This is a genomic window from Nocardia thraciensis (assembly GCF_054782435.1).
Window position 1 is genome coordinate 1 of record NZ_BAAGSM010000050.1, and the last position, 56,116, is coordinate 56,116.

The window sequence follows — 56,116 nt, forward strand, 5'->3', positions numbered from 1 at the left end:
CGGAGGTGAGGGTGTGGACGGCGGTGTGGTGTTCGGAGACGACGGCTCTGAGTTCGCGGACGTATGCCGTGGAGACGGCGGTGGTCATGGTGTCGAGCATTTCCACCACGAGCTTCGCCCCGCCGATCAACGCCTCGTAATCGGCGATCGTGATGGTCATGGTGCCGTCGCCGGTCTTGCGCTGCCGCGCGGCCGTGCCGGACACCACCAGCTCGAGGCCGATCTTGAAACCCTCGTGGATGGCGTGGTGGATCGTATCGATCGGCACGCCCTCGCGGGCCCATTGCGCCGCGGCCTCTTTCAGCCGTTCGATCTTGTCGGGGATGTCCGTGCCGTCGAGCATGCTGACCGCGAACTCGAGGTTCATCCGGGTGATGGTGGTGATGTCGCCGTGGATGGCGTCGCCGGGCAGGGTCCCGCACGGCGCGACATTCTCGACGAAGTGCCCGACCATCTGCCGTGACAGCGCCCAGACATCCTTCAGCGGCGATGAGATCGGGGCACCGGCGATGGTGAGACCCGGTTGGGCCGAGCTGTCCGCGACCATGCTGACTCCTTCCGCATCGAGTTGTCTGATGCGGCGGTTAACACTAACGGCGGGTGAATGCCGTACCTCCCGTTCGCCGTCGATCTGTGCGAATACGGAAGCGGTGTCCCGGTCGCTTGTGAGGCGTCACAAGGCCGGTGTGGTCAATGCCACAGGCTCCGGCAGGGTAGGGGTCGCATTCCCGGGCGCACTTTGGTGTCGATGGTGACCGCCAATCCCGAATGCACTGCGGCCGCCGCGAATTCCCACGCCTCGGCGCGGGTGGCGGCATATTCGAGCACCAGTTCGTCGCCGGGGTCCGGGCCGTCGAAATAGACGGTGACGCGCCTGGTCGGCGCCTCGGTGAGGGTGTCGGGGGTGTACATGGCCGTGCTCCTTCGATTCTGCGCCGTTGCCGATATGGAGCGGGCGGCGGCGCCGAGTTCGAAGGTACGTTCGTGTAACCCGCGGTCAACAGGTTTTCGCGTGATTTCGTCTCGCAACACAGCCTCATATCCGGAGCGCTTGTGAGTTGTCAGGACATGACCCCCCGAGAGGAAGTCGGATACGAGTCCTATTAATCTTTCCGGCCATGGGGAACAACGCATTCCGGCGCGCGCTGGGCGCCTGCGCCGGCAGCTTGCTGTTGCTGGCGGGCGCGGTCGGGGCCGCGTCCGGTCAGCCGTTTCTTCCGGCGGCGGATCCGGATCCGTTCTACAGCGCACCGGCCGATGTCGCGGATCACGAGCCCGGGGACGTGCTCGGCATCCGGGCGCTGCCGCCGCTGATGATCTTCCCCGAAACCGACGTGTGGCTGGTCAAGTTCCGGTCCACGAATTCGGAGGGGAAGCCGATCGCGGCGACCACCACCGTGCTTTCGCCGCGCACTCGGGCGACGGACGGCCCGCTGCTGTCGTACCAGACCATCATCAACGGGCTCGGCACCGAATGCTCGATCTCGCACACCCTTTACACCAGCGACCCCAATCTGATGGTGCGTGAGGCGCCCGCCTACAACCTGGTGCTGCAGCGGGGCTGGAGCATCGCGCTGCCCGATCATCTCGGACCCCAATTCGCCTACGGCGCGGCCAAATTGGGCGGCCAGATCACCCTGGACGGGATCCGCGCCGCGCAGCAGGTGAAGCAACTGCGGCTGGAGCACAGCCCAGTCACGATGGCCGGGTACTCCGGCGGCGGGATGGCGACGGCCTGGGCGGCCGCGCTCGCGCCCACCTACGCGCCGGAACTGCGCATCGCGGGCGCCGCGGCGGGCGGCGTGCCGATGAACCTGGTGAAGATGCTGGAGGGGCTCGGTTACGGCGCGCATCCGGTGTTCGGGCTGGCCTTCGCCGCCGGTCTCGGCCTGGAGCGCGAGTACCCGGAGCGGTTCCCGATCTCGGAGCAGCTCAACGACCAGGGCGTGACGGTGGGCCGCCGGATCGCCAACGGCTGCACCAACGACCTGCTCGCGGCGGGCGCCGGGCGCGGCGCGCTAGATTTCGCGAAGACCACCAAGATGACCGAGGACCCCGACGCCCGCAAGGTGATCGAGGAGAACAGCCTCGAACTCTACGACGGTGCGCCGAATATGCCGGTATTCGAATGGCATTCGCCGATCGACGGCCTGGTGCCGATCGACGCGATCGTGAACACGAACCGCCGCTGGTGTGCGGCCGGCGTTCGGCTGCAGTCCGAAGCGATCCCGGTACCCGACCACCTGACCGCCGCGGTCCTGGGGCTGCCGCAGGCGATGGGCTGGTTGGACGCCCGGATGCGCGGTGAGCCCGCCCCGAGCAACTGCTGAGGAGGGCATGGATCCCGGCCAAGAGCACGCCGGGAGGACGAGGTGAGAAGCTCGCACGCTCGGGGCGGGGGTGAGGTGCTCGCATGCTCGGGACGATGGTGAGACGCTCTCGCGCCTTCGGCGGCTGGTGCCTCAGAGCGCGGCGATGGCCTTCGGGATCGCTGTGTCTCCCGAGACCAGCTCCAGCGTTTTGGCGAAAGTGCGCGGTGCGCCGAGTATTTCGGCGAGCACCGCGGCGACGTCGGCGCGCGGGATCGAGCCGTAGTCGCCCGGGGCCTCGACGAGGGTGACCCGGCCGGTGCCGGACGCGTCGGTGAGGCGGCCGGGGCGGACGATGGTCCAGTCGAGGTCGCGGCCGCGCAGATCGTCCTCGGCCTGGGTCTTGGCGTCGATGTAGGCGGCCCACACCTCGTCCCGGTCGGGCGCCGGGGGCTTTCCCGCGCCCATGGTGGAGATCTGGACGAACCGCGCGGCCCCCGCCCGCTGCGCCGCCTCCGCGAGCAGCACCGATCCGTCCCGGTCGACGGAGTACTTGCGGTCCGCGCCGCTGCCCGGCCCGGCCCCGGCGGCGAAGAGTACGGCCTCGGCGCCGTCGAGCACGGCCGCCACGTCGGCGGCGGTGGAGTTCTCCAGGTCCAGCAGGACGGGGCGCGCGCGGCTCGCGGCGACCTCGTCGGCGTGGGCGGGGTTGCGGATGAGGCTGGTCACCTCGTCGCCGCGTCCGGCGAGCAGTGCCGCCAGCAGTATCGCGATCTTGCCGTGTCCGCCCGCGATGACGATGCGCATGGCCCTCCGTTCGGTTGGTCCGGGTGATCCGCGGCGGGGTGAGCCGCGGTGATCGTGACGCACGGCAATCCTACGGATCCATCCCTTCCCGGACGGGTAGGCGGCGGATCGCGGTTCGTATCGCACCGGGTGCGGCACCCGGCCGGTCGCGGGTTCGCGACGCGACGGGCGCGTCACCCGGCGAGCCCGAACGGAACCCGGAGCAGGGAAGATTCGGGACGGGTGCCGCCCGTCGGCGATTCCCTCGGGGGCACAAGGGAATCCGGTCCGAGCGGCCTCCAGGACGGGCGTCCGGTATCGAACCGGACTCGTGATGCGCACGAAACGGACAAAACACGGTGTCGGGCGATGCGGCGCCGGTAACCTCGAATGACTCGACCCGGCGGGCTCGGGAGTCTTGGGGCCGGACCCGCATGGCGGCGGTCGGGTGCGAGCTCACAGTGGGGGTGAGTCATGCGTGGCTGGCGCGTCCTCGTGACCGGGATGCTGATCGTGTGCGGGCCGACGACGGTCGTCGCGCAGGGGCAGCCGCCGGCTCCCGGTCCGATAATTCCCGGCCTCCCGGCGCCACCGGCGATGCCGCAGCCGAGTGTGCCCGCGGCGCCGGCGGTTTCGCTTCCGGACAGCCTCGACCTGCCCGATCTGCAAGAGTGGATCAACGCGGTGGTACCGCCGCCCCCGATCGTCGCGCCCTCGATGCCCGCGGTGTCCGGGGCTCAGGAGCTGCCGCCGGATCTGGCGCGGCTGCAGCAGGCGGTGATGCCGTCGGCCGTCGGCGATCCGGTGTTCGACGTCTGGCCCGCGAATCTCGCGGAGTACGCGCCGGGCGACGTGATCGAGTACCGCGACGTCACCGCCACCGCGCAACCGCTGATGGTGGTTCCGGTGCGGCAGGTGCTGCAGCTGAAGTACCGCACCACCGACGCCCACGGCGCCCCCTCGTACGCGACGGCATCGCTGGCGATCCCGGCCGCGGGGTGGGCGGGCCCCGGGGCACGTCCGGTGCTGGTGAACAATCTGCCGATCGATGCGCTCGGCCGCGAATGCACGGCGGGCTACACGCTGGCGCACGGATATTCGTTCGACGCCAGCACCACCGACTTCATCCCGCCGACAACCCAACTGGGGCTGCTGCGCGGCTATTCCGTCCTGATCCCCGATCACGAGGGCCCGCGGATGGCCTACGCCGAACCGTTCGTGGCCGGGCACGCGGTGCTGGATTCGATTCGCGCCGTGCGCAATCAGCTGCCCGGCGAGTACGGCGACAGCCACTACGCCATGCACGGGTATTCCGGCGGCGCGATCGCCACCCGCGGCGCCGTCGCGCTGATCGACTCCTACGCACCGGAACTCGGGTCGGTGATCACCGGTGCGGCGCTCGGCGGCGTCCCGGCCGACTACGAGCTGCTCGGGCGCAGCATGAACGGCAATCTCGCCTCGGGGATCTTCCTCGCCGCCACCTTCGGCGTCGCCCGCGAACGCCCGGAGATGCTGGCCCGGATGAACAATCTCGCCCGCTGGGCCGCCACCTCACCGCTCAAGGACACCTGTGCGGGAGTGTTCGCGCTGCCGGGCGTGCTGATGCTGCCGATCGACCTGGCCTCGGACATCCCCGACCCGCTGCGCAGCGACATTGCCGCCGAGATCTACGAGGTGACGCGCATGCGCGGCATGAAATCGGCGGTGCCGCTGTATATCTACAACGGTGAGCAGGAATGGTGGATCCCCGCCGAGGGTGCCCGCAACCTGTACCGGGAGCAGTGCGAGCTGGGCGTGCCCGCGGTGTATCGCAGCGTTCTCGGCGAACACATTCTCGCGGCGGGGCTGGGTTATCCCGAGGTGCTGCACTGGGTCGACCATCGATTGCAGGGGATTCCGGCGCCCGACGAGTGCTGAATTCCCGGTCGATTCCCGAGCGTGAATTTGTGTGCCGCCCCTAGGGTTCCGGCCCGCCCTTGATGAATCGTCATCGGATTTACACTGATTCGCGATCGTGGTGTTCCGTAGCCGTATCGTGATGTGACGCGGCGCCGGTGTTTGCGCGGTCGGCGCCGCGTCTGGCATCGGCGCGCCGCACCTCGAGCAGGAAAGGAGGCGCCGGTTCGGTCGCCGGGTCAGCCACCGCTGGGCGGTGCCCCGGGAAACATCGAACCGCCCGCCGGCGCACCGCCGTACCGCGGCATGTGGACTTCCAACCCCCTCCGTTGCGCGGTGCGTGTGCGCTTGCAGTGGATCCACCCGCCGGGCGCGACCTCACCCCTGGCGCTCGGCGGGTACACACACCGCGGTCACGACCACTTGGAGCGACCCGATGACATCATCCGCACCGGTCCTGAGTTCGCCGGTCGTGCGTCCGGCTGAGGAGCCCGCCAGACCGAGCGATCTGTCCGCACGACTGGCCGAATACTTCCTTCGCGACCGCCCGGCGCCCGGCCCGCGTGCGAGCGGCGCCGAACTGACCGCGGGCGTGCGCGACTGCCTGGCACTGGCGCTGGGCGTGCTGTCCGCGTCCGGTCCGCAGGACGCGGCACGGCTGGCGGAACTGGTCGGCCGGGCCGCCGCCTGGGCCCGCGAGGGCATCGACCTGGACACCGTGCTGCGGACCTATCACGAAACGGTGCGTCGCGGATTCGAACACGTCGCCGACGAACAGGGTTGCGGCCCGGCCGAATTGCTCTCCGGCACCGAGCAGGTGCTGCAGCTGCTGGAGACGGTGACGGTCGCCACCTCCTCGGCCTACCTCGATGAGCACCGGCTGGCCGCCCGCCATCACCAAACGGCCGCACAGACCCTCGTCACGGCGCTGCTGAGCGGCCACGGCCGCGAGGCGCTGGAGCGCCGCACCGGCATCACGGTCGCGGACAACTACCAGGTGGTGGCGCTGTCGATTCCGCCGCATCCGGGCGAGCGGGACCCGCGGTCGAACGTAGAGGGCGTCGCCCGGCGCAAGCTGCGCCGACTGCAGAGCGCGCTGGCGCCGGTCCTGGGATCGCGGGCGCTGTCGCTGCTGTCGGTGGACGGCGGCACGATTCTGGTGCCGGTCGAGGACTCGCCCGCGCTCACCGGCGGGCTCGCGATGACCGGCGACACCCTCGATGTGCTGTCGGCCGCGGCCTCGGTGCCGCTCACCGCCACCGTGGTGTCCGGCGCGACCGAATCCATTCCCGACCTCGCCGAGCAGGCCGGTGAGCTGCTGGAACTGGTGCGCACGCTGGGCCGCCCGCCCGGCCTGTACCGGATGGCCGACGTCGCGGTGGAATTCCAGATGACCCGGCCCGGCCCGGCGCGCGAACACCTCGCCGCGGCGCTGCAGCCGCTGGCGACCCAGCCCGAACTGCTGGAGACCCTGCGGGCATTCCTCGACTCGGGGCTGGACCGCCGGGCCACCGCCCGGCGGCTGGGCATTCATCCCAACAGCGTGTCGCATCGACAGCGGCGTATCGAACGGCTGGCCGGATTCGACCTGTCGCATCCGGAGGGTATCTCCCGCGCCAGCCTCGCCCTGCTGGCCTTCGAGCTCGCGGCCGTCACCGGCTGAGGCCGTGGCCCGACGTGTCGGCAGCGAGGGACACGCTGCCGACACGCCTGCGGCGGGTTACGCCGCAGGGCCGAAGGGCGCCAGCAGCAACGGCGGCAGGCCGTCCGGCGTGAGGGTGCCGATCACCGGGACGCCCGCATCGGCGAAAACCCCGGTGGCCCTGGGCATGTGGTCGGCCGAGGTGACCAGCACCGCGTCGCCGGTGCCGATCGCCCGCATCAGCACCGCGGAGTTGGCGGCGTTCTCGCGGGTGTCGGCGGCGGCCGGTTCGACGTGGATGCGCTCGGCAGCGATGCCGCGCTCGATCAGCCAGCGGGCCATGGCGTCGGCCTCGGTGACGCCGGCGCGCGGATTGTCGCCCGTCACGATGACCGGCGACTGCGGCGAGATGACGGCCTGGACGAATCCGGCCTCCAGGCGCTGGACGAGTTCCGGCCGCATGTGCCCGTCGGGCTCCAGCCCGTAGCCGAGCACCACGATCGCGGTGCCGGGACCGCGCGGGGTGGGCAGCGGCTGCCCGGCTTGGCCGCCCGCGGCTGCGCCGAGCTGACCGATCACCGCGCCGATGGCGTCGGAGATCGGATCGCCCAGGGCGGCAGGGGCGTTCAGCAGCATCCCGGCGGCGACGGCGGTGCCCGCGAGGATTCGGGTGCAGGATCGCAGCAGTGGGATCGAGGTGTGGGGCATGGGAGACTCCGTGATCGGAACGGCGGGGGAGCGGAGAGTAATGCAGGAATGATGCACCTCACCGTTGTGATTGGATCGTGATAGGTTGCAGTGCTGGAGAATTCACCGTGCCGACCGCATCGGAATTGTGCTGGCGACAGTGGAAAATCGTGCCGCCTGCGCGGCTGCGGAAATATCTTGTTTGTGCACTTTCACTGCGGCCCGGTGCGCCGCTCGTGAGGTTTCGAAGAGCCTGCGGCAGTTCGTATCCAGCGCCTGATCGCCGGACCTAGCGTGTGAACGCGGTTCCGGCCGGACGGAATACCCCGTCCGGCACCGGAACTGGAGAACGCTGTGGTTCTGCAGGAAGGCATGGAATGAGACGAAGCACCCGCCGACGGCCGTTGAGTGCCGCGGTGCTCGTAGGAGTCTCGCTGCTCGCAGTGGGTTTCGGGACCGTCGGTGCCGGGGCCCAGCCCGCGCAGGCGCCGATCGAGCAGCCGACGGAACAACAACTGGCAGACAACATCGCTCAGGGACTGAAGGACCCCGCGGCGAAGCCGATCGTCGACAGCGGCAGCGCCGGCAGTTCGGGTTCGGCGTGCACGTCGGGCAGCGGCGCCGGATCGGGCAACGGGTCCGGCGACTGCTACGGCGGCTCGGGTTCGAGCTCCGGTTCGTCGGGCGGACACGCGTCGGATACGGTCGGATACGGTCCGGAGATGTCGTCGTTCCTGGCGGCGTTCGGCTACAGCCTGCTGAATCCGGATGTGGGCCCGCCCGGTACCAACGACTGGAACTGCAAGCCGGGCGACGGCCGGAAACCGGTGGTGCTGGTGCACGGCACCTGGGTCAACGCGTACAACAGCTTCGCGTACATGAGCCAGCCGATCAAGGACGCCGGGTTCTGCACGTTCACCTTCAACTACGGCCGCTCCAACCTGCTGGAGGGCGGCGGCCTGGGCTCGGTGCTGCCGGGCATCAGCGCCACCGGCTACATCCAGGAATCGGCCAAGCAGCTGTCGGCGTTCGTCGACCGCGTGCTGGCGGCCACGGGCTCCCAGGAGGTCGACCTGATCGGCTACTCGCTGGGCGGCGCGATGTCCAACTGGTACACCAAGAAGGAGGGCGGTGCGGAGAAGGTCGACAAGCTGATCACCTTCGGCGCGACCCACCACGGGACCGGCCTGGACGGGATCGGCGCGCTGGGCCGGGCGATCAACAACTTCGGGATCGACATCCTGGGTCTGATCGAGATCTTCGTCGGTCACGCCGGTATCCAGCAGACCATCGGCTCCGATTTCGTCAATGAGCTGAATGCGAACGGCGATACGGTGCCAGGGGTGAACTACACGGTCGTGGGCTCGCGCTACGACGAGGTGACCAACCCGTACGACCTGACATTCCTGCATGCCGGTCCGGGTGCGCAGGTGCGCAACATCACCCTCCAGGACGGGTGCGAGCAGGACTTGTCCGATCACCTGACGATGATGTACTCGCCGCGGGCGCTGTCGATCGCGCTCAACGCGCTGGACCCGGCACAGACTCCGGCCCTGCAGTGCACCTTCAACCCGTGGCTGCTGGGCGGCGGCGGCAAGCTCTGACCACCCTCGAGCGGGTGTCCGATGCGGCGCGAGAGCCCTGATTCCCTGGCGCGCCGCCCGGACACCGCCCGCCGTAACGTCCGCGCGGGATGGGCACGCCGGCCCAGCTCCGTATCCCGCGCCCGGCGATTCACATACGGCGGTCCCTGCCCGCCGGGTGGTGATACCCACACCGCCCGGCGGGCGCATTCGTCCATTCCTCGGAGGAGAATTCCACATGATCCGAAAACTGCTGCGCGGCTGCGTGATACCCGCCGTAGTGGTCGCGGCCGGCGCCATGCTGGGGGCGGCGCCGGCCGCGTCGGATGCCCCGGACGGGTCGGCGATCACCGGCCAGTGGCCGGTGGACGGCCGCACGGTGCAGCTGCGGGTGCACTCGGCGGCGATGAACACCGATATCATGGTGAACGTGCAGCGGCCCGCCGACGCCGGTGCGCCCGCGCCCGTGCTGTATCTGCTCAACGGCGGTGGCGGGGGCCAGGATTCGGCCACCTGGCAGCGCAACACCGACGTCCTGGGCTTCCTCTCGGAGAAGCAGGCCTATGTGGTGCAGCCGGTAGGCGGCAAGTGGAGCTATTACACCGATTGGCGCGCCCCGGACCCGAAACTCGGTGTGTACAAGTGGAAGACGTTCCTCACCGAGGAACTGCCGCCGCTGATCGATGCCGAATTTCAGACCACCGGAGCCAATGCCGTTGCGGGGCTGTCCACTTCGGGCACCTCGGTGCTGCAGCTGCCGATCGCCAAGCCGGGGCTGTACAAGGCGGTGGCCGCCTACAGTGGCTGCGCGCAGATCAGTGATCCGCTCGGGCGGCAGTTCGTGAAGCTGTCGGTGGAGGCCTGGGGCGGCGGGAACACGGTCAATATGTACGGCCCCGACAACGATCCGATGTGGGCGGCGAACGATCCCTACCTGCACGCCGAGCAATTGCGGGGACTGGCCCTGTACATCTCCAGCGGCACGGGCGCGCCCGGCGTGTACGACAAATACGAGGGCAAGTACATGCAGCCCGGCCCGCGTGGCTTCTTCAACCAGATGCTGATCGGCGGCGTCATCGAGGCCGCGGTGAACCACTGCACCCACAATATGCAGAACAAGCTGGGCGAACTCGGCATCCCCGCGACCTTCGAGTTCACTCCCACCGGCACGCATTCGTGGGGCTACTGGCAGGACGCGCTGAAGAACTCGTGGCCCGTGCTGGCCTCCGGGCTCGGCGTGCCCGCGTAATCGCACCGCCGACCCCGGGCCTGCCCGGGAACCTCGCGCGATGGTCGTACACTTCCGTCGTATAGCCGAGCCGGCGCCGCGCAGGGGTGGCGCCGGGGAATGTCGAACGTCGACGTTTCGAACGAGAGCGACAAGGCGGTCGGAGCGGTGCAGATGAGCTGGCCAGAGCGTGTGGTGACGATCGGTGGGGCGCGGTGACGGCCGCGGCCCTGGAGACCGAGGCCGTGCCCGAACCCGAGGTGTCGCGGCCGGCGCTCGAGAAGTTCGGATTCTCCGAGTTCCGGCGCACGGCCGCGATCGGGACTGTGCTGGGCGAGTCGGTGACGCGCCGGGTGCTGCGGGGCGGCCTGCGGCGCTCGCGGCGGCGGCGCGCCATGGCCGAGGGCATGGTCGACGGGTTCGAGGTGCTGGGCCCGATGTTCGTCAAGCTCGGCCAACTGATCGCGTCGTCACCGGCCTCGTTCCCGGACGAACTGACCGATGCCTGCCTGCGCTGTCTCGACGACGTGCCGCCGTTCCCGGCCGTCGACGCGCGCGCCATCATCGAGGCCGACCTGCGGCGGCCGATCGGCGAGCTGTTCCGGGAGTTCGACGACGAGCCGCTGTCGGCGGCGTCGGTCGCGCAGGTGCACGGGTGCGTGCTGGCCGACGGTCGTCCGGCGGTGGTGAAGGTGCAGCGGCCCGATATCGCCCGGCGCATGATCGTCGATCTGCGCGCGGCGTACCGGCTGGCCGGGGTCATGGAGCGGCGGTCGGAGAACGCGCGGATCGCCAACGCCCAGGGCGTGGTGCGCGACCTGTACGAGACCACGGTCGCCGAACTGGACTTCCGCAACGAGGCCGACAACCAGACCCGCGCCCGCGCGCATCTGGGGGCCTTCGGCGACAACACGCATGTCGTTGTGCCCGAGGTGTATTGGGACTACTGCGGGCCGCGGGTGCTGTGCATGGAGCGGATGCGCGGGATGCCGCTGGACCGCTTCGACGATATCCGCGCCGTGCACCCTGATCCGGAGCTGCTGATCCGGCGGCTGGTGAAGGCGTGGGTGGAAAGCGTTGTCGTGCACGGCCTGTTCCACGGCGACGTGCACGCGGGCAACCTCTGGCTGCTCGACGACGGCCGCGCCGCCATGCTCGACTTCGGCATCGTCGGCACGATGAGTCCGCAGTGGCGCGACTTCGTGCGGGCGCTGTTCCACGCCAGCGCCATCGACGGCGACTTCCGCCCGGTCGCACGGGCCCTGCGCGAACTCGACCTGGTCGAGGGCGACGCGGGCGACGACGCGACCATCGGCCGGCAGCTGGCGACGGCGCTGGCGCCGGTGCTGTCTGGCAAGCTGGCCAAGCTCGATATGGGCAAGGTCGCCGCGCGGCTGGTCGAATTCGGCAAGCGCCGCGGCGCCTTCGGACCCGAGCAGCTCATCCTGATGGGCAAGCAGCTCGGGTACTTCGAGCGCTACGCGGTGGCGCTGGCGCCGGGCTGGCGCCTGGGCCAGGACCTGTTCCTGTTCCGCAACGTATTCCCCGACGAGGTGGCGGTGAAGGCGGCGGAGCAGGGTATCGAGCTACCCGCCGACTGACCGTCAGTCCACGATTTCTCGATCGCCGTAGCGGACCACGGCCGGATCCCAGGCGGCGCCGAGCCGGATGACGAGCTGCCGGACCAGCGGCAGGTCGGCGAGGTCGGCGATCAGGATCAGCGTGTCGTCCTCGGTGACCGAGCCGCCCACCAGCCGGCTGCGCGTCTGCGGATCGGCGACGAGGGCGTCGTGGAAGCGGGTGACGTCGACGCCGGGAATCTCGACGGTGAAGGCGTCGCGGGCAGGGGAATCGGCGGGCAGCGGTTCGAAGGTCAGCACCGACTCCTGGTGGAAGCGGCTGCGCACCTGGTCGGCGATGCGGCGCAGGTCCGGTCCGGCGAGGCAGGCGAGCCGGAACTCCCGCGACCGCTCGTAGGTGGCCCGCTGCTGGGCGTCGGACCAGAAGACGCCGCTGACCAGCGTGGACCCGACCGGTAGCGCGAGTTCTCCCAGCGCGATCCCGTCGACCTGAAGTTCGAAGGCCCGCAACCGGTTCCGCAGCCTCGGATCGTTCGCGTCGGTGATGGTGTCGGTGTTGTCGGTGGCGAACAGCTGTGCCTCCGCCTGCAGCGGATTGCCCGCCGCGCAGTCACCCGGCCCCGCCTGCGCGGTCGGGGCGCCCGCGAGCAGCCCCGCCGAAACCGCCAGCGCCGCAAGCGCACCCGCGACCGTCGTTCCGTTCATATCCACCCTCCATGTCGATTCGTCGGCCTCCGGCCGTGATGATCGAGCGTGTCTATGATTCGTTGCCGGGTGCGCCGCGGCTCGCGGATTCGGGGATATGCTCAGCCGAACCGGGACATACGGCCCCAACGACCACCGAAAGGGTGCGTTTCATGACCGATTCCGACCTGGGCGAGCTGCGGGAACGGGCAGCGAACGGCGACAGCGACGCGATCGGCGAGCTGATCGTGGCGGCCGTCGAGCGCGGCGATATGGACGAACTGCGCGACCTGGCCGCCGCCGGAAGTTCCGACGCCGTCGCCGAACTCGTCGAGCTGGCGGCCGACCGGGGAGACATGGGCGAGCTGCGACGCTGGGCCGACAGCGGCAACGCCGACGCCGTCGCCGAGCTCGTGCAATTGGCAACCGACCAGGGCGATCTGATCGAACTGCGCCGACTCGCCGCGGGCGGCAACCGCGACGCCGCCGACGCCCTGGCCGAACTCACCTCGGAGTAGGGACGGCCCTACAGGCTCCTGCCGATGATCATTTTCATGATTTCGTTGGTGCCGCCGTAGATCTTCTGGATGCGGGAGTCGGTGAAGGCGCGGGAGATGGGGTATTCGGCCATGTAGCCGTAGCCGCCGAACAGTTGCAGGCATTCGTCGGCGACGCGGCACTGTTGTTCGGTGAGCCACCATTTGGCCTTGGCGGCGGTCGGCACGTCCAGTTCGCCGCGCAGGTGCTTGGCGACGCAGTCGTCGGTGAAGGACCAGGCCACGCTCTTGACGGTGTCGCATTCGGCGAGGACGAACTGGGTGTTCTGGAACTTGAAGATCGGCTTGCCGAACGCCTCGCGCTCCTTGGTGTAGGCGATCGTCATCTCGACGGTCTTCTCGATGGCGGCGGCCGCCGCGACGGCGAGGATCAGGCGCTCCTGCGGCAGCTGCTGCATGAGCTGGATGAAGCCGAGCCCCTCGGCGGTGCCGAGCAGGTTCGACTGCGGCACCCGCACCTCGTCGAAGAACAGCTCGCAGGTGTCCTGGCCGTGCTGGCCCACCTTCTCGAGATTGCGCCCGCGCCGGAACCCGTCGCGGGTGGTCTCGACCGCGATCAGTGAAACCGTGCCCGCGCCTTTGCCTTCCGCGGTCTTCACGGCCACGACGACCAGATCGCAGAGCAGCCCGTTGGAGATGAAGGTCTTGGCGCCGCTGATGACGTAGTCGTCGCCGTCCTTGACCGCCTTGGTGCGGATGCTCTGCAGATCCGATCCGGTGCCGGGCTCGGTCATGGCGACGGCGGCCACGATCTCGCCGCTGGCCATCTTCGGCAGCCAGGCCCTCTTCTGTTCTTCCGTGCCATAGGAGTTGATGTAGTGGGCGACGATGGTGGAGTGCACCGGGTTGCCGAGGCTCGGCGCCATCGCCCGGGTCTGCTCGACGGCAACGACCGCCTCGTGCGCGAAGGTGCCGCCGCCCCCGCCGTATTCCTCGGGAATGCTCAGGCACAGCAGCCCGACGTCACCGGCCTTGTCCCAGATCTCGCGGTCCACGTGGTGCTGGCGTCCCCACCGGTCCTCGTTGGGGGCGCACTCCTTCTCGAAGAATCGGCGCGCCAGTTCGGACAGCGCGTCCAGATCCTCGTCCATCCACGGTGAACGGTGCAAAGACACAGCAGAACTCCTCTGTTCGGATGCTTGCCTCCGAGCGTGCACGGCGAAGGGGGCGCGGCCAATGACCCGAGTGCTCGACATCTTGACCGGACCGCTCGAGCGCGGCCGACCCTTGCCTACGCATTCCCGGCATGCCGGGAATGATGGGTGGGCTACCGCTGGTAGGACCCCGGGGGACTCCCGGTCCAGCGGCGGAAGGCGCGAGAGAAGGCGCTCGGTTCGGAGAAGCCCAGCCGCCGCGATAGTGCGGTGACGGTCTCGTCGCCGCGGACCAGGCTCGCCACGGCGGCGTCGCGCAGGATCTGCTCGCGGATCTCGCGGGCGGAGGTGTGCTCCTCGCGCAGCTTCCGGCGCAGCGTCTGCGGGCTCATGGCCAGTTCGGCGGCGACCTCGTCGACGGTAGGCCACGCGCCCCGCAGGCCACGCTCCAGAATGCGCCGCACCTGGGCGCTCGGGGCGACCGAGTAGTGGCGGCGGCCGATCACCGCTGACGGCGCGTCGCGCAGGAAGTCCAGCAGATCGCCCTCGTCGCGCACCAGCGGGGTGTCCAGCACGGCGGCATCGAAGACGAGTGCCGGTGCGGGCGCCGAAAAGACCACGGGCGTACCGAATATCAGGTCGTAGTCGTCGAGACCCGATGGGGGATAAGGGACTTCGACCTGTCTCAGCAGAATTCGCCCGCCGACCGACCAGCCGAGGAAGCGGTGCGTGATGGTCAGCATGGTGTCGATGATCAGCCCGACCGGCTTGCGGACGGCGCCGATGTCGAAGGCCACCCGCGCCTGCCCGCCGTCGACGGTGAGGCTCAGCGGCGGGAATCCGGGCAGCGATTTCTGGAAGCCGACGAAACGCCGGATCGCCGCTCCGACGTCGGCGGCGCCGACCAGCGCGAAGCACACCAGCCGGAAGGTGCCGCGCGGCATCGGACCCAGGCCCAGGCCGAACAGTTCGTCGTCGGTGGTGCGCCACAGCCGCTGCACCATCAGCACCGTCTGCTCGACGGTGACGCGAGACCGGCCCTCGGCGAGCAGCTCCGACGAGATGCCCGCCTCGCCGAGCATGCCGTCGACATCCCAGCCCCGCGCCTGCGCTAACTCGACCATGGCCCGCACCCGCTGGATGGGCAGGGTGTATCCGGCATCGGTCGAGGTCACCAGGCGACCGTAGCAACGCTGCGGCGCAGCCCCGGAACCGCTCCCCGGCGCTCCCGCCAGATTACGACTGATACATCAGTCGACTCTATTGCATGGTCACGTTGCGCGGAGTTGCTCCAGCAACGGTCCCGCAGCCTTGGTGAGGAATTCCTCCTGCCGCTCGTCGCCGACCTGCACGATGGTGACATCGGTGCATCCGGCCTCCTGGAACGGGCGGATGGCCCGCACCATCTCGTCGAGGTCCGGGCCGCAGGGGATGCTGTCCGCGACGTCCGCGGGTCGGACGAACTGGCTCGCGTCGGCGAATCCGGAGGGCGTCGTGACCGTGCTGTTGACCGCCCAGCCGCCCGCGAACCAGCGGAACTGGTCGTGCGCGCGGTGCACCGCACTGTCGCGGTCGGTGTCCCAGGACACCGGCACCTGGCAGGTGACCCGGCTTCGGGTGCTGTCGCCGAGCGCCCGGGACCGGGTGCGGTGCCACCGCTCGATCAGCGCCGAATCCGGTGCGGTGAGCACCATTTCGTCGGCCAGCGGTGCGAAGAGGTCGACCGAGCGGGAGCCGGATACGGCGACCGCGATCGGGATGGGCGTCTCCGGCAGATCCCACAGCCGCGCGGCGTCGGCACGGTACCAGCGGCCGTGACGGGTGACGGTGTCGCCGGTGTGCAATTCGCGGATGAGTTGCAGCGCCTCGCGCAGGCGCTCCTGACGTTCGGCCACGCTGGGCCAGCCGGTGCCGATCACGTGCTCGTTGAGGTTCTCCCCGCTGCCCAGGCCAAGGGTGAACCGGCCGTCGGAGAGAATCTGCATGGTCGCGGCTTTCTGCGCTACGACCGCCGGGTGGTATCGCATCGTCGGGCAGGTCACGTACGTCATCAGGCCCATGCGCCGGGTGACGGCCGCGACCGCGCCCAGCACCGACCACGCGTACGGTGAATGCCCCTGTGACGCCAGCCAAGGCGAATAGTGGTCGCTGATCGTGGCGAAGTCGAATCCGACCTCCTCGGCGGCCTGGGCGTACCGCACCAGTTCCTTCGGCCCGCTCTGCTCGGTCATCAAGGTGTATCCGAACCGCGTCACAACGCACCTCCGCTCTCGGGACTGCCAGTGGTACTGACGTGCTACCCGATCGGGAGCGGGTGAATCGGCGGCTACGACCCGGTGGCGAACACCTCGTCGATCGACTCGGCGTCGATGGCGCGGTCGAGCCAGGTCTCGAGGAGCGCGAGGTCGTCACAGTCGACGACGCGATCCCGGGCACTGTCGGGCACCGGAATGTGGCGATGGTCGAGGATGCGCAGGATGCTGCCCGCGATACCGGCGACGCGCCCCTCGTCGCGCAGCATCTGCGAACTCGCCGAGCGGAAGAACGACAGGTCGGTCATCAACTGCCTCCAGATCTGGGCGGCCGGGGTGGCGCCCAGGCCGAGTTCGGTGAGTTCGGCGAGGATGGCCCGGTCCTCCTCGTCGGTGACCTGCTTCAGCGCGGTGGCCAGCGCCTGCAGTATGTCACCGATGCACGGTTCCCTGGCATGTGCGACGGCCGAGAGCGCGGCCGAGGGGATATCGGCGGCGGCGGTCTCGGTGTCGGTGACCACGGGTAGGTTGTGCGGGCCGAGCACCATGGGCTGCACGGTGAGGCTGGGCCACATCGGCAGCCCGATGATCGGCGGTCGGGCCGCCCACAGCGCGGTCACCTTGTCGTGGCAGACGACCAGCAGGATGACGGGCAGCCCGTATTTGCTGTGGGCATGGGCCAGGTGGTACGCCCAGGCCGCGGGTTTGTCCGGATCGTCGCGGCTCTGCGCCTCGACGAGTAGCAGGAATGCGCCCTCGGCGGTATCGATGCGCAGGAGCGCGTCAACCCGGTGTTCGAGCGGTTCGATCTCGGTGAAGTCGGTGGGCATCAGGTCGACCGCCACGGGCTCGGGGAGTGGCAGGTCCATGCCCCGGAAGGCGCGGGCGAAGACGCCCGGGTCGTGCCGGAAGATGCGGTGGATCGCCTCGTGTCGGGAGCTGACCATGCGGACGAGGATAGCTCGAGAGTCGAAAATATGTTCGATTGCACTAATCTTGATGGCGAGGATCTGCGGAGAGGTGCGGCAGTGAGTACGCAGGACGGCGCGATGACGGCGTGGCGGGTGCTGCGCCCCGGCCCGATCGACGGGCGGCCGATGGATCGGGTGCGGGCGCCGATCCGAGAGCCGCGCGCGGGTGAGCTGCTGGTGCGGGTGCTGGCGTGCGGGGTGTGCCGCACGGATCTGCATGTGGCGGAGGGCGATCTGCCGGTGCGTCGTACGGGCGTGGTGCCCGGGCACGAGGTGGTCGGCGAGGTGGCGGCGCTCGGACCTGGCGAGGGGGAGAGGTTCGCCGTCGGCGACCGGGTGGGCATCGCGTGGCTGCGGCACACCTGCGGCGAGTGCAAGTTCTGCCGTCGCGGCGCGGAGAACCTGTGCCCGGGCTCCCGCTACACCGGCTGGGACGCCGACGGCGGGTACGCCGAATTCACCACCGTGCCAGCCGATTACGCGCATCCGCTGCCCCCGGGCTACGCGGATGCCGAACTGGCCCCGCTGCTGTGCGCGGGGATCATCGGCTATCGCGCGCTGCAGCGGGCGGCGCTCCCCCCGGGCGGGCGGCTGGGCATCTACGGATTCGGCGGCAGCGCTCACCTCGCCGCGCAGGTGGCGCTCGTTTGGGGCGCCGAGGTGCATGTCATGACGCGCGACCCGAAGGCGCGGGAACTGGCCCTCGAGCTGGGCGCCGCCTCCGCGCAGGGCGCCGCCGACGCGCCGCCCGCGGCGCTGGATTCGGCGATCCTGTTCGCCCCGGTCGGCGGTCTCGTTCCGCCCGCGCTCGAGGCGCTCGACCGGGGCGGCGTGCTGGCCGTCGCGGGCATCCATCTGACCGACGTTCCGGCGCTGAACTATCAGCGGCATCTGTTCCAGGAGCGGGAGATTCGCTCGGTCACCGCCAATACCCGCGCGGATGCCCGCGAATTCCTGGCGTTCGCCGCCGAGCATCGCCTCGACGTCACCGTGCAGCCGTATCCGCTGGCCGCGGCGGATCGGGCGCTGACCGATCTCGCACACGGAAGGTTTGCGGGCGCCGCGGTCCTGATCCCCTGACACGCCGCAGACACGCCGAGTTTTCCACTCCGAGTTCGCGATTCGAGTCCGTTGTGCCGGGCCGTGCTGCTTTGCTGTGAGGTAAGTGGCGAAAGGAACCGGAGGCTTGGACGATGCATCGGGTAACACAGCAGCAACACATCCGTGCCGCGCGGCCGTGGTTGTTCACGGCGCTGGCAGTGGGGGTCGTGGTAGCGGCCGCACTGTGGGTGTCCAGACCTGAGCCCGCCGTCTGCCGGACCTCGCCCGGCGCGGCGGCGCGGCCCGCACCACCGGCGCCGCTGCCGAGTATCACTGTGCCGCAGCTGGTTGCGCCCGTCGAGCAGCGCGATCCGGCGCAGCCGGGGGAGGCCCGGTACTACTCGTTCAATCAGGGCGTGGCCTGTTCGTTTCCGGAGCTGCCGCTGGACGGCTTCTATATCGGCGTGCCGACCGAGGAGTACGCGGGCAGCGCGGCGTGCGGCGCCCTGGTCGAACTGGAGGGCCCGCTCGGGTCGGTGCGGGCACAGATCGTCGACCGCTGCCCGGGATGCGCTCCGGGACAGTACGACCTGAGCACCGCGGCCTTCACCCGGATCGCCGACCGAAGTTCCGGGGTCGCGCCGATCCAGCTGCGCCGGGTGCGCAACCCGGTCCCGATTCCGGAGTTGGTCTATCGGGTCAAGGACGGGTCGTCGGCGCACTGGCTCGGGCTGCTGTTCGGAAATGCCGGAAACCCGTTGAGCCGCGTGGAGATTCGCCCGGACGCGGGCGGCGCCGGTGTGACGCTCACCCGCGGTATGGACAACTACTGGTCGATCTCCGGCGCGGGCCCCGGGCCCTTCACCGCCCTGGTGACCGATGTCGAGGGGCATCAGGTCCGCGTTCCGGGGATCGAGGTGAATTCCGGCGAGATACGGCACACCGAGGCGAGGCTCTACGACATTCCCGCGCCGCCACCCGCCGCCCGGCCCGCGCCGGTCCCGATGGCGACGACAACCACCATCGACGCCTGCTCCTGACGCCGCGTCTCCGCATCGGCGGCCGGTCGACGCGTCGGGCAACTCTCAGTCACAAGGCGTACAGGGAGCCATCGGGAGGTGACGTGCCGCGCTGTGGCATCATGTAGTGAAACGTGTTCTACTTTGCTCCGCCAGGAGGCATTCGATGGGGAACCCGGACCTGGTATCGGTGGACGGCGAGCCGGCGGCAGGCGGGTCCCGGCGGCCGATACGCCGCTTCGGGCGGCGGGTCTCACGGGTGACCGAGGCGCCCGCGGGACGCATGGTGGAGCTGCCGGAGCGCGGCAGCACCTATCTGGTGGACATCCCCGGGCCGGTAGACGCGCCGACCGTGTTCCTGCTGCACGGTGTTGTCACGACGGCCATGCTCAACTGGTTTCCGGCGCTCGAGGAGCTGTCGCAGCACTACCGGGTGGTGCTCTACGACCAGCGCTGGCACGGGCACGGAATACGGTCGCCGCAATGGAAATTGGATGATCTGGCCGACGACGTGGTGGCGGTCGCCGACCTGCTCGGCGTCGAGAAGCCGATCCTGGCGGGATATTCCATGGGCGGCGTCGTGGCTCAGCTTGCGGCGCACCGTCATCCGAATCGCTTCGGCGGTATCGTCCTGTGCGCCACCACCTACCGCTTCCAGGAGAAGTGGCGCGAGCGGGCGTTCCACCGCGCCATGGGAGCCGTGATGGGCGGCCTGTCGCAGACGGTGACCCGGCGGGTCACGCTGGCCGCGCGCCGACTACCCGAAATCCCGCTGCGCACTTGGGATACCGGCCGCATGGACCGGTGGGCGATGGCGGAACTGCGCAGTACCAGCGGCTGGGCCATCGCGCAGGCCATCGCGGAGCTGGGTCGGTTCGATTCGTCGGACTGGCTGCCGACCTTGCAGGTCCCCACGGCCGTCGTCATCACGACCCACGACCGCGCGCTGCCGGTGTATCGGCAGCTGGAGATGGCGAAACTCATTCCGGGAGCGGAGATCTTCCTGGCTCGCGCGGGGCACGCGGCGTGCGCGCTCGAGGCGGACGCGTTCGTGCCTGTCCTCCTGGATGCCTGCGCGGCGGTGGCCGCCCGGCAGTGAGTTCCGGGCGGCAGGTGACGGACTGTCGGGTTCGTTGCCTTGAAGTTGCTGCCCTATAACGAATCTCACCGGCGCACGTCGGCGCGCGGCGATTGGGTATCTCTCCGGCAGACTTCGTTGCCGCCACCCGGTTCTCTCCTTACCTTGGGTCGCATAGCTGGCCGAAGACAATAGTCTCTGACAACAGTCAGTACGGCCTCTCACAACGGCGTGAGCAGGTGAGGAAGATGAGCGACCGGAAGGTGTTGCTGTCTGGAAAGTGGCGTATCGCTTGGATATTCGCTGCGTTGCTACTACTGGTGGGCGTGCTGCATCCCGCTCCACGGGCGAGCGCGGGTTGGTGCGCGGACGTGGATCTGGTGGTGGCCAGGGGAACCGGGGAGCCGGGATACCTCGGCACGGGACTCGGTGATCCGCTCTACGACGCGGTCTGGGACCGGCTACCGGTGAGCGTGAGCGCCTATCCCGTGAACTATCCGGCGGATCTGACCGATGTGTTCTCGGTGGGCAAGGGGAGCGCGGATCTCGTTGCGCACCTTGCCCATCAGTCCGCGGTCTGCCCTGACCAGCGGTTCATCCTGGCAGGGTATTCGCAGGGCGCGGTTGTCGTGCACACGGCGCTGGGCACCGGAATCACCAACGGGATTCCCGGTGCGGTCCGCCTGGACGGCAGTCTCGGTTCCCGGGTGTCGTCGGTGCTGCTGTTCGGTGATCCGCTGCGGTTGATCGGCTGGGTCGTACCCGAGCCCTACCTGTGGCGGACCGCGAACTACTGCGCCGACGGTGACCCCGTCTGCGGTGGTGGTCTGAACCCGGGCGCGCACAACGTGTACGCCGGATTCACCGGCGCCGCCGCCGATTTCGCCGCCTCCCGGCTGTAGGTCGCGGTCAGCGGCGTTCGATCCGGCCCGGCGGAGGCTCGACCGCCCCGCGAGTCCGCAGATAGGACTCGAGGGCATCGAGATCCGTCGGGCCGACCGCTGCCCGGGTGCCGCGGGTGAACACGCTGAATCCGTCGCCCCCGGAGGCGAGGAAGTTGTTGGTCGAAACGTGGTAGGCGGCAACGGGATTCAGTGGCTGCCCGCCGATCCGGACGGTATCGGCGGCGACCTTCCGGCCCGCGGGGGCGGCGTCGGCGTAGGAGTAGGTGATCCCGGCGACCGACAGCACCCCGGGCTTGTCGGCGTTGTCCCACTGCTGTTCCAGCAGTTCCAGGATTTGCTGGCCGGTCAGCCGCACGGTGACGATCTGATTGCCGAACGGCTGCACGGTGTAGGCCTGCTCGTAGGTGATGGCGCCGCCGCTCAGATCCGCCCGGACGCCACCGGGATTCATGAACGCGGCGACGGCCTGATCCGGCGCCATGGCCGTGAGCATGGCGTCGGCGATGAGGTCGCCGAGCGGCGAGTCGCCGGGCGGCGCGGGTTCGCTGGGCAGCGGCGCGGTGGCGGTGCCGATGACCCGCTCAGCCCGCGGCCGCGACTGGGCGGCAAAGAAATCGACGAGCCGGGCGGTGTCCGGATCGGGTGTGATGTCGCGGGTGACGACGCGGTTGGTGGCGGTGGCGTCGACGGTTCCGTCGTGGAATCGCAGTGCGATATCGGTGATCAGCCTGCCGTTGGATGCGGCCTGGGTGATGACCTTGCCGCCGATGCTGCAGTTGTAGGCCTGGTGGCTGTGCCCCGTGATCAGGACGCGCACCGCCGGATCGGTGCGTTCGGCGAGGGCGGTGACGCCGGGGGTGATGTCGGCGCATCCGTTGTAGTCCAGCGGTGCACCGTGGGTTCGCTGTGCGCCGCCGTCGTGCAGCAGTGCCACCACGGCTTCCGCGCCCGCCGCGCGCAGCCGCGGGACCTGTTTGTTCACGGCGTCGATCGGATCGCCGAACGTGTAACCCCGAATCCCCTCGGGCATCACGATATTCGCGGTGTCGGAGGTGACGGCGCCGACCACGCCGATCTTGTGGCCGCCCACCTCGAGCATCGTGGAGGGCCGCAGGCCGGGCGGGAGCTGTCCGCTGCCGTCGGTGACATTGGCGGCCAGGTACGGAAACTCGGCCCCGGTGAACGGTTCTCCCGGGGAGCACCCGTCCCAGGCGCACCCGCCCTGCTGCAGGCGCGCCAATTCCAATACGCCGTCGTCTAACTCGTGATTTCCGACCGAGGAGGCCGCCGTACCGATCGAATCGAGGAACGTGATGGTGGGCTCGTCGTGAAAGAGCGCGGACATCAGCGGGCTGGCGCCGATGTTGTCACCGGCGGCGAGGACGGCGCTGTCCGGATACGCCGCCCGCAGCCGGGCGAGATGGGCGGCCAGGTAGGCCGCGCCTCCCGCGGGGTAACTGGCGATGTGGCCGTTGCTCCCGGTCGGCGACTGCAGGTTGCCGTGTAGGTCGTTGAGGCCGAACAGATGCACCTCTCCCGGGTGCGCGCGCGGCAAGTCGTTCGTCGACACGAGCGGCACCGCGGAATTTCCCGCGACCGGCGGCGGCGGTTTGTCGCCGGATTCACCGCACCCGGCCACTGCGAGTGTCGCGAGCGCGGTCGCGAGTAACGCACCGACGCGATGACAAGCCTTCATAGGACGACTCTGGCAGACGTCCCTGGACGACGCTACTACCGGCGGGTGAATTCGCGGATGGCCCGCTGGGACTCAGCTACCGGGCAACTGCGATACCGCGCCGAACCGATAGCCCTACGAGCGACGGACTGGTGCAGCGACGGACTGGTGCATGGCATGCAGCAGAATGATCGATCCGGGCCGCACCGCCCCGACCGGATGCGGCGACCGTCTCGCGGCGGTTGCCCGCGCGGCGAGCGGCGCCGTCAGTCGGTGATCACCGCGATGTCGAAGGCGCTCACGACGATTGGGTTCGGCCCCACGGCCTCCGGGGTCGGTGAGCCGGTCCGCGACACCTGTGCGGACGCGCTCCAGGAACCTGTATCGACGGTGAGAGCTGTCCCGGTCTTGTTGACCAGCAGCAACTTTCGCGCTCCCGACGCGGTGACGAATCCCTGCGCGTGCACCCGGGCGTCGGGGAATCCGGGGACTCCCGTGGTCGTGGTGACGAGACGGTCGCCCGGACGGAAGTGCGCGAGCAGCAGGGCCAGCGCCTCGTAGCGTGCGTTGGGCGCTCCGGTCTCCCAGTCGAGGAGCGTCGTGCCGGGGATCATGCCCGGATAGTCCATGAACTCCGCGATGCCGAGCAGATCGATCCCCAGTTCGGTCAGGCGCGCCCACAGGTAGGAACCTACGGCGGCGCTGAGGTGCCAGTACTCGGAGGGAATGTCGGGGGCGGGATTCATGAGGTCGGGGGTGAAGGTGCCGACCTCGTTGACGAATGTGGCGGTATCCGGCGCGAGTCGCCGCCGGATCGACTCGATGTAGCGGACCTGCTCGACGAAGCCGTCGGCCTGGGCGAAGAAGACATCGCGCCAGTGCGCATACGGTGGATTGCCTTCGGCGGCAAAGGGGTTGACGATCTCCGGCGAGGCGTAGAAGTGATAGGAGATCGCGTCCACCGGGATGCCGTGGCGGTGGTTGGCCGGATCCAGGAAATGCCAGAAGTATTCGGGCTCGTGGTGGACGTGGGACAGCGACAGCCCGATGAACTTCATGTCGGGGTCGAGCGGGCGCAGTCGGTCGACGATCGCGTCGTACAGGCGGGTGTACAGCTCCGGTGGAAGCCGGTGGCCGATATCGGGCTCGCACAGCACTTCCCAGTAGGCGAACCGATAGTGGTGCCCCGATTCGTGACGGCGGCCGAGTTCATCGGTGAACCCACCGGCGATGTACCAGCTGGCGACCCGGAAGAAGTAGTCGGCGACCTCCTGGAGGGTGTCGTCGCGCAGTTCCGAGCCCTGTTCGTAGTCCCAGTGGATCTCGTCGGCGTCCTCGGCGATCGCCACCGGCTCGGGGGTCACGAACATCCACGTCGGGATCGTCGCGAAATCGGCGACGATCGGGCGCCCCTCGGCGGCGTGGACGAAGTCCTCCACGAACGGATCGAGCAGTTCGAAGTTCCAGAAGGTCTCGGTGTCGGTGGGCGGATACAGCTCGGCCACGCTGACGCGCGGCTGGGAGAACCAGGGCAGGAACCGGACGAGGTCGGCACGCAGGTCACGCAGCGCCGCGAAGGCCTTGTCGTGGATCGGCGAGTCTCGCCGCAGCGGCGGCGCGGTCCACAGGTGCGTGGTCAGGGTCGTGCGCGAGGTGGCGCAGGTATCGGTCCAGTCCGGGTGGACGGCGATCGGTGCTGGTTCGGTCACGATGAGCTCTCTTCTTTTGTGCGAGGCAGGCCGAGCGCGGGCAGCAGCGCCTGGTCGACGATGGCTTCCCGCGTCCGCCGGTCGGGCAGCTGCCCGGTATCGATGTGGTGCTTGATCACCAGCGCCTCGGCGATATCGACCACGACGGGCGACAGCAGTCGTTCATCGATATCGCCGAGGCGTGCGTAGTGTTCGAGCACCGTGCGTGTGAACCTGCCGCCCCGCGGGTCGAAGACCCGCTCGTACAGCGCCGCTACGAGTTCCGGGCGACGCGAGCGTTCGGCGATGACCGCGGCGGCGGCCGCACCGGCCTTCGACGACAGCCAGGCATTCAACTGCTCGAGCGAGCGGAGCAGGTCCTCCCGCAACCGGCCACCCGCCGGTGCGGGGACCTCGACCGGATGCGCGTGCGCGAGCGCGTCGAGCAGTAGCTCCTCGGCCGTGGTCCAGTACCGGTACACCGATGTCTTGGCGGTCCCGGCGCGGCGCGCGACCGATTCGATCGTCAACCGGCCGAGCCCGACCTCGCACACCTCGGCGATGGCGGCCGCGCGGCACGCGGACATCAGATCGTCGGTGCTGCGCCGGGGCTTCGCGGGTTTGGCAACGTTCACGCCGCAAGTGTAGATACGCAACCGTAGCTAGTCAATAGTAGCTACGAGTACGTATCTAGTTGAGTGCGTTCCGGTGGCCGGACTACCAGTGCAGCCCGGGGATTCGGTTGATGATCCGGGCGGCGGGGGTGGGCAGGCTCATGAGCGGCTGCACTATCGGTGCGAGGGTGAGCAGTGGACTGCGGACCTCGACATGATCGGCGGCCTCCGTACTCCGTTCCGCCGCACGGGATTCGCCGAACCGGCGGAAGCCCTGGTGCAAGACGGCCTTCTTCACCGAGGGCAGCACCGTATCCACCAGTTGCGCGAAAGTGCCTATGGGCGTGTCGATTCGGGCCGGACGCTGCTCCAGGGCGCGCACGACTATCGCGGCCGCCTGGTCCGGCGTGTGCACCGGGATCGAGCGGTAGAGCTCGGTCGGCGCGATCATCGGCGTGCGCACCAGCGGCATGCGCACGGACGTGAATGTTATTCCGGCATCGGCGTTCTCGACGGCGGCGATATCGCTGAAGGTGTCCAGCGCCGACTTGCTCGCCACGTACGCGGCGAAACGCGGCACCTTGGTCTGCACCGCGATCGAGGAGATGTTCACGAAATGCCCGAACCGCCGCTCGCGCATCGCGGGAAGCAGCGCCAGGATCAGCCGCACCGCGCCGAAGTAGTTGACCGCCATGGTGCGTTCGAAATCGTGCATCCGATCGGTGGACTCGAGCACCGAGCGGCGGATCGAGCGGTCCGCGTTGTTGACCGCGTAGTCGATGTGGTGATGATCGGCCAGCACCTGCTTGACCAGCAGCTCGACCGCCTTCTCGTCGGTGATGTCGCACGAATAGGCCTGCGCCGCACCGCTTTCGGCGCGCACGGCGGCGGCCGCCGCCTCCAGTTCGTCGAGGTTGCGGGCGACCATCAGCACGGTGGCCCCGCGGCGGGCTACGGCATGTGCGGTGGCGAGGCCGATGCCGGAGGAGGCGCCGGTGATGAGCACGATGCGGCCGCGCAGCGGATCGCCGCTCTCGCCGCGGCGGGCACGGTCCGGATCCAGGTGCGCACTCCAGTATTCCCAGAGCCTGGCGGCATAGGAGTCGAAAGACGGCACCGGCAGGCCGCGTAACCGGGAGCGGGTGGAATCGGAGATGAATTCCGACTCGAACGACACGTGCGGCGCGACCTCGGCGGGGATTCCCGCCTGCTGCGACAGCAGATCCCGGATCTGGGTCGCGCCCGGCAGGTGTGCCAGGGCCCGCAGCGCGGCGTGGCTGCCCGGCACGCCGAGGCCCGTCGGCGCACCAGCGGCGCGGGCGAGGGCGGCGTAGATCTCCGCGAACGGCTGCGGGTCGGGATTGACCAGGTGGAAGGTCCGCTTGTGCAGTCCGGGGCGGCGGATCAGACGCACCATCGCCGCCGCGACATAGTCGACGGGGACGATATTGGTAGCGCCCAGATCCGGCAGCGGCAGCGGCAGTTCGGACGGCAGGGCCGCCAGCCGGGCGATGGCAGGGAAGAAGTAGTAGGGGCCGTCGATCTTGTCCATCTCGCCGGTGCGCGAATCGCCGACGATGACCGCGGGGCGATACACCCGCCAGCGCAGCCCCTTCGACTCCCGGACCAGTTTCTCGGCCGCGAATTTGGTGCGGTGATAGGGGGAGTTCAGATTCTGGCCGAGGTCGAAATCGTCCTCGAAGAATTTGCCGCGGTGGTCGCCCGCGACCGCGACCGACGACACGTGGTGCAGTACGGCGCCGAGCCGGGTTGCCAGCGCGATGACCTCACGGGTGCCGGTGACGTTGGCGGCGTAGGCGGCTTCCTCGTCGGCGGTCATGTCGTAGACCGCGCCCAGGTGCACCACGTGCTCGGCGGTCGGCGGATCGTCCTGCAACCCAAGGCCTTCCGCGGACAGATCGCCGATGAGCGGGAAGACCCGGTCTTGCGCGTTCCAGGTCGCGGCCAGTTCGGCGAGCTTGGCGGCCGAGGCCTCGCGCACCAGCGCGTGGATCACCGCGCCGGGATTGTCCTCGAGCAGCCCCTGCACCACTCGCCGTCCCAGAAATCCCGTGCCACCCGTCACGATGTAGGAAACCATCGCCCCTCCTGCCTGTCGAACCTGTTGTCGCACAACGCGTCTCGCCTGTACTGCGACGCTGCTCGTCCGACATTCGTCGGTGGATGCGGACGTGAAAGATGCGGCCCGCTAACAGAAGTTGGGCCGGGGTAGGAACACCTTCGTGCCTAACTGATGGGTAACTTTAGCGGCGAACCGGCTGGGCTCGCAACCTGACGGCGCCCCGCGTGGTGTGTGTCGTGTCACCACGTTGGGCGCTGTTCGGTATGTGTGTCAACGGTTTTCGGGTAGCCGTGCGGTGTGTTGGCAACTTTCTGGCTAATGATGATTCGGCGAAAATCAGCCCTGACGCCGCACCGGGAATTCGGCGGCGAGGTCCGCGAAGAGGGCGGTGTTGAGCGCGAAGGCGCGCTGGCACTCGCCGAGCACGCGCTGCTTCTCGAGATCGTCGACGGCGAGCTGATCGAGCAGTACGCGATACTCGCGCTTGAACGCCGCGGGGTTGGGGATCTGGTCGAACACGTAGAACCGCACCCCGTCGCCGCGCTTCGGTAGCTGCCACAGCTTCTCGGCGGTCCCGCGGATCACCTGGCCGCCGGACAGGTCGCCGAGGTAGCGGGTGTAGTGGTGCGCGACATAGCCGCCGGGCCAGGTCCGCGCGCACTCCTCGACCCGCGCGGCGTAGCTGGCCGTGGACGGCAGTGGATCGAGATCCTCGCGCCAGGCCGGTCCGCCCAAATGCGCCAGATCGGCCTCGATATTGGCCAGCCGCGCCAGCTCGGGGCGGATGAACGGACCGGCGACCGGATCCTCGGCGAGCACGTCCCACTGCGCCTCGAGCGCGCGGTACACATGCCACAGCTGCCCGGTATAGCGGTAGAACGCGTCCACGCCGAGGGCGCCGCCGAGCATATCGCTCATGAACGGGGAATTCTCCGCATCCGCATGCTGCCGCTCGGTAGCGCTGCGGATCTGCGCGGAGAACGGCACGCTCTCCGACGATGTCCTGGTCTCCGGCATGATCCCGCTTCCTCGCCTCCACGAACACAACTATGGGTAACCTAACTTCACTCCTGACAATACCGGTCGAAGAAGACTGGTGAATCAAACTTTCGGACGAGAGTTGGCCGTCCGGTGGTGTGCGTGTATGTGCGTGGCGTGCGATGAGCTGGTGTTATGGACATCGGCGAATACTGGCGAACACCCCGGGCGGCGCGAATTGTGACATGGAGGTGACACAGAACGGCCCGCGCTCCGGAAGCTGAGCGCGGGTCGTTTGTTGGTTCGTGAAGGGGCCGGCTGTGCCTACGCCGCCAAGCCGACTCGGCGACTCAGCTCTCGCACATCCATCCGCATCCCGGACGGCGGCGACTTCAGCAATCCGAGCAGCATGTCTCGTGCGAACCCGTTGTATCTGATTGTCTCGGGCGCGGTCTGTTCCGATTTCGACAACATCGCGAACGCTGCGGTCGATTCACCACGAACGCCGTGTGCTCGAGCCACCTCGATGAAATGTCGGCTGCGCCGCGGGACCGAGATGATCTGGTCTGCATCGAACGCCTGCGCCGCCTGCAATGCCTCACCGGGTCGGCGCAGCTCGACACCCAGCGTCACCGCGTGCGCACCCATCACCGGCACCGAGAACGATGTCTGTACATGGCGGTATGCGGGGCCGAGCTTCTTCGCCATCCGGTCGGCGCGCTCCCAGTAACGCCATGCCTCACCGTGCCTGCCGCGCCGCGCGTGAACGTACGCGATCTCTGCATCCAGCGCCCCTGCGATTCCTCGCCAATCATCGGACGTGCTGTCCCGATCGATATACGGCGCAAGGCGTTTCGCCGAATCCTGGGCGAGACTGATCGCCTCGTCCCAGCGTCCGGAATCCCGGAGCGCCTGCACCATCGCCCAAGCGCTGCACGCGATCACATACGGGTCGTCAGTCTCGTAGCCTTCGCTCAGACCGCGGTCGGCGACCATCCAGACCAGTTCCGGCGCAGGCTGATACGCGACGTAGAAGTCGGCCAGCTGATACACCCCCGCCAGGATCTTCCTCGCCGCCCGCCGGTCGCTGCCCTGCACGCGTGCCGCGCTCTGTGCGTCCCTGATCAGTCCGGGCAACAACGCTCCGAGTTGCGTACGGTGGTCCGGGCTCGAATGCCGGACATTCCACGCAGCCCTCAGCCGCTCTGCAAGGTGCTGCACACTCGCCGCGTGGCTTGGCGCGTTGAAATGGATGCCCGTTAGCGCAGCCTGGACTTCTGCGAGAGCCGCGTGCCGTTCGCCCGCGAAAACCGCCACCGGCACCGCGTGGCCGTTACCGGTCAATTGGGCCAGGTCCTCGAGTTCTAGAGCCTGTGCGATTCTCAGCAGCAGCGGCAGCTTCGGAGTCTGCAGCCTGCCGTTCTCGACTGCCTTCAACCACTCGGCAGACCTGCCGATCAGTCCCGCGAGCACGGGCCGCGACATTCCCGCGCGCTCACGGTGCAGCTTGATTCGATGGCCGATCGCCAAGCCCTCTCCGCCGTCCACGGTGTACGCCTTCCGTCAGACTGCCCCGTCAATCTTGAAGCGTAGCCACCTGGTACGGGGTACGGAATGTACCCGGTGGAATCGAGACCCGCTCTTAGCGTCTGATTCAGGCCCCGCCGCCGAGCCGTAGCCAACACCCCGATTCCGGCTCCCCGGCGGTGGGCGCCTTCCGACAACGGAGTGGAGGCAGCGGGGGCGATGAGAGAGAATCCGACAGCGTTCGCGTGGGTCGACCCGACCATCAGCCCGTGGGGGGAGTGGGAGAACGCCCGGATCCGCCAGCTCGCGCGGCGGCTCGGCTATCGCCTGTACTGGCCTGAGCCCTCGGTGCTGCCGCTGGTCGATCAGGTGCGTGACGCCGATGTCGATGCGGTGATCACGCCGTCACCCTGCCACCTGGATGTGATGCAGCTCCACGCGTTGATGTCCATCGTGGATGTTGAAACCGCGACTCCGAGAATGAGTTTCGCTCGGTGGGCGGTGCTTCCCTGCCAAGTGGGGGAGGCATGAGTAGCGCGGCCGTTTGGTCGGTGCTGATCGGGCTCGTGGTGATCTTTTGTGGCGTGGTGGGGGTGGTGGTGCGCGGCGAGCTGGACGAGGACGACGACGAGGGTCCCATCCAGACCCTCGAGTTCGTGGCCTACACGCACACCGCGCCGGGGCGGCCGTTCACGGTGCCGCAGGCGCACGCGGCGATGCAGCAACACCGTGCTTGCCGCCAGGAGGACTGCCCGCGTAAGCGCGCGGCCTACCGAACCCTGGTCGAAGCGCGACACATCAAGCCGGACTCTGGCCGTACCTACTGATCGGACGGAGTCGCTGAGTGGGAAACCGTGCAGTGCAATCCAATTCGAGGAAGGGGTCACATGGGTCGTCAGTTTCCGGCCGTCGGGTCGGTGGGGGTGAAGTCGTCGAGGCCGTTGATTCTGGTGTTGTGGGCGGCTCGGATGAGCCAGGTGTCGGTGTGTTTGACCAGGACCAGGGTGATCAGACCGTGGCGGTCTTCGGGGGCGGTTGCTCCGGGGAGGTGGTGGTCGGGCCAGGTCCATGTGGTGTGGACGAGGGCGACGTTCGGGGCGATTTCCTGGATGTCGACGATTTCCTGGGTGTAGCTCCGCTTCTGGGAGATCACCGAGGCCGGGGCGTCCTTGTGGCCCGCCACGTTCTCTTGGCGGGTCCGCCACCAGAGGCCGCGGTGGGTGATGAAATCCGATTTCTCGGTGAAGAACCTGCCCCACTCGTCCATCTCGTGGCGGATCCAGAGGTCGGTGTATTCCGCCAACGCGGCCCGGATGGTCCGCTCGTCATCGAGGTTCATGTCACGAGTATTGAACCTGAACAATGCTAGAGGTCAAGGTTGTGTTCCGGTGGCGCGCTCGGCGACGACGATGAATAGCGTCGCCGAGCCGAAGAAGGGCTCGGCGGACAGATGGGCGAGCCATCGGTCCGCGGCTTCCGTGGTGAGATAACCGGCGTCGACCGCTCGGCTGGTTACCCGTTGAAATCCGAGGACCTGATCGGCGGCATGCGCGTCGCGGAAGACGGCGGTGATGGGCAGGACGTCACGGACATCGAATCCGCAGGCGGTGGCGAGCGCGGGTAGGCGCCTGCCGATGTGCCCGTGTCGTACGGCAACCTCGGCGACGAACCGGGTATACGCACGCGCGACGCCGATGTCGGGATGGTCGATGATCAGCGTGTCCCAGTCGGGTTCCGCGAATACCGCGGTGCCGCCGGGCCGCAGGACTCGTGCGACCTCGCGCAGCACGGTGTCCGGTTCGGCGACGTGCTGCAGGACCCGGTCGGTGTGGGCGCGGTCCGCGCTGCCGGTGGCGAGATCCAGCGCGTGTATATCACCGTGGCGCAACTCGACGTGCGGCAAGGTGGCTGTTCGCGATGCCGCCTCGACGAGGGCGTCCGCGTCGTTGTCGAATCCGATCACGTGACCCTCGGCGCCGACCGCCGCGGCGAATGCCTCCAGGTCCGCTCCCCGGCCGCAGCCCAGCTCGAGAACGGTCTCGCCGGCACGAATGTCCAGCTGTTCCAGCGCGATCCGCTTGTACTGTCGACCGATGGCGGAATCCGCGAGGCGCTGGAGATAGTTTTCCGGGCGACGGTCTTCGAAGATCACGGCGGCCATGGAGACGAGAGTACCGACAACCCGCGGATCGGTGCGGCGTCGCCGGGGGAGCACGTAAGCCATGCGGGTGCGGAAGGCGACGGGGGAGTATGGCGGTGGCGAAGTGGGCGGTGACCGCGGAGGCCTGCGCGGCCGCCCGGGATTGCTCAGCGCGGCACGTCCAGCTTGTCGATGTCGGCGAGAACCTTTTCGTGCCAGTCGATCTCGGCCTGGATGCGAAGGCGGGCGTGATCGACGACGAGGTCGTCGACCGTGTTCTGGTCGGGCCAGCGGCGGTCCAGCTGGTGTTCGATCCCGGCGGCGCGGGCGCGCAGGGCGGCGATGCGGTCGGTGAGATAGCCGCGCAGCAGTTCGGGATCCAGGTCCGCGCTCACCGCCAGCGCCAGATCGACGGGGTCGGGGCGGATGGCGACGTCGGTGAAGGCCTCGTCGCGCAGCGCCCGCAGCTCGCGCCGGCCCTCGTCGGTGATCTCGTAGACCGTCCGCGCGGGCTGGGCGCCGGGCTGTTCGGTGCGCAGCGGCCGGATCAGGCCCTCGTCGCTCATGCGGTGCAGCGCCCCGTACAGCGAGCCCGGCTTCACCCGCGACCACAGGTCGGCGCGGTCCAGCCGGGCGTCGCGGCGCAGCTGGTGGCCGTGCATGGGGCCGCGCCTGGCCAGCGCGGCGAGGACGAAGAGCCGGGTCTCGTTCACCCCCTCAGTCTGACACGACTACTCGTATTTGAGTACTCTCGGACGCATGCCTGTGCGACCGATCCTCATCGCCGGAGATCCCCGGCTCACCACACCGGCCGTTCCCGTCACCGATTTCGACGGCGAGCTCGCCGAGTTCGTGGACGTCCTGTTCGAGACCAATACCGCGGCCAACGGTGCGGGCCTGGCCGCCAATCAGATCGGCGACCCGAGGGCGGTCTTCGTCTACGACCTGATCGACGACGGCGTGCGGCATCGGGGCTACGTGGTGAACCCGGTGCTCGAGACGTCGGCGATCCCGGAGACGATGCCTGATCCGGATCTCGACGGCGAGGGCTGCCTGTCGGTGCCGGGGGAATGGTTCCCGACCGGCCGGGCCGACTGGGCCCGGGTCACCGGCGTGGACGTCGAAGGGTCTCCGACACAGGTCGAGGGCACGGGATATCTGGCGCGCTGCCTGCAGCACGAGACCGACCACCTGGCCGGGAAGCTCTATCTGGAGCGCCTCGTCGGCCGCAATCAGCGCGCCGCGCGCAAGGTGGTGAAGCGGCGCGAGTGGACGCGGCCCGGCAATTCGTGGCTGCCGGGTGCGGATATCGATCCGTTCCACGGCTGAGTCGATAGCCCGTCGATAGCTGACAGGTAGCGGTGTCGCAAACTAGGTTAGGCTGACCTATCCACCGCAGCCCGACGCGAGGGAGGACGGGGTATGAGATCTGTCGATTCGGCGACGCCACTGACCCGCCGCGGCCTGTTCGCGGCCGCCGGGGCCACGGCCGTCGCGGCGGTGCTGGCCGCCTGCGGGCGCGCGCCGGAAGACGCGACCGGGTTCGGCGCCTGGTCGTTCACCGACGATCGCGGTAAGGAATTGCGCGCCAACGGGATTCCCGGCCGCGTGGTCGCCTTCACGGGTTCGGCGGCGGCACTGGCGGACTACGGCGTGGCGCGTCGGATCGCCGGGGTGTTCGGGGACGCGACGGCGGCGGACGGCGCGAAATCCGAACTGGCCGGAGATCTGGACCTGGACCGGCTCACGGTGCTCGGCAACGCCTGGGGCGATTTCCCGCTGGAGAAGTACGCCGCTCTGGAGCCAGATCTGCTGGTCACCGACACGTATACGGCGGACCAGCTCTGGTACGTCCCCGACGACAGCCGCTCGAAGATCGAGTCGATCAATCCGAATATCGCGGCCATCGCGGTGGCGAGGCAGCCGCTGCCGGTGACGATCGGCCGGTACGAGCAACTGGCCGCGTCGCTGGGCGGCGATCCGGGCGCCCCGGCGGTCGCGCGGGCACGGGCGCGGTTCACCGCGGCGGGGCAGGCGGTGCGGGGCGCGGTCGCGCAGCGGCCCGGCCTGCGCGTGCTGGCGGCCTCCGCGGGGCCGGACACGTTCTACGTCTCCGATCCGCGCGCCTCGGCCGACCTGCGATACCTCCAGGAGTTGGGAGTGGAGCTGATCGTGCCCGAACGCGTCGACAGCCAAGGCTTCTACGAGAGCCTCAGCTGGGAGAATGCCGACAAGTACCCGGCCGATCTGATCCTGCTCGACGGCCGGTCCAATGCCCTGCAACCCGACGCCCTGGCCGGAAAACCGTTGTGGCGCACCCTCCCAGCGGTCCGCAACGGTCAGATCACGCCTTGGAGCACGGTATTCAGGTACTCCTACGCCGGGGTCGCGCCCCTGCTCGAGCGGTATGCAACGGCGCTGCGGTCGGCCCGCGCCGCCGCCTGAGCGGATACTCCGCGGGGCCCGTTCGCCGCGGCGTCGCGAAATCCGCGCGTGGTGCGAACATTCGCGAGTGGCAGTGCTGCCTCTTCGAACCGATGATCCGGGCTGTCCCGGGCTTGCGGAAGAGCGACGAGCCTGGCGGCCGGTGCCGAGAACATCCGGATACTCATCGAGAACGGTGAACACTTGCCGCGTAACCGCGGCGACGGCGCGTACTGAAATGTGAACATCCTTTAGTAAAAGGTGTTCACAAAACGGGTGTGGTGTGGTTCACTCCAGTGGAACGTGTTCCAAAGGAGGTACCGTGTCAGCCCCGTCCATCTCGCACGACTTCGACTTCACCGATCCCGACCTGCTCTCCACCCGCCTGCCCGTCGAAGAGTGGGCCGAACTGCGCCGCACCGCCCCCGTGTGGTGGGTCGACCAGCCCGACGGCGTCAGCGGCTTCGACGACGGCGGCTACTGGGTCGTCAGCAAGCTCGACCAGATCAAGGAGATCTCCAAGAACTCCCAGGTCTGGTCCACCAACGTCAACACCGCGGTGATCCGGTTCAACGGCGACATCACCCGCGACGAGATCGACATCCAGCGGGCCATGCTGGTGAACACCGACCCGCCCGCGCACGACAAGCTGCGCCGCATCATCTCCCGCGGCTTCACCCCGCGCGCGGTGCAGAGCCTGCGCGCCGCGCTGACCGAGCGCGCCGAGCGAATCGTGCACGAGGCCAAGCAGACCGGTGGCGGCGACTTCGTGCAGCAGGTGGCGTGCGAACTGCCGCTGCAGGCCATCGCCGAACTGCTGGGTGTGCCGCAGTCCGACCGCGGCAAGCTGTTCGAGTGGTCCAACCAGATGATGGGCTACGACGATCCCGAGTTCAAAGACAGCTACCGGATGGCCAACGCCGAGGTCATGGGCTACGCCTGGAACCTGGCGGAGGAGCGCAAGAAGTGCCCGGCCGACGATATCGTCAGCCAGTTGGTGACGGCCGACGTCGACGGCGAGGCCCTCGGCTCCGACGAATTCGCCTGGTTCGTCATCCTTTTGGCCGTCGCCGGGAACGAGACCACCCGCAACGCCACCACGCACGGGATGAAGGCCTTCGTCGACAATCCGGAGCAGTGGGAGCTGTACAAGGCCGAGCGGCCGCGCACCGCGCCGGACGAGATCGTGCGATGGGCCACGCCGGTCGTCGCCTTCCAGCGAACGGCCTTGGAGGACACCGAACTCGAGGGTCAGCCGATCGAGAAGGGCCAGCGGGTCGGGCTTTTCTACGCCTCGGCCAACTTCGACGAGGAGCACTTCGACAAGCCGTTCGAATTCGACGTGATGCGAAACCCGAACCCGCACGTGGGATTCGGCGGCACGGGCACCCATTACTGCGTCGGGGCCAACCTGGCGCGGCTGCAGCTGGATCTGATCTTCAACGCGATCGCCGACGCGATGCCGAACCTGCGCGAGATCTCCGAGCCGGTCCGGCTACGCTCGGGCTGGTTGAACGGTATCAAGAGCTGGCAGGTCGCCTACGAGTGAGCGACCGGGGCCGGTGGCGGCGGCGGGCGTCGCCACCGCCACCGGCCCCCGCGGCGGAGGACGGGTCGGGGAGCGCGGGCGCGCTCGTGTGACGGAGGCAGAGGATGAGTGAACCCGCGCGGCGGGGCCGGTTGCCCGCGGTGAGCGACGCGGACATCCGGCGGGTGGCGAGAACGCTGCTGGTGCAACAGGGTCCGGAGGCGGTCACCCTGCGCGCCATCGCGCGGGATCTGGGCATCACCGCACCCGCGCTGTACCGGTACTACTCCTCCCGCGACGATCTGGTCGCCGCGGTGCGCAGCGATATCTGCGCCGACCTCGCCGCCGAACTCGCCACGCAGGTGGCGGAGCTGCCCGAGGACGGCGTGGTGCAACTGTTGGCCATCTGCAAGGGTTTCCGGCACTGGGCGTTGGCGCACGCGCGGGAATTCACCCTGGTCTTCGCCTCGCCGACCGGCGAGGGCCCCAGCGCCCTGCGGCAATTCGACGAACCGTTCGGCCGCATCTTCCTGGAGGCGGCCGGTAGGCTGCTCACCACTTACGACATCGTCACCCCGGCGACCGACGTGATCCCCGAGGCGCTGCGCGAGGATCTGATCGGGTTCCAGACCGAATTGCTCGCGGTGCTTGCCGAATCGGGCCAGAAGTTCCCGGCGGAGAAGCTGGACCTGGGCGTCACCTATCTGATGATCACCTTCTGGGCCCGGCTCTACGGTCACGTGACACTCGAGGTGTTCGGCAACTACCCGATCCCCGTGCGGGATTCAGAGGCGCTGTTCGACGCGACGCTCGCGGATCTGGTCCGCGCGATCGGCCTCGAGGTCGCCTGAGCACCGGTCGCCCGCTAGGACGCCGTGCGGATCACCGGACGGCGAATCCCCTGGAACCGCCGCAGGATTCGCGGCTGGCGCAGGTACCGTGCCATCCATTCGCCGAGCGTGACCCCGGCCGCGAGCGCGCATCCGATGCCGAACGCGGCGAGCATCTGGTTGAGGCCCAGCAGCTGCTGGTCGTTGAGCAGCGCGGACAGACCCCGGTACACCTTCAGACCGGGGAGCAGCGGCGTGATGCCCGCGACCGCCACGACCAGCGGCGGGGTCAGCGCACGGCGGGCCATCAGACCACCGGCCAGGCCCACGACGGTCGCGGCGACGCCGGAGGACACCACCGGCCCGAAATCGGCGTACTGCACGAACAGGTAGCAGACCGTGGCCGCCATACCGCTGATGCCCGCGGCGGCCAGGGCGCGGCGCTCCGCGTAGCAGGCGAGCGCGAACGCCGCCGACGCCACGGCGCCGGCGATCAGCTTCACCGGAAGATTGTTGATGTCGTAGGTCGACGCCGACATATCGATGGGTGGTCGCACCGCGCCGAGCAGGGTGGCCGCCCGCAGTCCCAGTGCGACGCCCGCGATGATGCCGCCGGTCATCACCAGCAGCTCGAGCATGCGGGCCGCCGCGGTGATCGGTGCGCCGGTGATGGCGTCCTCGACCGAGCCGACCAGGCTCAGACCACTGAGCAGCACGGTGATTCCCGCCGCCACGATCAGCGACGGATTGGCCTCGATCCGCCCGCCGAAGGTGGCGAGCAGGATCGCGGGGATCGTGGCGATGGCGCCGCCCACCATGTGCTGGAAGAACAACGGCAGTCCGCGGCGGTTGAGATAGCGGTTGGTGCCGTAGATCGCCGCGGTCGCCACGAAGCTCGCCCCGGCGAGCAGCACGCCGCCGCCGAGTAACAGAGCGATCGAGGCCGCCATGAGCGACCAGCCGAACGTCGCGATCCAGCGGTTGTAGGGGTGTGGCGCCGTGGTGATCGCCTCGAGCGCCTCGAGCGCCTCCTCCGGCGGCATCAGCTCGCGGCGGATGCGTCGGGTGAGTCGGTCGACGGCGGCCAGCCGGGTGAAGTCCATCGAGCGGTAGTTCACGATGCGCATGGTGCTGGCGGGCGGCAGCGTCGGCCCCCGGTCGGCCGAGATTCGGATCGCGTTGTAGGTGACGTCGACGTCGACCTGCGACAAACCGTATGTGGCGGCGATGAATTCGACTTGGGAGGTGGTGTCGGTGACCGCCGTGCCCGAGGACAGCACCACCTCGCCCACTCGCTCGGCGAGATCCAGCACCTGGGTGACGCGGGCGTCGTCGGTGAGGTCGATCGGCTGCAGCGGGGCGGGCGCCTCCACCACCGCGTCGGCGGTGGCTTTCCGTTCCGCGACGAGGCGATCGACCACCCGATCCATGGCTTGGGTGACGTGTCGCAGTCGCGGGCGCCGCTCGGGCTCCTGCGCATACGGGATCGCCACCGTATCGGCGTCGTCGCTCACATTGTGCACGGTAGATGCTGCCGGGGTATCCGTCAGCCGCGGCGCGCGCGATCGTGCGTCACCGGCGTCTGGACGGACCTGCGGTTTCGCCGGTGTCCGCGCAGGTTGGGCGGATTCGTCCAGCGGATCCGGTCCGGTCGCGGGCGCCGCGGGCGTGGCCCGGTCGGCGACCCGTTTCGGTGCCTGATCCCGGCGAATTCGCGGCAGCGAATTCGGATGAACCGGCGCCGGGCGGTCGTCGCGGTTCGGACCTTCGGCGTCGCGGGCGGCGGAGGCGGGAACGCCGAGACCAACCGGTCCGGTGTGTTCGTGATCAGAGGGCACCTGGTTCCCTTCGGCTCGGCCGTGTCGTGTGTTACGGATCGGCTATCGGACGAAATCTGCGGCTATGGTCGGAGGCATGGGCACCGAGAACACTTCCGCGGACCAGCTGCGAGCGGCCCTGGACGGCCCTTGGCGCGAGGTGCGCGAACAGGCGCGACGGCAACTCTGCGACGATCGGCTGTTCGGCGATCCGCACCTAGACTACCGGGCGGCCCGGGCACGGGTCCTCGACCAGATGCGCCTGGTCTCCGAATTCGGTTATGCCGAAAAGGGTTTCCGGATCGAGCACGGCGGCACCGGCGATCCGGGCGGCGCGGTGACCGGGCTGGAGATGCTGGCCTACGCCGATCTGTCGCTGTGGGTGAAGTGCGGCGTGCAGTGGGGGCTGTTCGGCGGCGCGGTGGAGAATCTCGGCACCGAGCGTCACCGTGACGTCGTCAAGCAGCTGCTGCCGCTGGACCTGCTGGGCTGTTTCGCGATGACCGAATCGGGCCACGGCAGCGATGTGGCGAACTTGGAGACCACCGCCACCTACGATCCCGCGACCCACGAGTTCGTGGTGCACAGCCCGACCGAATCCGCGCGCAAGGACTACATCGGCGGCGCCGCCGAGCATGCCCGGATGGCCGCGGTGTTCGCGCAGTTGATCACGCAGGGGGAGAATCAGGGCGTGCACTGCTTCCTGGTGCCGATTCGCGACGAGCAGGGGCGCGATCTGCCCGGCGTCACCACCTCCGACTGCGGGCTCAAGGGCGGCCTGCCCGGCGTGGACAACGGCCGGATCCGGTTCGACCAGGTGCGCATTCCGCGGGAGAACCTGCTCAACCGCTATGCGGACGTGGCCCCGGACGGCACCTACGGCTCGGAGATCGAGAACCCCAGCCGCCGGTTCTTCACCACGCTCGGCACGCTGGTGCGCGGCCGTATCAGTGTCGGCGGTGCGGCCGCTGCCGGTGCGCGGGTGGCGTTGAGCATCGCCCTGCGCTACGGCGACCAGCGCCGCCAGTTCGCCGATCCGGACTCCGGCGAGGAGACGGTGCTGCTGGACTACCGCAGCCACCAGCGGCGGCTGCTGCCGCACGTGGCCCGCGCGTTCGCGCTGTCGTTCGCGCAAAACGACCTGGTGCGGCGCATGCACGCGGTGCAGACCGGCCAGGATCTGGACCCGGCCGCGCAGCGGGCGCTGGAGAAGCGGGCGGCGGGGCTCAAGGTCGCCCAGACCCGGCACGCCACCCGCGCCATTCAGGAGTGCCGCGAATGCTGCGGCGGCGCGGGCTATCTCACCGAGAATCGGCTGGTGACGCTGAAGGCCGACACCGACGTGTTCACCACCTTCGAGGGCGACAATGTCGTACTCACCCAGCTGGTGGCCAAGGAGCTGCTCACCGCGTACTCCGACGAGGTGCGCGACCTGGACGCGTTGGGCTGGGTGCGGTTCGCCGCCACCATGGGCCGCGACGTGGTGCGCCAGGGCACCGGCGTGCGCCAGCTCATCCAGCGGCTGCGCGACCGGTCCGACGAGGGCGTCGACGACGGCGACCTGTCCAAGCGCTCGGTGCAGCTGCAGCTGTTAGCCGACCGCGAGGACTACCTGGTGCGGACCGCCGCGCACCGGCTGCGCGCCCGCGCCGAGGAGACCGGGCCGTTCGAGGCGTTCAACAACGCCCAGGACCACATCCTCACCGCCGGTGAGGCGCACATCGACCGCCTGGTGCTGGAGGCGTTCATCGAGGGCATCGCCGGGATCGACGACCCGGAGGCGCGCGCCCTCGCCGATACCGTCTGCGACCTGTTCGTCTTCTCGTCGCTGGAGCAGAATCTGGCGTGGTACATCATGCACCGGTTCATGTCGGTGGAACGGTCGAAGGCGGTGCGCCGCGGCGTCAACGAACTCGTCGACCGCCTCCGCCCGGATTCGGCGACTCTCGTCGAGGCACTGGGCGTCCCGGAGCAGATGCTGCACGCCGCCATGCTGAACGACGCCAGCGTCCACCAGCGCGGCGTGGTCGCCCACCCGAAGTAGCCCGCACGCCGGAACCGAAGGGAGATCGCACTCGCTATCGTCGAGCCGTGAACCGACCGCTCGTTATTGCAAGGCGTGAGATCCTTGCCCTCGTGGCGGCGGTCCTGGGCATCGTCGTCACCGTGTTGCTGCCGTTGACATTTCCGGACGGCGGCGGGCCGACGGGGCTGGATCGGGTGATGGAGGAGTGGGCGCACTCGGCCCTGGGCGAGCATCCCGGGGTGTTCGAGGCGCTGGTTGTCCCCAGCAATGCCTACATCCTCCTGCCGATGCTGGCGGCCGGTGTCATCCGGTATGCCTCGCGGCGGGACTGGTGGAGCGCCGGATTCCTCTTCGTAGCACCGGAAGTCGCGGTCGCCGCGAACACCTGGGCGTTGAAGCCGGTGTGGCACAGGCAGCTACAGGACTATCTCGCCTATCCGAGCGGGCACACCGTGCACTTGGTCGCCATCGCAACGGCTTTCGTACTGCTTGCCGGGACGCAGCGCACCCGCGTGGTCGAGATCGCGGTCTCCGCCGTGCTGCTGGTGGCCGTCGCGGTCGGCATGGTCGGGCTCGGCTACCACTACGCCACCGATGTTCTCGGCGGGACGGCGGCGGCGATCACCCTGGTGACCGCGCCGTACGCGGCGATGGAACGGCTCAGGCGGAGCCGTAGGTGAGCAGCATCGCGAGGATGAACCACAGCACCCACGCCGCGGCGACCAGCATGCCGATGGCGAGGACGATGCGAAGCGCCGCCCGGCCCATATCCACCCGGCCGACCTCCCGCGGATACAGCTTCCACGGGCTGTACCAGGGCGTCCGGAAGGCCAGCGGTCCGGAATAGGCCTGCTCGGCCGCCGCCTTCTCCTCCAGGTAGGCCTCGGCCTGCGCTTGCTGGGGGCCGCCGTACCACAGCGTGATGTCCACCGGCCCGCCGAAACCCTCGTGCTCGAGGTCCTGCGGCGCGGGCAGGTACGGCAGGATCCCCAGGCCGCGGAAGGTCATGGCGATGTCGTTGACCGTCCACTGCGCGCGGCCCTGCGAGGCCAGCGTCTTGAGGTAGTCCGCGAGGCGGCGCGGATCGTCGCCGAGCACGACCTCGAAGCTGGGATCGTTCCACATCTGCCGGATCTTCAGATCCGCGCCGTGCGGCGGCACCACCAGCACCACGCCGTGGACGACGCGCTGCCCGAGGTTGCGTTCGGCGAGCCAGCTCTGCAGGGCGTAGGTGTGGTCGCGCGACTTGTCCAGCGGTGCGCGGCGGTCGCCGCCCTCCAGCGTCATCACCTGGTTGCCGACCCGCCAGGGGCCGTTGAGCGGCACCTCCATCTCGCCGCTGGCCTTCTCCACCAGGGCCTCGGCCTCGATCACCACGCAGCTGGTCGGCGTCCAGACCACCGCGTCGAACTGATGCAGCCGGTCGTTGTGGAACAGGCTGCAGTTCACGGTGGCGACGCCGTGCGGGTCACCCTGCCCTTTCCAGGTGCGCAGCCAGTCGATCAGCGCGCGCTCGGCCAGGGTGCCAGCGGCATTCTGCACTCGCACGAGCATTGGCGACCAGCCCTTCCCGTCGACACTCGGTACCGAAAGCATATGTGCCCGCGCCCCTTCGGGTGGGGACGCACTCCCGCGTGTGGGCAATCGAGTGCCCGGACCACCCGCCCGGCGTCGATCCAGCGTGCCACTCCCAGTGGTTCCGGTACGCCACCCCCGGTGATTCCGGTACGCCACTCCCGGTGGTTCCGGGGTGTGGGCCGCTCTCAGGCCGTGGGCACCGCCGGGTCGGCCGGGCTGATCGGCAGGCGGAGCGCGCCCGGTGCCGCGGCGGGCACCGTGGGCCGGGCGGGGGCGACGGGGGCGATCCGGCGGTATGGCTGTCCCAGTTCGGGGCGGGTGTCGGCCTCGCCCTTGTTGGGCCAGAACGCCATCGCGCGCTCGGCCTGCGCGGTGATGGTGAGGGAAGGGTTCACGCCCAGGTTGGCCGTGACGGCCGAACCGTCGGCGATATGCAGCCCCGGATGGCCGAAGACCCGCTGGTACGGATCCACCACACCGCTCTCGGGCCCCTCGCCGATCACGCAGCCGCCGATGTAGTGGGCCGTCGCCGGGATGTTGAACACATCCATGACCAGGCCCTGCACATCGCCGTTCACCTTCTCGCCGAACCGCCGCCCGACATCGTGCGCGATCGGGATCCAGGTCGGATTCGGTTGTCCCGTACCCTGTTTCGTCTTCAGCTGGCCCCATCGCCGGAAGGAGGTCAGTGAATTGTCCAGCGACTGCATGACCAGCAGGATGACCGACTTCTCCGAGGCGTGCCGGGCGTTGAGGCTGCGCAAAAACACCATCGGGTGCAGCACCATCGCCAGCAGGAACCGCAGGAACCGGAACGCGCCGCCGTCGACGATCGGCGCGGACAGCGGGAACAGCGCGTTCTGCCCTTTGCCGTAGTGGCACACCTCGATATGGGTATCGGGCTCGGGGTGGATGGAGGAGGTGATGGCGATGCCCTCGGCGAAGTCGGACCGCTCGCGGCTGACCACGTTGAGGATCGCCTCGGAATTACTGCGGGTCAGCTCGCCCAGCCGCGGCGACAGGTTCGGCAGCACGTCCGCGTCGCGCATCTTGTGCAGCAGCTTCTGGGTGCCCAGCGCGGCCGCGGCGAAGACCACCTGCTCGGTGGTGAAGGTCTTGCGGCCCTTGCGAATCCAGCGATCCGAGCGCTCGGTCTCGATGGCGTAGCCGCCGCCGACCATCGGCCGCACGCTGCTCGCGGTGGTGAGTTCGAACACCTTCGCCCCCGCCTGCTCGGCGAGATACAGGTAGTTGGTGGGGGTGGTGTTCTTGGCGTTGTGCGGGCAGCCGGTGAAGCAGCGCGCGCAGTGGATGCAGCCGCTGCGGCGCGGGCCGACGCCGCCGAAGTACGGGTCGTCGACCTCGGTCCCCGGATCGGCCTCGTTGAAGAACACGCCGACATCGGTCGGATGGAAGGTGTCACTGACGTTCAGGTCGTCGGCGATAGAGCGGATCACCTCGTCGGCGGGGGTCATCCGCGGGTTCGGCGCCACCCCGAGCATGCGGGTGGCCTGGTCGTAGTAGGGCGCCAGCTCGGAGCGCCAGTCGGTGATGTGGGCCCACTGGCGATCGGTGTAGAAGTTGGGCAGCGGCTCGTAGAGGGTGTTGCCGTAGATCAGCGATCCGCCGCCCACGCCGGAGGCGGAGAACACCGCGCACTTGCCGAGCAGGCTGATCCGCTGCGGACCGGTCAGGCCCAGCCGCGGCGCCCAGATCGACTTGCGCACATTCCAATTCGTCTTCGGAATGGCTTCGGCGGGCCAGCGGCGGCCGGATTCGAGGACGGCCACCCGGTAGCCCTTCTCGGTCAGCCGCAGCGCGCTGACGCTGCCGCCGAATCCGGAGCCGATCACCACCACGTCGTAGTCGAAGTCGGGCATGGTCTTCCTCTCAATCCACCGCACTGCAATGACACGATTTCCGACTCATTCTTTCATCCCGGCAGAACCGTCCCGTCGGGGATGGCTCGAAACCTATCCTGCCCGCATGTCGGGTCCGGCGCGCCCGTATGGCGCCGCTGTGCCGTTTCCGGTAAGCAACAGCTGTGACGAGCGAACCACCCGGACCCCCGGCCGACAGCCGCCAGGACCGCATTCTCACCGCGCCCAACGTGCTGAGCGTGCTGCGGCTGATCGGCGTCCCGGTGCTGCTGTGGCTGCTGCTGGTCGAACACGCCGACGGCTGGGCGTTCACGCTGCTGATCGTCAGTGGATTCACCGATTTCCTGGACGGCAAGCTGGCCCGGCTGCTGGATCAGTACTCGCGGCTGGGCGCGCTGCTGGACCCCTTCGTGGACCGGCTGTATCTGGTGGCGACCATCCTGGGCCTGTTGCTGCGCGGCATCCTGCCCTGGCCCTTCGTCGTGGTGCTGATCGGCCGCGAGTTGGTGCTGGCCGCGGTGCTCCCCATCTACAGGCGGCGGGGGCTGCCCCTGCCAGAGGTGATCTATCTGGGCAAGGCGGCCACATTCGCGCTGATGTCGGCCCTGCCGTGGCTGCTGGCCGGACAGATGGACTGGGCGCTGGCAGGTTTCAGCCGGGCCTTCGGCTGGGCATTTTTGATCTGGGGTACGGCCGCCTACGTCTGGACGGGCGTCCTGTATCTCGGCAAGGCGTTCGCCGTGGCCCGTGCGATACCGGCTGTGCCGCAGGGATCTCACATCCAGACATAGCCCGGGGGTGCGCGGGGTAAGCCTGTCCGCGCGAGCCGATACAGTGATCATCACGCCGGAGAGAGGATGCCCGTGAAAGGACTGCAGTCGTGAGTGACGTTCCCGAGGATCTGCGCTACACCGAGCAGCACGAGTGGGTGCGGCGGACCGGTGCGACCCGGGTGCGGGTGGGCATCACCGATTACGCCCAGTCACAGCTCGGTGACGTCGTGTTCGTGCAGTTGCCCGCGGTCGACACCGACGTCAAGGCCGAGGAGGGCATCGCGGAGGTCGAGTCCACCAAGAGCGTGTCCGACATCTACGCTCCGCTGAGCGCGAAAATCGTTGCGGTGAACGAGAATCTGGACAGCGAGCCGGAGTCGCTGAACAGCGATCCCTACGGTGCGGGCTGGATGTTCGAGATGGAGGTCTCCGACGCCGCCGACCTCGACGCCACCCTCGGTGAACTGCTCGATGCCGCAGGTTATGAAGGAGTTATCGGGGCCTGAAGCGGCCTTCACAGTTCTACCTGCACGGGATCCCCCGGGCAGGGTACGGTCAATGCCAACAGATGTGCCGGCGGCCGGTGCCGGAATTTCCAAGGGCGCGACAGCCGGTCGCGTCGGTTGACGGCAAGTGCATCGGATGCTTGTACGGATAATCGGTTCGAGGAGGAGAGCAAGGGTGAGCGAGAACAAAGACCCGGGTTACGGGGAGAGCGCGGCCGAGACTACTTCGGTGTTCCGCGCTGACTTCCTCAACGAGGTCGACGCGTCGCGCACCGGTGAGCAGACCGGCGATCAGCCGGTCCAGGGGGTCGAGGGCCTGCCTCCGGGCGCTGCCCTGCTGGTGGTCAAGCGCGGTCCGAACGCCGGCTCGCGATTCCTGCTGGACCAGCCCACCACCTCGGCGGGGCGCCACCCCGACAGCGACATCTTTCTCGACGATGTCACCGTCTCCCGCCGTCACGCGGAGTTCCGCCAGGACGACGACACCTTCCAGGTCGTCGATGTGGGCAGCCTGAACGGCACCTACGTCAACCGCGAGCCGGTGGACTCCTCGGAGCTGCAGAACGGTGACGAGGTCCAGATCGGCAAGTTCCGGCTGGTGTTCCTGACCGGACCGCGGCCCGTCCAGAACGATTCCGCCGGCGCTCTATAGCGGGTCGGCACGAGATGACAGGCGCAGCGCAGTGGACACGCGGAGGTATGTCGATCGGCTCCGTGCTGGACCTGCTGCGTCCGGACTTTCCGGACATCACCATCTCCAAGATCCGCTTCCTCGAATCGGAGGGGCTGATCAGCCCGGAGCGCACGCCCTCGGGCTACCGCAGGTTCTCCGTCGCCGACGTCGAGCGGCTGAGGTTCGTCCTCACCGCGCAGCGCGACCAGTACCTGCCGCTGAAGGTGATCAAGGAACAGTTGGAGGCGATCGACAGCGGCGCCGCGACGCTCGGGGTGCGCGAGGCGCGTGCCCGGGCGGACGGCGCCGGGGCGGACGGGCCGGGGCAGTCGTCCGGCGCCGCTCGCCCCGCCGGCGCCCTCACCCCACCCCGGAGGCTCGGCGTGGTTCCCGGTGAGGTGTCGCCCGAGGAGTTGCGGTTCGACCACGAAATCCGCGTCACCCGAGCCGATTTGCTGGAGCAGGCCGGTATCGATGAGAAGTTTCTCTCCGAACTGATCCGCGCCAATCTCATCACCCCCGGCGCGGCGGGCTTCTTCGACGCCGAGGCGGTGACGCTGGCGCGCACGGCCAAGGCGCTGAGCGAATTCGGCTTGGAGGCGCGGCATCTGCGCGCATTCAAACTGGCGGCCGACCGTGAGGCGGCGATGGTCGCCCAGATCGCCGCACCGATAGCCAAGAGCCGGGACGCCGACGCGCGCGCCCGTGCCGAGGAGACGGTGCGCGAGCTCGCGGCCCTGTCCCTGACGCTGCACACCAGCCTGGTGAAGACTGCGGTGCGCGGTGCGCTCGGTAGCTGAATTCTTCGCCTAGACTCGGTGATACGGCCGACCCATCGTGCCCGTGGGGAGGTCGGCGATGCATGGGAGGCAGTGCGATGAGTGAAATGCGTGTGATCGGCATCCGTGTCGAGCAGCCCCAGAACCAGCCCGTGCTGTTGCTCCGCGAGGTGGACGGCGATCGATACCTACCGATCTGGATCGGGCAGGCGGAGGCGACCGCGATCGTCCTGGAGCAGGAGGGCGTGACGCCCATCCGTCCGCTCACCCATGACCTGATCAAGATCCTGATCACCGAGCTGGGGCACACGCTCAAGGAGGTCCGGATCGTCGATCTGCAGGAGGGCACGTTCTACGCGGATCTGGTGTTCGACAACGACCTGCGCATCTCGGCCCGGCCGTCGGATTCGGTCGCGATCGCCCTGCGCGTGGGTTGCCCGATCTATGCCGAGGAGCCGGTGCTGGAGGAGGCCGGGTTGGTGATGCCCGACGAGCGCGAGGACGAGGTGGAGAAGTTCAAGGAGTTCCTCGAGTCGGTCTCGCCGGACGACTTCAAGGCGACCGACAGCTGACCCCGGTCAGCGGCGGGATCTCAACCTCACGTAGAGGGTGAGAAACACGCCGCACGCGAAGCTTGGTCCGGTGCCACTGCTGCCGGGACAATCGAGGGAGTAGCCTCGACAGTTAGGCCGTTGTTCGCATCGGCGAAGCAGTGAGGGAGTAGTCAGTGGGAGATCAACCGCAGCAGACTGGACCGGGGGCGCGGCCCGCCACCGTGGTGCAGCCCGGGCTGTTCCCCGATGACACGGTGCCGGACGACCTGGTCGGGTACCGGGTTTCCAGCGCATGCCAGGTGGCGGGCATCACCTACCGGCAGCTCGACTACTGGGCCCGCACGGGTCTGGTCGTCCCGTCGATTCGCAGCGCCACCGGCTCGGGAAGTCAGCGTCTCTACTCGTTCAAGGACATCCTGGTCCTGAAGATCGTCAAGCGGTTGCTGGACGCGGGCATCTCGTTGCAGAACATTCGCATCGCCGTCGACCACCTGCGCAGCCGCGGCGTCGAGGACCTGGCCGGTATCACGCTCTTCTCCGACGGCACCACGGTCTACGAGTGCACCTCCCCGGAAGAGGTCGTCGATTTACTGCAGGGCGGCCAGGGCGTCTTTGGCATCGCCGTCAGCGGCGCCATGCGCGAACTGACGGGCGCCATAGCCAACTTCCCCGCAGAGAAGGCCGAGGTCAGCACGGCCAGCGACCGTCCGGAAGACGAACTCGCCTACCGCCGCAAGGCCCGCATGAACCGCAAGACGGGATAGTTCGGCCGTACCTTGTCGTCTCGGGGATGTCGTCCGATAACTCGGGGCATGTTTCCTCTTCTTGTCTCGGGCACCATCCCCTCATCCCCGGCACGCTTCATTCGCTTGATCCCGGCACGCTTTTCGGCCGGGGAGGTAACACGCCCGACATCCGGGTACGCATAGACTGGGCACCGCGTCAATGCCGTGCGGGAGAGTTCCGGGTCCTACCCGGGCGCCGAAGGAGCAGCACCTCCCCGTCAATCTCTCAGGCACCAGGGACCGTGCGGAGTTCGACGTCTCTGGAAAGAGGTGGCTGCACACAATGCAGGCCACCCGCCCATGGGGAAAGGGATCCCGCGCGCGGGACCTGAATCTCTCAGGCGCCACGACAGAGGGGGAGGGCCCGAAGATGTCGGCGTCGTGCGTTGCGCGCGTCGTGCCGACTCCGCCCTGACCCTGGGAGCTGCCGTGACCCGTTCCTTCGCCGATCGCCACATCGGACCCGATACCGCCGCCACCGACCGGATCCTCGACACCGTCGGCGTCGGATCGCTGGACGAGCTGGCCGATCGCGCCGTCCCCGCCAGCATCCTCGACGCGACGGCGGCGAACGGGCTGGGCGTGCTGCCCCCGGCAGCCTCCGAACACGAGGTGCTCGCCGAACTCGACGCCCTCGCGCGGTCCAATACCGTCGCCGCCTCCATGATCGGCCTCGGCTACTACGACACCCTGACCCCGCCGGTGCTGGTGCGCAATCTGCTGGAGAATCCGGCCTGGTACACCGCCTACACGCCGTATCAGCCGGAAATCAGTCAGGGCAGGCTGGAGGCGCTGCTGAACTTCCAGACCATGGTCTCCGACCTCACCGGCATGGAGGTCGCCAACGCGTCCATGCTGGACGAGGCGACCGCCGCCGCCGAGGCGATGACGCTGCTGCTGCGCGCCAACCGGGGCAGCAAGTCGAACCGCCTGCTGATCGACGCCGATCTGTTCCCGCAGACCCGGACGGTGCTGTCCACCCGCGCGGAGCCGCTGGGCATCGAGATCGTCGAGGCGGACCTCGTCGCGAACGCGCTGCCCGACGGCGAGTTCTTCGGGGTGCTGGTCCAGGTGCCCGGCGCCTCCGGGCGGATCGTCGACCGGACCGATCTGATCGCCGCGGCGCACGAGCGCGGCGCGCTGGTCGCCGCCGGAGCCGACCTGCTGGCGATGACCTTGATCACGTCGCCCGGCGAGCAGGGCGCGGACGTATGTTTCGGCACCACACAGCGTTTCGGGGTGCCGCTGGGATACGGCGGCCCGCACGCGGGCTACCTGGCGGTGCGCACCGCGCACGCTCGCCAGCTGCCCGGCCGCCTGGTCGGGGTGTCGAAGGATGCCGACGGCCACCTGGCCTACCGGCTCGCGCTGCAGACCCGCGAGCAGCACATCCGCCGGGAGAAGGCGACGTCGAACATCTGCACGGCGCAGGTGCTGCTGGCGGTCGTCGCGGCGATGTACGCGAGCTACCACGGCGCGGACGGGCTGCGCGCGATCGCCCGGCGTGTACACGGGTACGCCGAACGCTTGGCGGTGGGGCTCGGGGAAGCCGTTGTGCACGAACGGTTCTTCGACACCGTGCTGGTTCGGGTGCCCGGCGGCGCGGAGGCCGTGGTGGCCAAGGCGCAGGGGCGCGGGGTCAATCTGCGGCTGGTCGACGCGGACCATGTGGCGGTGGCCTGCGACGAGGCGACTACCGAGGACCACCTGGCGATCGTGCTGGATTCCTTCGGCGCCGACGGTGTGCCGAGTAGGACGGCGATGCCCTCGATCGAGACCCGGACCTCGGAGTACCTGACCCATCCGGCGTTCACCCGCTACCACACCGAGACCGCCATGCTGCGGTACCTGCGGCAGCTGTCCGACAAGGATCTCGCGTTGGACCGCAGCATGATTCCGTTGGGTTCGTGCACCATGAAACTCAATGCCACGGCGGAGATGGAGCCGATCACCTGGCCCGGATTCTCCCGCGTACACCCGTACGCGCCGGTCGAGGACGCCCCGGGCCTGCTGCGCGTGGTGGAGGATCTGGAGGCATGGCTGTCGGCCATCACCGGCTACGACCGGGTGAGCCTGCAGCCCAACGCCGGTAGCCAGGGGGAGTACGCCGGGTTGCTGGCGATCCGTCGCTATCATCTGGATCGTGGTGATACGCACCGGGATACGTGCCTGATTCCGTCCAGCGCGCACGGCACCAACGCCGCGTCCGCGGCCATGGCGGGGCTGCGGGTGGAGGTGGTGAAGTGCCGCGAGAACGGTGACGTCGACCTCGACGACCTGCGGGCCAAGATCGCCGACCACGCCGACCGGCTGGCCTGCATCATGATCACCTATCCGTCCACGCACGGGGTGTACGAGCAGGAGGTGGCCGAGCTGTGCGCGCTGGTGCACGACGCGGGCGGCCAGGTGTACGTCGACGGCGCCAACCTGAATGCGCTCGTGGGACTTGCCCGTCCGGGCCGGTTCGGCGGTGACGTCTCGCACCTGAACCTGCACAAGACGTTCTGCATCCCGCACGGCGGCGGCGGGCCCGGCGTGGGGCCGGTCGCGGTGCGCGAGCACCTGGCGAAGTATCTGCCGGGGGATCCGCTGGAGGCGGGCTCGCACGCGGTGTCGGCGGCGAAGTACGGGTCGGCGTCGATTCTCCCGATCACCTGGGCCTACATCCGGATGATGGGCGCCGACGGGCTGCGCCGCGCCACCCTGACCGCGATCGCGTCCGCGAACTATATTGCGCGGCGGCTGGATTCGCACTATCCGGTGCTCTACACGGGTGAGAACGGGATGGTCGCCCACGAGTGCATCCTGGACCTGCGCGAGATCACCAAGCGCACTGGCGTCACCGTCGACGATGTCGCAAAACGCCTGGCGGACTATGGATTCCACGCTCCGACGATGAGCTTTCCGGTGGCGGGCACGCTGATGGTGGAGCCGACCGAGAGCGAAAACCTCGAAGAGCTGGACGCTTTCATCGACGCGATGATCGCGATCAAGGGCGAGATCGACGAAGTCGCCGCGGGCACCTGGCCCCTCGAGGACAGCCCGCTGCGCGGCGCCCCCCACACCACCGCCTCCCTCGTGGGCGACTGGCCCCACCCCTACACCCGCGAAACCGCCGTTTACCCCCAGGGCCTCACCTCCCCCCGCCCCAAGGTCTGGCCCGCCGTCCGCCGCGTAGACGGCGCCTACGGCGACCGCAACCTCGTCTGCTCCTGCCCACCCCTGGACGCCTACACCGACTGATTCCGGCAGTCTCCTCCGTCATTCCGGCAGTCTCCTCCGTCATGCCGGAATGGCGGGTGCTTGGGCTGTGCCGAATGACGGGTGTTAAAGCAGGGTCGGATAGAGATCCTCCCATAGCGGATTCATGGTCTCGATCAGCTGTATTTTCCTCGCTCGCTTCCAATTCTTGATGCGCTTTTCTCGCAGGATGGCGTTCTCCATGCAGTCATGCGGTTCGAACCAGACGAGCGTGTGCACTCCGTACCGCTTGCTGAAACTCTCGACGACATTGTTCTTGTGCTGCCAGACGCGGCCGACGAGATTGCTTGTCGCGCCGACGTACAGCACTCCGTCTCGTCGACTGGCCATGATGTGCACGCACGGCGGCGTCCGCCGATATCTCCTCCCCATGCCGTGAGCATGGCACGGACCACCGACAACTACGGGGAGGTGAGGGCGTGGTTGACGGCGGTGCCGAAGGTGAGGTCGTTGGAGCTGGTGAGGCGGGTGTAGGTGCCGCCGGTTTTCTGGGCGAGGGTTTGCAGGGTCTGGGTGCCCTGGCCGCCGACGACGATGATGTCGATGCGGACGGGGTGAGCCGAGTCGGTGGCGGCGGTGATCTTGGAGAGCAGTTGGTCGCCGGTCAGGGAGGAGCCGTCGTTGGGGCCGCCGGTGATCAACAGCACCGAATTGGTGCGGCCCTGGGCGTGGCCGGTGACGGCGCTCTTGTAGGCCGCTTCCAGGGCGGGGTAGGTGCGGTCGGACTGCGCCGAGGACACCGAGACGTTGCCGAGCGACTGGGCCAGTTCGCTGCGGTGCTGCCGGGTGAGCGGGGCGGTCTGGGAGACCACCTTGTACGGGTTGCCGTTGTCTTGGTCACCGGCGTAGGTCCAGACGCCGAGCCCGAAGTCCGGCGGCATAGTGTCCATCGTCGACTGCAGTGCGCCGAGGGTGTTGGCCAGCCGGGTGAGCGAGCCGTCGGTGGCGCCCATTGCGGCGGAGGTATCGAGCAGCACCGTCGACTGCACGCCCAGCACCGGATTCGCCAGCACCGACCTCACCTGGTCGAGAACGGATTTCGGCGCGGCGGCGACCGCCGCGGCCGCGGGCTGGAACCCGTTGTCCGCGAACAGTTTCTGTTGTTCGGGGGCGCGTAGGTAGTCGGTAAAGATTCCGGCGACGAGGTTCTGCGTCTTGTCCACCCACGGCCCGGTCAGCAGGGCGGCGGGATAGTCGGCGACCGGGTGCGCGCCGTCGGGACGGAATGCGGTGGCTCCGCCCGAGGTCCTGAGTTGCTGCTCGGTAACCGCGGTGGCGTGGATGGCCGCGCTCGCGGCCCCGGGCGCACCGGTGAGGCTCGCCAGCGCGCCCGTCGTATCGCCGGATTCGGGTGCGTCCGCGGCCAACCGCGAGATTCCGGAGACCACCTGCCCGGTGCGGGCGGCCTCCTCGGTGAGCGGCTCGGCACCGGAGACGTTCGAGCCGACAGCCAAGGCGGCGGCGAGGGCGTTGTCGCCCGCGGGCATGGCCATGCGCAGGCCGCCCCAGCCGTCGAGCCCGACCTCCCCGAGCGAACCCTGCTGCAGCCGAGGCAGATCCGACCAGCCCACCTTGGCCTGGTCGAGCGCTTGGCGCAGGGGCTCGGGCACGGCCAGCACGATCGGGCTCACGGCGACCGACGCGGGGACGCCGCCGATCACGCCGGGCGCGCGCATCTGCTCGATCGATCGGGACGAGTTCGCGATCCACAGGGCGGGCTGCTGGCCCAGCTTCGCATCCCAGCCGCGCCCGGAGGTGAACGCGCCCACCATCGCCGCCGAGGGCTGCACGGTCACCGCCACCGTGACGCAATGGTCGCGCACCTGCGGCTTGGTGGCGTTGTAGCGGTCCGCGGCCGCGCGCACGGGCGCGGAGACGTCGGGATCGACGGTCACCGGCAGGGTGACCTGCCCCTCCACGCATTCACCCGCCGCGCTGCGGTCCGAGGACGCCGAATGCCCCCGCAACCAGAACCAGCCACCCACCGCGGCCACCACCAGCAGCACCGCCACCACGGACACGACGAGACCCTTACTCACGCCCCGCGAACTGCTGGCGCTGCGATGTGTACCCACGGTTCACCAGTGTATGGTCACGCCGCATTTGCCGCTCCGTCGCTCGGGCCCGCCGCCACTGCCCGCCGCCACTGCCCGCCGCCACTGCCCGGCGGCGATGGCCGGGGTGGGCGGCGGGCTGGACGGACTACCTGCGGACCAGACGGCCGCGGTCGTACTCGTGGCCGCCCCAGACGCCGGACTGGCCGGTGTCGGCGGCGAACTCGCCGCACTTGCGGCGGATCGGGCAGCCCGCGCAGACGGTGCGGGCGTAGGCGAAGTCCTGCGACGGGTACGGGAACCACGCGTCGTGATTCGGGTCACCCTTGCAGGCGGCGCCCTCCCAGCTCTGCGAATCCGAGAGCGGAAGCAGATCCACCAGGGTCGATTCCTGTAGTGCGTTGGTCATTTTCGGATCCCCTCCTTTCTCGGGGCTCAGGTAGCGGCGGCCAGGTCCTTCCAGATCCGCCGTTGTCTCTTGTCCATCTCGTTGGGGGCCTTCGGCTCCCACAGCAGTCGCATTCCGGCCTCTTCGGGCGTGCGGTCCGCCTTGCGCGTGTTGCACGGTCCGCACGCGGCGATCAGGTTGTTCCACGTGTTCGGGCCGCCCCGGCTGCGCGGCCGGATGTGGTCGACGGTGCGGGCCCATCCGGCGCAATATCCGCAGCGGTGCTCGTCCCGCCGCAGCACCCCCGCGAGGGTGGCTCGACTCTCGTCGTGCACCAGCACCCGGTGTTCGAGGTAGACGTAGCGCAGCAGCCGAATCGTCTGCGGCAGCGCGATTTCCAGGTGCTTGGACCGGATCGGGAAGTGCGGCTCCCGCGCGGCGACGGTCTCGGCGGCGCCGGTGATGAGCAGCACCACCGCCCGGTCGGCGCCGATATCGGTCAGCGCCTCGTAGGAGGCGTTGAGTACCAGCACGCCGGTGTCTATCCAATTGTCGGGAGTGAGGGCCGCGTCGGGGGCCCGGCGGAACAGCATGGGTGTCACCAGGTTTCGAGGAGAGAACGAACAGGGGGAGCGGCGGAGGTCAGGCCCGGCCCGGGAGCAGGCGGCCGAGTTCGCTGGCGCCGTCGGGCAGGGCGTTCGGGACGAGCTGCTCGGTGCTCGAAAGCCGCTGCGGGGCAAATCTGTTCATCAGCCACCTCCTCCTTCCTGGTGTTCGTCGAAAGCCTCGGCCCCCGAACGGGACCGATTGATCATCGTCTTCATGGTGACACAGCGTTACGGCCGCTGTCGGGTCATTTTTCGGCCGTGTGAGGCGGCCCGAGCCCCCTGGTCACGATCTACAACGAGCGTGCGCGCGGTTTTGTTCCGGGCCCGGCTGGCGCTCCGCCGGTCGATTCCAGCTGTGGGAATGTGGGCCCGTCCGATCGGGTGAATCGGTTGACATACTGGGCGGCCCTGCCGGAGTCCGGGTGGGGCCGGTCAACTGGAACGAGGAAGATGATCGTCCTGGAGGTGCTGGGGTGGGGGTTCGTTGCGGGGCTCGCCAATTCGGCGGCGATGGTGTTGCTGTACCTGAGCCCGTGGGTGAAGCGGGTGCATGTCTCTCACGCGGTCGGTGGCGCGGTGGGGGAAGAGCCGGGTAGACCACGCGGCCTCGCACGGCAATTCCTCGGTTCCCTGGTCGAGGTCTACGCCATGGCGGTCGGATTCGCGTGGTTGTTTCCGACGCCAGGGGTGACGGGACTGGCGGGGGCGGTGCTGCTGGCGATCCTGTTCGGCGCGCTGCGGGTCGTCGCTCCGGTCTGGGCCCTGTGGGAACAGGGGACGTACTCGCGCGGCTATCTGGCGGTGGAGATCACCAGCGGGCTGCTGGGCAGTGTCGTCGTCGTGCTGACGCTGTACTTCCTCCTGTGAGGCTGTCCGGAATGTGTCGCGGGAGGGCCGGTTCCCGGACTGGCCGAGCGCCACCACCTGACCCGCCAGGCCGCCCGGATCAGCACCGGCCGCTGACCGGCTGTCACTCCAGGGGCCGAGAATTTGCCCTGTGATCATCGGGGCGCTACCCGCCGGTGGCACGGTGGGTGTGTGCGGGTCGAGGCGGAGTCGAACGGGGTGCGGCTGGTCGACCGGTTTCACCAGCTGTGCGAGGCGGTCGCCGCCCGGCTGCCGTTCGGGCTGAATACCGTTGTGGCGCCGACATTTCTGGGTTTCGCGGTGATCAACGGGTTCACCTTCGGTGTCGACCTGCTCCTGCTCACCGCGCTGCACGGCGGGCTGGGGGTCCTGTTGCCGGTCTCGGTGACGCTGGCGTACGCGGCGGCGTTCGGGCTGAGCTACCTGCTCAACCGGACCCTGAACTTCCGATCGCATGCCGCGGTGGGCCCGCAGGTCGCGGTGTACGTGGTGGTGGTCGTGGTGAACTACCTGGCGTTCATCCTCGGCGTGTCCAGTGGCCTGTCCGCTCTCGGGGTCGAATACCACGTCGCCCGTCTCCTCGCGGGCGCCTGCGAGGCGGTCTTCATGTACTGCGCTATGCGGTGGGTCGTGTTCCGTCGCTGATTCCGGAGAAGTCGCGCAGGACGACGTGATTGCGGTCGGTCAGGCCGCCCAGCGCGTGGTCGGGGTGCAGGCCGAAGAACTGGCGGCGGGTTCGGGTGCTCCAGTGCAGCGCGGCGTCGGACC

53 protein-coding genes, 1 pseudogene and 1 riboswitch (1 of these 55 cut by a window edge) are annotated in these 56,116 nt (G+C 68.8%); of the genes and pseudogenes, 28 read left to right on the forward strand and 26 right to left on the reverse strand.

Translation table 11 applies throughout. From position 1 onward, the window contains the following. Positions 1-547: pseudogene (locus ACYVLQ_RS29760) on the reverse strand (PucR family transcriptional regulator); the annotation flags it as partial. Between the two features lie 143 nt (positions 548-690). After that, positions 691-912 (reverse strand): hypothetical protein, encoded by a 222-nt coding sequence (locus ACYVLQ_RS29765; RefSeq protein ID WP_460700856.1) that lies wholly within the window; start codon positions 910-912, stop codon positions 691-693. 206 nt (positions 913-1,118) lie between these two features. Between ACYVLQ_RS29765 and ACYVLQ_RS29770 the strand changes: the two genes are divergently transcribed. Beyond that, a complete protein-coding gene (locus ACYVLQ_RS29770) occupies positions 1,119-2,330 on the forward strand; it encodes a lipase family protein (protein WP_460700857.1) in 1,212 nt (403 codons plus the stop codon). Positions 2,331-2,462: 132 nt separating this feature from the next. Here the strand turns inward: ACYVLQ_RS29770 and ACYVLQ_RS29775 are convergent, their stop codons facing one another. Continuing rightward, entirely contained in the window at positions 2,463-3,116 is a 654-nt protein-coding gene (locus ACYVLQ_RS29775) for an NAD(P)H-binding protein (protein ID WP_460700858.1), read from the reverse strand. Between the two features lie 453 nt (positions 3,117-3,569). Here ACYVLQ_RS29775 and ACYVLQ_RS29780 point away from each other — a divergent pair, with 453 nt between their 5' ends. Next, the gene (locus ACYVLQ_RS29780) at positions 3,570-5,012 is read left to right on the forward strand and encodes a lipase family protein (protein WP_460700859.1); all 1,443 of its coding nucleotides are present in this window, start codon (positions 3,570-3,572) and stop codon (positions 5,010-5,012) included. A gap of 415 nt (positions 5,013-5,427) precedes the next feature. Then, complete coding sequence (locus ACYVLQ_RS29785; RefSeq protein WP_460700860.1) at positions 5,428-6,654, forward strand: PucR family transcriptional regulator; 1,227 nt, start codon at positions 5,428-5,430, stop codon at positions 6,652-6,654. A 57-nt stretch (positions 6,655-6,711) separates the two neighbouring features. Here ACYVLQ_RS29785 and ACYVLQ_RS29790 read toward each other — a convergent pair whose 3' ends face one another. Beyond that, positions 6,712-7,341 (reverse strand): YdcF family protein, encoded by a 630-nt coding sequence (locus ACYVLQ_RS29790; RefSeq protein ID WP_460700861.1) that lies wholly within the window; start codon positions 7,339-7,341, stop codon positions 6,712-6,714. Positions 7,342-7,697: 356 nt separating this feature from the next. Between ACYVLQ_RS29790 and ACYVLQ_RS29795 the strand changes: the two genes are divergently transcribed. From ACYVLQ_RS29795 to ACYVLQ_RS29805, 3 genes are all read left to right on the forward strand, one after another. Beyond that, positions 7,698-8,924, forward strand: a complete 1,227-nt coding sequence (locus ACYVLQ_RS29795; protein WP_460700862.1) for an esterase/lipase family protein — start codon at positions 7,698-7,700, stop codon at positions 8,922-8,924. Positions 8,925-9,141: 217 nt separating this feature from the next. After that, positions 9,142-10,152, forward strand: a complete 1,011-nt coding sequence (locus ACYVLQ_RS29800; RefSeq protein WP_460700863.1) for an alpha/beta hydrolase — start codon at positions 9,142-9,144, stop codon at positions 10,150-10,152. A gap of 194 nt (positions 10,153-10,346) precedes the next feature. Continuing rightward, positions 10,347-11,732: an ABC1 kinase family protein gene (locus ACYVLQ_RS29805; RefSeq protein WP_460700864.1), complete on the forward strand. Its 1,386-nt coding sequence runs from the start codon at positions 10,347-10,349 to the stop codon at positions 11,730-11,732. Between the two features lie 3 nt (positions 11,733-11,735). Here the strand turns inward: ACYVLQ_RS29805 and ACYVLQ_RS29810 are convergent, their stop codons facing one another. After that, complete coding sequence (locus ACYVLQ_RS29810; RefSeq protein WP_460700865.1) at positions 11,736-12,416, reverse strand: hypothetical protein; 681 nt, start codon at positions 12,414-12,416, stop codon at positions 11,736-11,738. Positions 12,417-12,568: 152 nt separating this feature from the next. On the opposite strand from ACYVLQ_RS29810, the gene ACYVLQ_RS29815 reads away from it, so the two are divergent. Continuing rightward, positions 12,569-12,913 (forward strand): hypothetical protein, encoded by a 345-nt coding sequence (locus ACYVLQ_RS29815; protein ID WP_460700866.1) that lies wholly within the window; start codon positions 12,569-12,571, stop codon positions 12,911-12,913. Positions 12,914-12,921: 8 nt separating this feature from the next. Here the strand turns inward: ACYVLQ_RS29815 and ACYVLQ_RS29820 are convergent, their stop codons facing one another. From ACYVLQ_RS29820 to ACYVLQ_RS29835, 4 genes are all read right to left on the reverse strand, one after another. Beyond that, positions 12,922-14,067, reverse strand: coding sequence for an acyl-CoA dehydrogenase family protein (locus ACYVLQ_RS29820; RefSeq protein WP_460700867.1), 1,146 nt, complete (start codon positions 14,065-14,067; stop codon positions 12,922-12,924). A gap of 152 nt (positions 14,068-14,219) precedes the next feature. Further along, complete coding sequence (locus ACYVLQ_RS29825) at positions 14,220-15,221, reverse strand: AraC family transcriptional regulator (protein WP_460700868.1); 1,002 nt, start codon at positions 15,219-15,221, stop codon at positions 14,220-14,222. A 96-nt stretch (positions 15,222-15,317) separates the two neighbouring features. Continuing rightward, positions 15,318-16,301, reverse strand: coding sequence for a TIGR03557 family F420-dependent LLM class oxidoreductase (locus ACYVLQ_RS29830; RefSeq protein ID WP_460700869.1), 984 nt, complete (start codon positions 16,299-16,301; stop codon positions 15,318-15,320). 71 nt (positions 16,302-16,372) lie between these two features. Then, entirely contained in the window at positions 16,373-17,245 is an 873-nt protein-coding gene (locus tag ACYVLQ_RS29835; RefSeq protein ID WP_460700870.1) for an RpnC/YadD family protein, read from the reverse strand. 102 nt (positions 17,246-17,347) lie between these two features. Here ACYVLQ_RS29835 and ACYVLQ_RS29840 point away from each other — a divergent pair, with 102 nt between their 5' ends. The 4 genes from ACYVLQ_RS29840 (at position 17,348) to ACYVLQ_RS29855 (ending at position 21,309) form a co-directional block, all read left to right on the forward strand. Further along, positions 17,348-18,349, forward strand: coding sequence for a zinc-binding alcohol dehydrogenase family protein (locus ACYVLQ_RS29840; protein WP_460701020.1), 1,002 nt, complete (start codon positions 17,348-17,350; stop codon positions 18,347-18,349). A gap of 113 nt (positions 18,350-18,462) precedes the next feature. After that, complete coding sequence (locus ACYVLQ_RS29845; protein ID WP_460700871.1) at positions 18,463-19,350, forward strand: expansin EXLX1 family cellulose-binding protein; 888 nt, start codon at positions 18,463-18,465, stop codon at positions 19,348-19,350. A 145-nt stretch (positions 19,351-19,495) separates the two neighbouring features. Then, complete coding sequence (locus ACYVLQ_RS29850; RefSeq protein ID WP_460700872.1) at positions 19,496-20,428, forward strand: alpha/beta fold hydrolase; 933 nt, start codon at positions 19,496-19,498, stop codon at positions 20,426-20,428. Positions 20,429-20,655: 227 nt separating this feature from the next. Continuing rightward, positions 20,656-21,309 (forward strand): cutinase family protein, encoded by a 654-nt coding sequence (locus ACYVLQ_RS29855; protein WP_460700873.1) that lies wholly within the window; start codon positions 20,656-20,658, stop codon positions 21,307-21,309. 7 nt (positions 21,310-21,316) lie between these two features. Here the strand turns inward: ACYVLQ_RS29855 and ACYVLQ_RS29860 are convergent, their stop codons facing one another. From ACYVLQ_RS29860 to ACYVLQ_RS29885, 6 genes are all read right to left on the reverse strand, one after another. Then, a complete protein-coding gene (locus ACYVLQ_RS29860) occupies positions 21,317-22,882 on the reverse strand; it encodes a bifunctional metallophosphatase/5'-nucleotidase (RefSeq protein ID WP_460700874.1) in 1,566 nt (521 codons plus the stop codon). Between the two features lie 371 nt (positions 22,883-23,253). Further along, positions 23,254-24,696 carry a hypothetical protein gene (locus ACYVLQ_RS29865; protein WP_460700875.1) on the reverse strand — a complete coding sequence of 481 codons (1,443 nt, stop codon included), beginning with the start codon at positions 24,694-24,696 and terminating at the stop codon, positions 23,254-23,256. Then, positions 24,693-25,310 carry a TetR/AcrR family transcriptional regulator gene (locus ACYVLQ_RS29870; protein ID WP_460700876.1) on the reverse strand — a complete coding sequence of 206 codons (618 nt, stop codon included), beginning with the start codon at positions 25,308-25,310 and terminating at the stop codon, positions 24,693-24,695. The genes ACYVLQ_RS29865 and ACYVLQ_RS29870 overlap by 4 nt, the downstream gene beginning before the upstream one ends. Positions 25,311-25,392: 82 nt before the next feature. After that, entirely contained in the window at positions 25,393-27,390 is a 1,998-nt protein-coding gene (locus ACYVLQ_RS29875) for an SDR family oxidoreductase (protein WP_460700877.1), read from the reverse strand. A gap of 318 nt (positions 27,391-27,708) precedes the next feature. Next, positions 27,709-28,389, reverse strand: a complete 681-nt coding sequence (locus ACYVLQ_RS29880; protein ID WP_460700878.1) for a biliverdin-producing heme oxygenase — start codon at positions 28,387-28,389, stop codon at positions 27,709-27,711. A 285-nt stretch (positions 28,390-28,674) separates the two neighbouring features. Next, entirely contained in the window at positions 28,675-29,898 is a 1,224-nt protein-coding gene (locus tag ACYVLQ_RS29885) for a helix-turn-helix domain-containing protein (protein WP_460700879.1), read from the reverse strand. 198 nt (positions 29,899-30,096) lie between these two features. Here ACYVLQ_RS29885 and ACYVLQ_RS29890 point away from each other — a divergent pair, with 198 nt between their 5' ends. Both ACYVLQ_RS29890 and ACYVLQ_RS29895 read left to right on the forward strand, forming a co-directional pair. Beyond that, positions 30,097-30,408, forward strand: a complete 312-nt coding sequence (locus tag ACYVLQ_RS29890) for a hypothetical protein (protein WP_460700880.1) — start codon at positions 30,097-30,099, stop codon at positions 30,406-30,408. After that, positions 30,405-30,704, forward strand: coding sequence for a hypothetical protein (locus ACYVLQ_RS29895; protein ID WP_460700881.1), 300 nt, complete (start codon positions 30,405-30,407; stop codon positions 30,702-30,704). The genes ACYVLQ_RS29890 and ACYVLQ_RS29895 overlap by 4 nt, the downstream gene beginning before the upstream one ends. 68 nt (positions 30,705-30,772) lie before the next feature. On the opposite strand, the gene ACYVLQ_RS29900 is transcribed toward ACYVLQ_RS29895, so the two are convergent. From ACYVLQ_RS29900 to ACYVLQ_RS29910, 3 genes are all read right to left on the reverse strand, one after another. Further along, entirely contained in the window at positions 30,773-31,216 is a 444-nt protein-coding gene (locus ACYVLQ_RS29900) for an SgcJ/EcaC family oxidoreductase (protein WP_460700882.1), read from the reverse strand. Between the two features lie 33 nt (positions 31,217-31,249). After that, positions 31,250-32,038: a methyltransferase domain-containing protein gene (locus tag ACYVLQ_RS29905; protein ID WP_460700883.1), complete on the reverse strand. Its 789-nt coding sequence runs from the start codon at positions 32,036-32,038 to the stop codon at positions 31,250-31,252. A 146-nt stretch (positions 32,039-32,184) separates the two neighbouring features. Continuing rightward, on the reverse strand, positions 32,185-32,730 hold the full coding sequence (locus ACYVLQ_RS29910) for a PadR family transcriptional regulator (RefSeq protein ID WP_460700884.1): 546 nt from the start codon (positions 32,728-32,730) through the stop codon (positions 32,185-32,187). Positions 32,731-32,776: 46 nt separating this feature from the next. Here ACYVLQ_RS29910 and ACYVLQ_RS29915 point away from each other — a divergent pair, with 46 nt between their 5' ends. The 4 genes from ACYVLQ_RS29915 to ACYVLQ_RS29930 all read left to right on the forward strand — a co-directional run bounded on the left by ACYVLQ_RS29915 (position 32,777) and on the right by ACYVLQ_RS29930 (position 36,820). Further along, positions 32,777-33,346, forward strand: a complete 570-nt coding sequence (locus ACYVLQ_RS29915; RefSeq protein WP_460700885.1) for a peptide deformylase — start codon at positions 32,777-32,779, stop codon at positions 33,344-33,346. Between the two features lie 93 nt (positions 33,347-33,439). Beyond that, positions 33,440-34,462, forward strand: a complete 1,023-nt coding sequence (locus ACYVLQ_RS29920) for an ABC transporter substrate-binding protein (protein ID WP_460700886.1) — start codon at positions 33,440-33,442, stop codon at positions 34,460-34,462. 301 nt (positions 34,463-34,763) lie between these two features. After that, entirely contained in the window at positions 34,764-35,990 is a 1,227-nt protein-coding gene (locus tag ACYVLQ_RS29925) for a cytochrome P450 (RefSeq protein WP_460700887.1), read from the forward strand. A 104-nt stretch (positions 35,991-36,094) separates the two neighbouring features. Continuing rightward, positions 36,095-36,820, forward strand: coding sequence for a TetR/AcrR family transcriptional regulator (locus tag ACYVLQ_RS29930; protein WP_460700888.1), 726 nt, complete (start codon positions 36,095-36,097; stop codon positions 36,818-36,820). Between the two features lie 14 nt (positions 36,821-36,834). On the opposite strand, the gene ACYVLQ_RS29935 is transcribed toward ACYVLQ_RS29930, so the two are convergent. Further along, positions 36,835-38,229 carry a threonine/serine exporter family protein gene (locus tag ACYVLQ_RS29935; RefSeq protein WP_460701021.1) on the reverse strand — a complete coding sequence of 465 codons (1,395 nt, stop codon included), beginning with the start codon at positions 38,227-38,229 and terminating at the stop codon, positions 36,835-36,837. Between the two features lie 484 nt (positions 38,230-38,713). Here ACYVLQ_RS29935 and ACYVLQ_RS29940 point away from each other — a divergent pair, with 484 nt between their 5' ends. Both ACYVLQ_RS29940 and ACYVLQ_RS29945 read left to right on the forward strand, forming a co-directional pair. Continuing rightward, positions 38,714-40,660, forward strand: coding sequence for an acyl-CoA dehydrogenase family protein (locus tag ACYVLQ_RS29940; protein ID WP_460700889.1), 1,947 nt, complete (start codon positions 38,714-38,716; stop codon positions 40,658-40,660). A gap of 47 nt (positions 40,661-40,707) precedes the next feature. Further along, the gene (locus ACYVLQ_RS29945; protein WP_460700890.1) at positions 40,708-41,322 is read left to right on the forward strand and encodes a phosphatase PAP2 family protein; all 615 of its coding nucleotides are present in this window, start codon (positions 40,708-40,710) and stop codon (positions 41,320-41,322) included. On the opposite strand, the gene ACYVLQ_RS29950 is transcribed toward ACYVLQ_RS29945, so the two are convergent. Together ACYVLQ_RS29950 and ACYVLQ_RS29955 are read right to left on the reverse strand one after the other, a co-directional pair. Further along, positions 41,303-42,184, reverse strand: coding sequence for a nuclease-related domain-containing protein (locus ACYVLQ_RS29950; protein WP_460700891.1), 882 nt, complete (start codon positions 42,182-42,184; stop codon positions 41,303-41,305). The two genes, ACYVLQ_RS29945 and ACYVLQ_RS29950, sit on opposite strands and share 20 nt — an antisense overlap. A gap of 221 nt (positions 42,185-42,405) precedes the next feature. Further along, complete coding sequence (locus ACYVLQ_RS29955; protein WP_460700892.1) at positions 42,406-44,100, reverse strand: GMC oxidoreductase; 1,695 nt, start codon at positions 44,098-44,100, stop codon at positions 42,406-42,408. Between the two features lie 164 nt (positions 44,101-44,264). Here ACYVLQ_RS29955 and ACYVLQ_RS29960 point away from each other — a divergent pair, with 164 nt between their 5' ends. From ACYVLQ_RS29960 to gcvP, 7 genes are all read left to right on the forward strand, one after another. Further along, entirely contained in the window at positions 44,265-44,891 is a 627-nt protein-coding gene (locus tag ACYVLQ_RS29960; RefSeq protein WP_460700893.1) for a CDP-alcohol phosphatidyltransferase family protein, read from the forward strand. 89 nt (positions 44,892-44,980) lie between these two features. Beyond that, complete coding sequence (gcvH, locus tag ACYVLQ_RS29965) at positions 44,981-45,379, forward strand: glycine cleavage system protein GcvH (protein WP_460700894.1); 399 nt, start codon at positions 44,981-44,983, stop codon at positions 45,377-45,379. Between the two features lie 175 nt (positions 45,380-45,554). Next, positions 45,555-46,031, forward strand: a complete 477-nt coding sequence (gene odhI / locus ACYVLQ_RS29970) for an oxoglutarate dehydrogenase inhibitor Odhl (RefSeq protein WP_460700895.1) — start codon at positions 45,555-45,557, stop codon at positions 46,029-46,031. Positions 46,032-46,045: 14 nt separating this feature from the next. Further along, positions 46,046-46,852 (forward strand): transcriptional regulator FtsR, encoded by an 807-nt coding sequence (gene ftsR / locus ACYVLQ_RS29975; protein ID WP_460700896.1) that lies wholly within the window; start codon positions 46,046-46,048, stop codon positions 46,850-46,852. Between the two features lie 77 nt (positions 46,853-46,929). Further along, entirely contained in the window at positions 46,930-47,403 is a 474-nt protein-coding gene (locus ACYVLQ_RS29980; protein ID WP_280263969.1) for a bifunctional nuclease family protein, read from the forward strand. A 155-nt stretch (positions 47,404-47,558) separates the two neighbouring features. Next, positions 47,559-48,149, forward strand: a complete 591-nt coding sequence (locus tag ACYVLQ_RS29985; protein ID WP_460700897.1) for a MerR family transcriptional regulator — start codon at positions 47,559-47,561, stop codon at positions 48,147-48,149. Positions 48,150-48,328: 179 nt separating this feature from the next. After that, a riboswitch (glycine riboswitch) is annotated at positions 48,329-48,423 on the forward strand. A 176-nt stretch (positions 48,424-48,599) separates the two neighbouring features. Further along, a complete protein-coding gene (gene gcvP, locus ACYVLQ_RS29990; RefSeq protein ID WP_460700898.1) occupies positions 48,600-51,413 on the forward strand; it encodes an aminomethyl-transferring glycine dehydrogenase in 2,814 nt (937 codons plus the stop codon). Positions 51,414-51,497: 84 nt separating this feature from the next. Here the strand turns inward: gcvP and ACYVLQ_RS29995 are convergent, their stop codons facing one another. The 4 genes from ACYVLQ_RS29995 to ACYVLQ_RS30010 form a co-directional block, all read right to left on the reverse strand. Continuing rightward, positions 51,498-51,761: a GIY-YIG nuclease family protein gene (locus ACYVLQ_RS29995; RefSeq protein ID WP_460700899.1), complete on the reverse strand. Its 264-nt coding sequence runs from the start codon at positions 51,759-51,761 to the stop codon at positions 51,498-51,500. Between the two features lie 71 nt (positions 51,762-51,832). Further along, a complete protein-coding gene (locus ACYVLQ_RS30000) occupies positions 51,833-53,506 on the reverse strand; it encodes a substrate-binding domain-containing protein (protein WP_460700900.1) in 1,674 nt (557 codons plus the stop codon). Positions 53,507-53,633: 127 nt separating this feature from the next. Further along, on the reverse strand, positions 53,634-53,894 hold the full coding sequence (locus tag ACYVLQ_RS30005) for a WhiB family transcriptional regulator (protein ID WP_460700901.1): 261 nt from the start codon (positions 53,892-53,894) through the stop codon (positions 53,634-53,636). 26 nt (positions 53,895-53,920) lie between these two features. Further along, on the reverse strand, positions 53,921-54,466 hold the full coding sequence (locus ACYVLQ_RS30010; RefSeq protein WP_460700902.1) for an HNH endonuclease: 546 nt from the start codon (positions 54,464-54,466) through the stop codon (positions 53,921-53,923). A gap of 465 nt (positions 54,467-54,931) precedes the next feature. Here ACYVLQ_RS30010 and ACYVLQ_RS30015 point away from each other — a divergent pair, with 465 nt between their 5' ends. Next, a complete protein-coding gene (locus ACYVLQ_RS30015; RefSeq protein ID WP_460700903.1) occupies positions 54,932-55,348 on the forward strand; it encodes a hypothetical protein in 417 nt (138 codons plus the stop codon). 171 nt (positions 55,349-55,519) lie between these two features. After that, positions 55,520-55,993: a GtrA family protein gene (locus tag ACYVLQ_RS30020; RefSeq protein WP_460700904.1), complete on the forward strand. Its 474-nt coding sequence runs from the start codon at positions 55,520-55,522 to the stop codon at positions 55,991-55,993. On the opposite strand, the gene ACYVLQ_RS30025 is transcribed toward ACYVLQ_RS30020, so the two are convergent. Next, on the reverse strand, positions 55,965-56,116 hold the 3' portion of the coding sequence (locus ACYVLQ_RS30025; protein WP_460700905.1) for a hypothetical protein. The gene runs 52 nt beyond the window's last position; 152 of the gene's 204 nt are visible here — the last part of the coding sequence; the start codon falls outside the window, past its right edge; its stop codon occupies positions 55,965-55,967. The two genes, ACYVLQ_RS30020 and ACYVLQ_RS30025, sit on opposite strands and share 29 nt — an antisense overlap.

Excerpts from the sequence above, each read along its gene's own strand:
- ACYVLQ_RS29765 (WP_460700856.1), bottom strand. The coding sequence starts at position 912 with ATGTACACCCCCGACACCCTCACCGAGGCGCCGACCAGGCGCGTCACC.
- ACYVLQ_RS29770 (WP_460700857.1), top strand. The coding sequence starts at position 1,119 with ATGGGGAACAACGCATTCCGGCGCGCGCTGGGCGCCTGCGCCGGCAGC.
- ACYVLQ_RS29775 (WP_460700858.1), bottom strand. The coding sequence starts at position 3,116 with ATGCGCATCGTCATCGCGGGCGGACACGGCAAGATCGCGATACTGCTG.
- ACYVLQ_RS29780 (WP_460700859.1), top strand. The coding sequence starts at position 3,570 with ATGCGTGGCTGGCGCGTCCTCGTGACCGGGATGCTGATCGTGTGCGGG.
- ACYVLQ_RS29785 (WP_460700860.1), top strand. The coding sequence starts at position 5,428 with ATGACATCATCCGCACCGGTCCTGAGTTCGCCGGTCGTGCGTCCGGCT.
- ACYVLQ_RS29790 (WP_460700861.1), bottom strand. The coding sequence starts at position 7,341 with ATGCCCCACACCTCGATCCCACTGCTGCGATCCTGCACCCGAATCCTC.
- ACYVLQ_RS29795 (WP_460700862.1), top strand. The coding sequence starts at position 7,698 with ATGAGACGAAGCACCCGCCGACGGCCGTTGAGTGCCGCGGTGCTCGTA.
- ACYVLQ_RS29800 (WP_460700863.1), top strand. The coding sequence starts at position 9,142 with ATGATCCGAAAACTGCTGCGCGGCTGCGTGATACCCGCCGTAGTGGTC.
- ACYVLQ_RS29810 (WP_460700865.1), bottom strand. The coding sequence starts at position 12,416 with ATGAACGGAACGACGGTCGCGGGTGCGCTTGCGGCGCTGGCGGTTTCG.
- ACYVLQ_RS29815 (WP_460700866.1), top strand. The coding sequence starts at position 12,569 with ATGACCGATTCCGACCTGGGCGAGCTGCGGGAACGGGCAGCGAACGGC.
- ACYVLQ_RS29835 (WP_460700870.1), bottom strand. The coding sequence starts at position 17,245 with ATGGTCAGCTCCCGACACGAGGCGATCCACCGCATCTTCCGGCACGAC.
- ACYVLQ_RS29840 (WP_460701020.1), top strand. The coding sequence starts at position 17,348 with ATGACGGCGTGGCGGGTGCTGCGCCCCGGCCCGATCGACGGGCGGCCG.
- ACYVLQ_RS29845 (WP_460700871.1), top strand. The coding sequence starts at position 18,463 with ATGCATCGGGTAACACAGCAGCAACACATCCGTGCCGCGCGGCCGTGG.
- ACYVLQ_RS29850 (WP_460700872.1), top strand. The coding sequence starts at position 19,496 with ATGGGGAACCCGGACCTGGTATCGGTGGACGGCGAGCCGGCGGCAGGC.
- ACYVLQ_RS29855 (WP_460700873.1), top strand. The coding sequence starts at position 20,656 with ATGAGCGACCGGAAGGTGTTGCTGTCTGGAAAGTGGCGTATCGCTTGG.
- ACYVLQ_RS29875 (WP_460700877.1), bottom strand. The coding sequence starts at position 27,390 with ATGGTTTCCTACATCGTGACGGGTGGCACGGGATTTCTGGGACGGCGA.
- ACYVLQ_RS29880 (WP_460700878.1), bottom strand. The coding sequence starts at position 28,389 with ATGCCGGAGACCAGGACATCGTCGGAGAGCGTGCCGTTCTCCGCGCAG.
- ACYVLQ_RS29890 (WP_460700880.1), top strand. The coding sequence starts at position 30,097 with ATGAGAGAGAATCCGACAGCGTTCGCGTGGGTCGACCCGACCATCAGC.
- ACYVLQ_RS29895 (WP_460700881.1), top strand. The coding sequence starts at position 30,405 with ATGAGTAGCGCGGCCGTTTGGTCGGTGCTGATCGGGCTCGTGGTGATC.
- ACYVLQ_RS29900 (WP_460700882.1), bottom strand. The coding sequence starts at position 31,216 with ATGAACCTCGATGACGAGCGGACCATCCGGGCCGCGTTGGCGGAATAC.
- ACYVLQ_RS29905 (WP_460700883.1), bottom strand. The coding sequence starts at position 32,038 with ATGGCCGCCGTGATCTTCGAAGACCGTCGCCCGGAAAACTATCTCCAG.
- ACYVLQ_RS29915 (WP_460700885.1), top strand. The coding sequence starts at position 32,777 with ATGCCTGTGCGACCGATCCTCATCGCCGGAGATCCCCGGCTCACCACA.
- ACYVLQ_RS29920 (WP_460700886.1), top strand. The coding sequence starts at position 33,440 with ATGAGATCTGTCGATTCGGCGACGCCACTGACCCGCCGCGGCCTGTTC.
- ACYVLQ_RS29930 (WP_460700888.1), top strand. The coding sequence starts at position 36,095 with ATGAGTGAACCCGCGCGGCGGGGCCGGTTGCCCGCGGTGAGCGACGCG.
- ACYVLQ_RS29935 (WP_460701021.1), bottom strand. The coding sequence starts at position 38,229 with ATGGATCGGGTGGTCGATCGCCTCGTCGCGGAACGGAAAGCCACCGCC.
- ACYVLQ_RS29940 (WP_460700889.1), top strand. The coding sequence starts at position 38,714 with ATGGGCACCGAGAACACTTCCGCGGACCAGCTGCGAGCGGCCCTGGAC.
- ACYVLQ_RS29955 (WP_460700892.1), bottom strand. The coding sequence starts at position 44,100 with ATGCCCGACTTCGACTACGACGTGGTGGTGATCGGCTCCGGATTCGGC.
- ftsR (WP_460700896.1), top strand. The coding sequence starts at position 46,046 with ATGACAGGCGCAGCGCAGTGGACACGCGGAGGTATGTCGATCGGCTCC.
- ACYVLQ_RS29980 (WP_280263969.1), top strand. The coding sequence starts at position 46,930 with ATGAGTGAAATGCGTGTGATCGGCATCCGTGTCGAGCAGCCCCAGAAC.
- ACYVLQ_RS29995 (WP_460700899.1), bottom strand. The coding sequence starts at position 51,761 with ATGGCCAGTCGACGAGACGGAGTGCTGTACGTCGGCGCGACAAGCAAT.
- ACYVLQ_RS30005 (WP_460700901.1), bottom strand. The coding sequence starts at position 53,894 with ATGACCAACGCACTACAGGAATCGACCCTGGTGGATCTGCTTCCGCTC.
- ACYVLQ_RS30010 (WP_460700902.1), bottom strand. The coding sequence starts at position 54,466 with ATGCTGTTCCGCCGGGCCCCCGACGCGGCCCTCACTCCCGACAATTGG.
- ACYVLQ_RS30015 (WP_460700903.1), top strand. The coding sequence starts at position 54,932 with ATGATCGTCCTGGAGGTGCTGGGGTGGGGGTTCGTTGCGGGGCTCGCC.